The organism is Acidovorax sp. Root275, assembly GCF_001428965.1.
Lineage (GTDB): Bacteria > Pseudomonadota > Gammaproteobacteria > Burkholderiales > Burkholderiaceae_C > Acidovorax > Acidovorax radicis.
In genome coordinates this window covers 316,866-373,617 of the sequence record NZ_LMJH01000008.1, presented here as the reverse complement: position 1 = coordinate 373,617, position 56,752 = coordinate 316,866, and the positions used below count along the sequence as shown (strand labels likewise).

Here is a 56,752-nt window from a genome sequence, read left to right as displayed (position 1 = left end):
GCGCGCAGGTGCAGGCCCACCACGTCGTCCAGGTGCGCGGTGGTGGTGGTGTCGATGGTGCCGGGGCGTGTGGCGCCGGCGTTGTTCACCAGCGCCGTGACGTTGTGTTTGGCGGCAATCTCGGACGCGCGATCGCGGGTCGATGCCTCGTCGGTCAGGTCGCCCTGGTAGGACGTGAGCAGCGGGTGGCTCCAGCTGGGCAGCACGTAGTCCAGGTTGACCACGGCACGGCCCTGGGCCAGCACGGCCTCGGCGATGGCGCGGCCGATGCCGTTGCTGGCGCCGGTGACGACCGTGACGGGAGTGCTTTTATCAAATGCGGTCACACGCGCTCCAGGATGATGGCAATGCCCTGCCCCACGCCGATGCACATGGTGCACAGCGCGTACTGGCCGGCGTGCTCGTGCAGGCGGTTCACAGCCGTGGTGACCAGGCGTGCACCGCTGGCACCCAGCGGGTGGCCCAGCGCAATGGCGCCGCCCCAGGCGTTGACGCGGGCGTCATCGTCCTTGATGCCCAGCGCGCGCAGCACGGCCAGGCCTTGCGCGGCAAAGGCTTCGTTGAGCTCGATCACGTCCAGGTGGTCGATGGTCAGGCCCGTCTGCGCCAGCACCTTTTGCGTGGCAGGCGTGGGGCCGAAGCCCATGATGCGCGGTGCCACGCCGGCCACCGCCATGCCCACCACGCGGGCGCGGGGCTTGAGGCCGTATTTGGCGGCATTGGCTTCGTCGGCCAGCAGCAACGCGCAGGCGCCGTCGTTCACGCCGCTGGCGTTGCCCGCCGTCACCGTGCCATCGGGCCGCACCACGCCCTTGAGCTTGGCCAGCGCTTCGATGCTGGTCTCACGCGGGTGCTCGTCCTGGCTCACGATGATCGCGTCGCCCTTCTTTTGCGGGATGTGCACCGGCACGATCTCGCGCGCCAGATGGCCAGCCTTGATGGCGGCCACGGCGTTGAGCTGGCTGCGCAGGGCCATCTGGTCCTGGGCTTCGCGCTCGATCTTGAAGTCGGTGGCCACGTTCTCGGCGGTTTCGGGCATGGAGTCGACGCCGTACTTTTCCTTCATCAGCTTGTTGATGAAGCGCCAGCCGATGGTGGTGTCGTAGACGGCGTTGTTGCGGCTGAAGGCGCTTTCTGCCTTGGGCATGACGAAGGGCGCGCGGCTCATGCTCTCCACGCCGCCCGCGATCATCAGGCCCGCCTCGCCCGCCTTGATGGCGCGCGCGGCGGTGCCCACAGCATCGAGCCCCGAGCCGCACAGGCGGTTGATGGTGGCGCCGGGCACGTCGATGGGCAGGCCCGCCAGCAGGCTGCTCATGTGGGCCACGTTGCGGTTGTCTTCACCGGCCTGGTTGGCGCAGCCGTAGAGCACGTCGGTCACCGCGGCCCAGTCCACGCCGGGGTTGCGGTCCATCAGCGCCTTGATGGGGATGGCGCCCAGGTCGTCGGTGCGCACGCTGGAGAGCGCGCCGCCGTATCGTCCAAAGGGGGTGCGGATGGCGTCGCAGATGAAGGCTTGGCGTTGTGGGCTCATGGTGTTGTCTCCTCGTTTCTATGGACTCAGTGGAAAGGCCCCCAGACCGTTCGCCCGGAGCTTGTCGAAGGGTTGCGCTGACGGCGCCCTGGCTTCGACGGACTCAGCCCGAACGGGTGGGGTGTGGTGATGACGAAATGACGCATTCAAACGGCGGCTGCACGGATGGGCAGGCCCACCAGTTGTTCCAGCTCAGGCAACTGCAGGCCGGCCACGGTGTCGATGAGCTGCAGCCCCGTGGGCGTGCAGGCCAGTGTGCACAGATCGGTGTAGATGCGCTTCACGCAGGCGACACCGGTCAGCGGGTAGGTGCATTGCGTCACGATCTTGCTGGCGCCCTGCTTGGTCAGCAGGTCCATCATCACCCAGGTCTGCTTGGCGCCGATGGCCAGGTCCATGGCGCCTCCCACGGCCGGAATCGCACCGGGCTCGCCGGTGCTCCAGTTGGCCAGGTCGCCCGTGGCGCTGACCTGGAAGGCGCCCAGCACGCAGATGTCGAGGTGCCCGCCGCGCATCATCGCGAAGCTGTCAGCGTGGTGGAAATACGCGCCGCCGGGCAGCAGCGTCACCGGCTGCTTGCCTGCGTTGATGAGGTCGTAGTCTTCCAACCCCGCAGCCGGCGCCGGGCCCATGCCGAGGATGCCGTTCTCGCTTTGCAGGATGACCTCGCGGCCCGCGGGAATGTGGTTGGCCACCAGGGTGGGCTGGCCGATGCCCAGGTTGACGTAGGCGCCGTCGTGGATGTCTTGTGCCACGCGTTTCGCCAGTTCTTCCTTACTACGCTTTTGATAGCTGCTCACGCCTTTTCCTTGTGCGGTAGGGGCCGATTTCATGCCGATTTCTTGAACCCACCGGCCTGCGTGGCGGTGCGGTCGATCTTCACCACATGGGTCACGTAGATGCCGGGCGTGACGATGGCTTCCGGGTCCAGCGCGCCCAGTTCCACCACCTCGTGCACGGTGGCGATCGTGGTCTTGGCGGCGGTGGCCATCACGGGTCCGAAGTTGCGCGCCGACATGCGGTAGGTCAGGTTGCCCCAGCGGTCGCCCTTCTCGGCCTTGATCAGGGCCACATCGCCGTGGATGGGGTACTCCAGCACGTAGTGCTTGCCGTTGATCTCGCGCGTCTCCTTGCCGGCGGCCAGCTCGGTGCCGTGGGCCGTGGGGCAGAAGAAGGCGCCGATGCCCGCGCCCGCAGCGCGCAGGCGCTCGGCCAGATTGCCCTGGGGCACGAGTTCGAGTTCGAGCTTGCCGCTGCGGTACAGGTCGTCGAACACATAGCTGTCGACCTGGCGCGGAAAGCTGCAGATGATCTTGCGCACCTGGCCCGCCTTGAGCAGTGCGGCCAGACCCTGGTCGGCATTGCCGGCGTTGTTGTTGACCACCGTGAGGTCGCGCGCGCCCTGGGCGATCAGGCCGTCGATCAGCTCACCGGGAATGCCGGCCGTGCCGAAACCGCCTATCAACACCGTGGCACCATCCTTCACCCCCGAAAGGGCCTGGGCCACCGACTCCGCCAGCTTGTTGATCATCGAACCGCTTTCATGATGTGCTTGACTCCAGATAGAATTTGTTCGCTTATAGAACAAATGTTCGCATAAAGAATTATAGTTGGCATACGTATGAATTTCCAAACCCCTGAAGCCAAAGACCCCAAACCCAGCGACAGCTATGTGCAGTCGTTCGCGCGCGGGCTGGAGGTGATCCGATCGTTCAGCGCCGCCCGGCCGCAGCAGACATTGAGCGAAGTGGCCGCGCAGACCGGCCTGACCCGCGCGGGCGCGCGCCGCATCCTGCTCACGCTGCAGACGCTGGGTTACGTAGAGACGGACGGCAAGCTCTTTCGCCTGAGCCCGCGCATCCTGGACCTGGGCTTTGCCTACTTGTCGTCGCTGCCGATCTGGAACCTGGCCGAGCCGGTGATGGAAGACCTGGTGGAGGAGGTACGCGAGTCGTCATCGGCCGCCGTGCTCGACGGGTTGGACATCGTCTACGTGCTGCGCGTGCCTACGCACAAGATCATGCGCACCACGCTGGGCGTGGGCTCGCGCCTGCCCGCGTGCTGGACCTCGATGGGCCGCATGCTGCTGGCGGGCCTGCCGGATGACGAGTTGCAGGCCCGGCTGCAGGGCCACCCCATGGACCGTTTTACCGAGCACACCACCACGGATAGGGACACTCTGCTCGCCCACATCCGCCTGGCGCGGCAGCAGGGTTGGTGCCTGGTGAATCAGGAGCTGGAAGAGGGTTTGATATCGATTGCCGCGCCGCTGACCAACCGCACGGGGCAGACGGTGGCGGCGCTCAACATCAGCGGGCAGGCCAACCGCACGAGTGCGGCGGTGATGCAGGAGAGCTTGTTGCCTGCGCTGCTGCGCGCGGCCAAAACCATCTCACGGATGATGGGCGCGCCAAGAGGTTGAGTTGTGTGGGAAAGACCGCTACCGGCAGGAGCCAGTGGTCACCCACCGCCACGACCGGCCAGTGTTCACGCTCCGCCTCGCGTTTTGCGTGTTTGAGGGCCTGAGCGCCGACTTGAATAGAGCAAGAACCGGAGCGGCAACACCATCCACTTGCCACGATGGTTGCTCCAGATGGCGGACGAGGCGCCTGCCATCGGGCAGAAGGCAGGCGCGTTCCATCAATTTTTGCGAAACCCCAGCACCAGAACCACGCCGCCAAGCACCATGGCCCCCAGGCTCATCCACTGCGGGATGTTCACGGACTCTTTTTCCTTCACCGTCAGCTCCAACGGGCCCAGTTTGGCTTGGGTCGTGTCCTTGGTAAAACTGAAGCCACCGGTCAAAAACCCGGCCAAGCCCAGCACCAACAACAGCACACCCACGATTCGCATTGCATTCATGACAGTTCTCCCAAGGCCGGGTTTTGATGACTGTGGCAAAGCGGACCCGGCTCCATGTCTTTGCGCAAGGCCAATGTAGGGGCATCCGCATGGCGCCAACGTAGGACGCCGCCCCGGCCAGATGTAGCAAGCGGTCGCGATCCGCACCCCACCACCCTGTGCACTCTGGGCCCTTCACCCGCGTGCTACCCTCACGCCCCATGTTCAGCCCCTCCCAAGCCGACGTGCGCCGCTTTCTGTGCGGTGTGCATGCCAAAACCCAGAGCGGCGCCCCCATGGAAGCCATCGAAACGCTGGCCAGCCTGTGGATTGCCGAGCACCCCGAATACCACGCCGACCTGTCCGACGCCGACGCTGCCGTGGCCCGCAACTACGACGAGACGCCGGGCCAGACCAACCCGTTCCTGCACCTGTCCATGCACCTGTCGATCAGCGAACAGTGCAGCATTGACCAGCCCCGCGGCATCCGCCAGGCGGTGGAATTGCTGACGGCGCGGCTCGATTCGCTGCACGACGCCCACCATGCGGCCATGGACTGCCTGGGCGAAATGCTATGGGAGAGCCAGCGCGCAGGCCGCCCGCCCGATGGCGACGCCTACATCGCCTGCGTGCAGCGGCGCGCCACACGGGATTGATGCCGCCCCAACAGCTGGCGCGCACCCAAAGTAAAAAGCCCGCTTGCGCGGGCTTTTACTTGGAGTCCTTGCGGACTCTACAAAGATGAGCGATCAACGGAAGCGCGATTGCGGCACCACGTGCAGATCGCCGTCAAGGCCGCTGATGTAGCCCGACAGCGCTTTCAGCTCGGCATTGGTGAACTGCTTGGCCACGCCGCCCATGATGGCGTTGCCACGGCCCACGTTGGCGTTCTTCTCGACCTTGTAGGCCTTGAGGGCCACGAAGAGATAGTCGGCGTGCTGGCCGGCGATCTTGGGGTACGAAGGATCAATGGGCTTGGCAAAGTTGTCGCCGTGGCAAGACACGCAGGCGCCCTTCTTGAGCAGCTCTGCCACCTGCACACTGGGTTCACGCGATGGCTTGGCGGGCAGTTCGGCACCGGTCTTGCCATGCTGTTCGTAGTAGGCCGACACATCGGCGATGTCTTTTTCAGAAAGCGAGTCGGCGATGCCACGCATCGTGGGGTGCTTGCGCTCACCCTTCTGGTAGGCCACGAGCGCAGCGGAGATGTACTTGGCGCTCTGGCCCGAGATCATGGGCACCTTGTGGATCTCAGGAAAGCTGGCCTGGTAGCCAACAATGCCGTGGCAGCCAATGCACATGGCAATCTTTTGTTTGCCGGCTTCCACGTCGCCTTTGGCTTCCTGGGCATGGGACAAGGCGGTCACGGAAGCGACAGCCAGGGCAAATAGCGTGGTCAGCGTTTTGTTCATTTTGCGCGCACAATCTCGTGGAAGTTCAGCTCTGGGCTCTGATCAACCGCCGATTATAGCCAGCGCCTGTCAAGCCCCATTCATCAACGATCCGGTGATTTCCCTCATGAAATTCCAAGGTTCCCAGAACTACGTCGCCACCCAAGACCTGATGCTTGCCGTGAACGCGGCCATCACCCTGCAACGCCCGCTGCTCATCAAGGGAGAACCCGGCACCGGCAAGACCATGCTGGCCGAGGAAGTGGCGCAGGCGCTCGACATGCCACTGCTGCAGTGGCACATCAAGTCCACCACCAAGGCGCAGCAGGGCCTGTATGAATATGACGCCGTGAGTCGCTTGCGGGACAGCCAGCTCAATGACGGCGACAGCGCCGGGCGCGTGAAGGACATCCGCAACTACATCATCCAGGGTGTGTTGTGGCAGGCCTTCACGGCCGACCGCCCCGTCGCCCTGCTGATCGACGAGATCGACAAGGCCGACATCGAATTCCCGAACGACCTGCTGCGAGAAATCGACCGCATGGAGTTCTACTGCTACGAAACGCGCGAACTCATCAAGGCCAAGCACCGCCCGCTGGTGTTCATCACGTCGAACAACGAAAAAGAGCTGCCCGACGCGTTCCTGCGCCGCTGCTTCTTTCACTTCATCAAGTTCCCCGAAGCCGACACGATGCGCCAGATCGTCAACGTGCACTTCCCCACGCTCAAGAGTGAGTTGCTGGGCGTGGCGATGAAGACGTTTTATGACGTGCGCAACCTGCCCGGCCTGAAGAAGAAGCCATCGACCAGCGAGCTGCTCGACTGGCTCAAGCTGCTGGTGGCCGAGGACATTCCGCTGACCGCACTGCAAAGCGCCGACAACAAGGTGGCCGTGCCGCCGCTGGTGGGCGCACTGCTCAAGAACGAGCAAGACGTGAGCCTGTTTGAAAAACTGGTGTTCATGAACCAGAGGAACCGCTGAGTGAGCGACGGCAACAACGATACCCGCCAACTGCTGGTCAACGGCTTTGCGGATGCCGTGGGCTTTGTGGGTGGTGCGCTGCTGGGCTTCTGGCTGGGCACGTTGCTCGGGTTCGACGTCTTCGCGCCTGGCTACGGCACCGGCAGCCTGATCGGTATCGCCATGGTGGGCATCGGCGGTGGCCTGGGCCTGCACGCTGCGCGGCGCTGGCAGGCCAGTCGGCACAGCAAACCCTCCAAGGATTGACGAAGAGAAAAGACCCATGGCCTTTGTAGAACCAGTCACCCTGCGCGACCGGGGCATCCGCCTGGAGCCCCTGGCGCTGTCCCATGAACACGGCTTGGCGGCCGCTGCGGCCGACGGCGAACTGTGGAAACTGCGCATCACCTCGGTGCCCGAACCCCAGGACACCCGTGCGTACATCGAGACAGCCCTCAAGATGCGCGAAGACGGCAACCGCTTCGCCTTCGCCGTGGTCGAGGACGCCACTGGCAAGGTACTGGGCTCCACAAGCTACCACGACATTCTGCCCGCCGTGAAACGCGTGGAGATTGGCTACACCTGGTACTGCACAAGCGTGCAGCGCACCCATGTGAACACCACCTGCAAGCTGATGATGATGGGCCACGCCTTCGATACGCTGGGCTGCCACGTGGTGGGCTGGCGCACCGACAACTACAACTTTGCATCGCAGAAGGCCATTGAGCGCCTGGGCGCCCGGAAGGACGGAGTGATCCGCGGCCACGCGCTGCGCCGCGACGGCACCATCCGCGACACAGTGATGTACAGCATGCGCTCGGGCGAATGGCCGGAGGCCAAGGCACAACTGCTATATCTTTTAGAGCGTCACGCGCTTACTGAATAAGCGCTGGAGGCCAAAAACATGCTCATCGACTTCTTCTACACCCTGCGCACGGCCAAGTTGCCCGTGTCCGTGAAGGAATACCTCACCCTGCTCGAAGCCCTGCAGGCGGGTGTGGTAGGCCCCAAGTCGGATGACGCGTGGAGCCTGGACGACTTCTACAACCTCTCGCGCCTTACGCTGGTCAAGGACGAGAAGCACTACGACAAGTTCGACCGGGCCTTCGGCGCCTACTTCAAGGGCGTGGAAATGGTGGCCGACTTCACCAAGGAGATTCCCGCCGACTGGCTGCGCAAGATCCTGGAGAACGAGCTCACGCCCGAGCAGAAGGCCGCCATCGAGAAGATGGGCTGGGACGAACTGATGGAGACGCTCAAGAAGCGCCTCGAAGAACAAAAGGAACGCCACGAGGGCGGCAGCAAGTGGATCGGCACGGGCGGCACCAGCCCGTTCGGCCACGGTGGCTACAACCCGCAGGGTGTGCGCATCGGCGGCGCCGGCAAGAACAAGAGCGCCGTGAAGGTGTGGGAACAGCGCGCCTACAAGGACTACGACGACCAGCAGGAGCTGGGCACACGCAACATCAAGGTGGCGCTGCGCCGCCTGCGCAAGTTCGCACGCGAAGGGCACGAGCTGGAGCTGGACCTGCCCGACACCATCCGCAGCACGGCGGCCAACGCGGGCTACCTGGACATCAAGATGGTGCCCGAGCGGCACAACAACGTGAAGGTGCTGCTGCTGATGGACGTGGGCGGCACCATGGACGAACACATCCAGCGCGTGGAAGAACTGTTCAGCGCCGTGAAGACGGAGTTCAAGCACCTGGAGTTCTATTACTTCCACAACTGCGTGTACGACTTCATGTGGAAGAACAACCGCCGCCGCTTTGCCGAGAAGTTTCCGACCTGGGACATCATCCGCAAGTACAACAAGGACTACAAGCTGATCTTCGTGGGCGACGCGACCATGAGCCCGTATGAGATCCTGCAGCCCGGCGGCAGCGTGGAATACAACAACGAAGAGCCGGGCGCCGAGTGGATCCAGCGCCTCACGCATGCCTTCCCCAAGTTTGCGTGGATCAACCCCGAGCCCCAAGGCGTGTGGCAGTACCGCCAGAGCATCAGCATCATCCAGCAGCTGGTGGGCAACCGCATGTACCCGCTGTCGCTCAAGGGGCTGGAAGAAACCATGCGGCTGCTGTCGAAGTAGGCGGGATGGGGCACCAGCGCTTGGTAGCCCATCGCGCGGAACTGTCTGACACGGCGGGCCTGATTTTCGGTGCATAGTGGTGGTGGGCTGGTTTTGCAGCCCGCCCCCACTTTCTAAAACCACCGTTTTCCTGCCGTGCCTTTTCGCGTCCTGCGCTCTACATCCTCTTCCTCAACGCCGGCCCCATGGCCGGCGTTGCTGCTTTTCAGCGCGCTGTGCCTGCAGGGCTGCAGCTTGCTGCCGCGCGGGCAGGACGGAGATAGCGCCGCATCGGCCGCCGCCACCCCAGCCATTGCCGAATCCGGCACGCCCTCCTTCGCCGTGCAGGTGAATGCCCCCGCCAGCGTGCGCGAGACACTGGAGCGCCACCTGGAGCTGCAGCGCTTTCGCCACCTGCCCGACCTGCACGCCAACGAGCTGCAGCGCCTGCTGGGCGCGGCCGACGCCAATGCCCGCGAACTGCTGGGCACGATGGGCTACTTCGCGCCCACCATCACGGTGGAGCTGACCGAAACGCCCGACAGCAAGGCCGGCCCGCGCACAGTGGTGGTCACGGTGCAGCCCGGCCCGCAGACCCGCATTGCCAGCGCGGACGTCGACTTCACTGGCAACACGGGCGGTATCAACACGGCGCAATCGCCAGAAGAAACCGACTCCCAGAGCGCCAGCATCCGCCAGCAGCAACGTGTGCAGCGCAACTGGTCCTTGCAGCCGGGCCAGCCGTTCACCCAGTCCGCGTGGGACTCCGCCAAGAACGACGGCCTGCGCCAGCTGCAAGCGCGCCGCCACCCCACCGCCCGCATCGCTACCAGCCGGGCCGAGATCGACGCCGACAAGCACGAGGCCAAACTCAGCGTGACCTACGAGCCCGGCCCGCCCTATCGCTTCGGGCCACTCAGGGTGGAGGGCAGCGAGCGCTACGACCCCGACGGCGCCCGGCGCCTGGCGCGCCTGCCCACGGGCGCGGTCTACGACGAGGCCGAACTGCTCGACGCCCAACTGCGGCTGGCCAGCAGTGGCTACTACGACGCGGTGTTCCTCACGCTCGACACCGAGGGCACCGACCCGCAGACCGCGCCTGTGGTGGCCCAGGTGCGCGAGGCCAAGGTGCAAAAGCTGGTGTTCGGGCCAGGGTTCTCGACCGACAGCGGCGCGCGCCTGTCGCTGGAGCACATCCATAACCAGTTGCCCGTGATCGGCTGGCGCGCCGTGAGCAAGCTGTCGCTGGACCGCGAAACCAAACTGGCCAGCACCGAATGGACCGACCTGCCCGACAACCGGGGCTGGCGCTGGTTTGCAGGCGGGCAACTGCAGCGCGAATCCACGGGCGACTACGACGTCAACAGCGGCCGCCTGCGCGCAGGCCGCAGCAAAAGCACGAAGAACATCGATCGCAACTACTTCCTGCAGTACGACTACGCCAACAGCCAGGGCCTGGATGCCAACGTGCAGTCGCCCTCTGATACCAGCACAGCCCTCAGCGTGAACTACGGCTGGACAGGTCGCTACTTCAACAGCCCCACCGCCCCCACGCGCGGCCACGGCATCGCCGTGGAACTGGGGCTGGGCACCACGCTGCGGCCTGAGCGCGACCCGTTTGTTCGCACCCTGGTGCGCTGGCAGTCGTTCATCCCCGCAGGCCGTGTGCAGGACGCCGCCGGTGTGGGCCGCAGCGCCCGCGTGGCCTTGCGCGCAGAGGGCGGGGCCGTGCTGGCGCGCGATGGCGCGCAGATCCCGGTCACCCAGCTTTTCCTGACCGGGGGTGACACCACCGTGCGTGGCTACGGCTACCGCAGCATCGGCGCCCGCACCGACAAGGGCCAGCTCTACGGCGGCCGCTACCTGGCCGTGGGCAGCGTCGAATGGCAGCGCCCCATCGTCTACCAGGGCGCCATGACCGACTGGGAGAGCACGCTGTTCGTGGATGCTGGCGCCGTGGCCGACCGCCTGGGCGACATGGACCCGCGCGTTGGCGTGGGGGCTGGCGTGCGCTGGCGCAGCCCTGTGGGCCCCCTGCAGGCCGACCTGGCCTATGGCGTGAAAACCAAGGAGGTGCGGCTCCACCTGCGGCTCGGGTTCAGCTTCTGATGGACGGTCAACCCATGCCCCCCCACTCCCCGACACCCCGCGCCCGCTCCTCTGACTTCAGCGCAGGGGCGTCGCCCAGCCACCAGGGTGGCCCGGGCCCTTCGCCGCGCCGTGGCCGCCGTGTGCTGCGTGCACTGGGCTGGCTGTTGGTGGCAGTGATTGCGCTGCTGATTGCCGCAGCCGCTGCCGTGTGGTGGTGGGCTGGCAGCAACACATCGCTGGCCCTGGCGCTGGCGCGCGCGGCGCAGTACCTGCCCGCCAACCAGCAACTGGAGAGCCGCGAGGTCACTGGGTCGCTGCGCAGCGGCGGGCGCATTGGCTGGCTGCGCTGGCGCAGCCCCGGTCTGTCCGTCGAGGTGACCGACATCCGCCTGGGCTGGCAGCTGGCCCCCTTGCTGCAACGCCGCCTGGAGCTGGGCGAAGTGCATGCCGCGCGCGTGCAGATCACGCCGCTGGCCAGCCCGGCCGGCGCAGAACCGCCCACGCCCCTGACCCAGCTGGTGCTGCCCTTGCACATCGGTGTGCCGTTCCGCGTGGACCAGCTGCAATGGGCAGGCGCCCCGGCCGTGGAAGCCCGGGGCCTGGCCGGCGACTACCGCTTTGACGGGCAGGAGCACCGCCTGAACATCGGCAGCCTGGAGCTGGCCCAAGGCCAATACACCGCGCGGCTGACGCTGCAGGCCCAGGCCCCCATGGCGCTGAACGCCACCGTGGACGGCACGGTGCGCGCCGCCGTGCCCGGTGGCACCACCGCCATGCGGGTGGGCGCACACGCCACGCTGCAAGGCACGCTGGCCACCGCGGCGGCGCAACTGCAACTGCAGGCGCGCATCAGCCCCACCACGGCCCAGGCGGAGCCCCCGCCAACGCCCTCGCCCCCTGCCAAATCCCCCTCCACCAAATCTGCAGCACCACCACCGACGCCCCCCGCCGCAGAACCCATGCAGGCCGACGTGCAGGCCACGCTGGCCCCGTGGTCCGCGCAGCCCCTGCAGTCGGCCCAGGCCACGTTGCGTGCCGTCAACCTGGCGGCCCTGTGGCCCCAGGCCCCGGTCACCCGGCTGCATGGCACCGTGCACGCGGGGCCCACCGGGGGGGCCGCCCCAGCGGGCAACGGTTGGGCCCTGCAGGCACAGCTGCGCAACGAACTGGCAGGCCCCTGGGACCAGGCCCGCCTGCCCATCACCGCCCTGCAAGCCGACGCGAACTACGACGGCACACGCTGGGCGGTGCCCGGCGCGACTGTGAATGCAGGCACCGGCGCAGTCACCCTGCAAGGCAGCTACAACCCCGCCACCGGCGCGCTGGAGGGCCAGGCCGAACTGCGCAACCTGCGCCCAGACGCCCTGCACACCGCGTGGGCGGCCGCCCCGCTGGCGGGCCGCGTGGGTGCGCAGATGCAGGGCGATGTGGTGCGTTTTACAGCAGACATCCGGGCCACCGGCCCCGCCGCTTCTGCGCCTGTCAAAACCGCTCCCAACCGCCCCGTACTGCTGCGCATCAACATGCTCACCGCACAAGGCAGCTGGCAGCCTGCTTCGCCCACCCAGACCGGCGGCACCTTGCAGCTGGATCGTCTGCTGCTGGACGCTTTGCAAGCCCGCGTCGAAGCCATCCAGCTGCGCGTGGCACCCGGCGATTTGTCGGGCCAGGGCCAGATCACGCTGACCGCGCCTGGCGCCACAGCGCGCGCACAGGGCAGCATGGCACCCCAAGCGGGCGCAGGCGACCTGCAAGTGCAATGGACCGACGTGGACCAGACCCAGCGCTGGCTGGCAACCCTGCCGCTGGTGGGCACCCGCCTGCAAGAAGCCCTGCAGGGCGCCACCGCCAAGGGCGCAGCGCAGCTGACCGCCCGGTGGAAAGGTGGCTGGCAAACACTGGCCCGGCAACTGCAAGCCGCCACCGCTACAAACGCCCATGCCAACGCCAGCCGCGCGGGCGGCACACCGCCCTCGGACAAGGCCACCTTCGAGCTGCAAGCCGCCCTCTCCACCCCGCAACTGGACCTGTCACTGCCCCCCGGCAAAGGCGCAGGCGGCGGCGCCACCGCCGTGCAACTGCGCGCCGTGAAGACCGAACTCTCCGGCACCCTGGCGCAGGCCACGCTGGCACTGGACGGCGAAGCCCGCCTGAACGCCTCCCAGCCCCAGCAGATGCAGCGGCTGGCCCTGCAAACCCGCGCCACGGGCGGGCTGACCACATCCACGCAAGGGGCGCAGGTGCAGATCAGCGAACTGCGGCTGGTGGCGCAAGACGCTGCACGCCCCGGCCCCTGGACGCTGCAACTGGCCGATCCCTTGTCCCTCACCGCGCGCGCCGCCCCCGGCCCCGGCGCGTCGTCAGCAGCGGGCTACACCGTGCAGGCCTCGGCAGGCCAGGCCCGCCTGACCGGCCCCCTGCCCGGCACCGCAACGCTGCGGTGGCAACCCCTGCGCGTGGCCACTGGCGCGAACCCGGTGCAACTGCAAACCCAGGGCACCCTGCAGGGCCTGCCCATGGCCTGGGTCGATGCCCTGGGCCTGGGTAACACCCCGGCCGCCGCTGGCCGTCCTGCCCAGCCGCTGCTTGCCCGCATGGGGCTGGCCACCAGCATCGTGCTGGACGGGCAATGGAACGTGGACAACACCCAAGGCCCCCTGCGCGCCAGCGCCAGCCTGCGCCGGGCCAGTGGCGACCTGCGCATCCTGGCGGGCGACGCCACCGCCATCACCGCCGTGCAAAGCAGCGGCCAGGGCACGGGCGCGGGCGCCACGGCGGTGATCACCACCGAGGCCTCGGCCAACCCATCGGCCCTAGGTGCGGCATCAGGTGCTGCATCCGGTGCAGGGGCAGGCACCGCCGCCGGTGTGCGCCAGGCCGAAATCACCGTCGAGATCGAAGGCGAGGCCCTGCGCGCCCAACTGGCCTGGGCGAGCGACCGGGCCGGCGAGGTGCAGGCCAACGTCAGCACCCGCCTCACACCCGGAGCGCCCGGCGCCCCCGCCGCTGCGGGCGCCAGCCCCTCCTCGTCCGTCAATTCTTCGCCCGCCATGTCCTCACCCTTCACCTGGGCTCCGGATGCGCCACTGGCCGGCACCCTGCGCGCGCGCCTGCCCGACGTGGGCGTGTGGTCGGCCCTGGCCCCGCCCGGCTGGCGTGTGCGCGGTACGCTGGACGCCAGCGCCACGTTGTCAGGCACCCGCAATGCGCCACGCTGGGCCGGCACGCTGGGCGCCGACGACATGGCCGTGCGCTCCGTGGTCGATGGCGTGGACCTGCAGGGCGGCCGCCTGCGTGCCACGCTGCAAGGCAACCAGCTCAGCATCACCGAGTTCCGCCTGCAGGGCGGGCGCGGCAGCGGCGCGCGCATTGCAGGTTTCAGCGGCAACCGCACGGCCGCCCCGCAGGACGGCGGCACGCTCACCGCCACCGGCCGCGTGAACTGGGGCGACAGCGCTACAGCTACCAAGGGCCTGTCAGGCATCACCATGTCACTGCAGGCCGAGGCCAAGGCCCTGCAAGTGCTGGTGCGCGCCGACCGGCAGATCAGCGTGTCGGGCCAGCTGCAGGCGCAGCTTCAGCAAGGCCAGATCAGCCTGCGCGGCAAGCTCACCACCGACCGCGCCACCATCATCCTGCCCGACGAAACCGCGCCCAGCCTGGGCTCGGACGTGGTCGTGCGCTCTGCCGCCAAGGACCGCGAAGACCAGGCCAAGGCCCAGGCCGCCGCCAAGGCCAACCAGGTGGCAGCACAGGCCGAAACCGCCAAGCCGCCCGACATTGCCATCACCCTCAACCTGGGGCGCGACTTTGCGCTGCATGGCCACGGCATCACCACGCGGCTGACAGGCGAGGTGGACATCCGCAGCAGCGCCGTGCCCAGCGCCCCGCCCCGCGTGACCGGCGAGGTCCGCACCGACGAAGGCCGCTACCGCGCCTGGGGCCAGATGCTGGACGTGGAGACGGGCCTGATCCGCTTCAACGGCCCCTACAACAACCCCTCGCTCGACATCCTGGCCCTGCGCCCCAACATCAGCGTGCGCGCGGGCGTGCAGGTCACCGGCAGCGCCCAGGCGCCACGCGTCAAGCTCTATTCCGACCCCGAGCTGCCCGATGCCGAAAAGCTCTCGTGGGTGGTGCTGGGCCGCAACGCCTCCGTCGGCGGCGCCGAAGCCGCCGTGATGCAGCAAGCCGCCCTGGCCCTGCTGGGCCGCAAGGGCGGCGGCAACACCAGCGCCAACATCGCCAGCCGCATCGGCCTGGACGAGATCGGCTTTCGCAGCGCCACCGCGGGTGAAGACGCCAGCGCCGCCGCCCTCACCTTCGGCAAGCGACTGTCCAAGGATTTGTATGTGACCTACGAGCGCAGCCTATCGGGCACGCTGGGCACGCTGTACATCTTCTACGACCTCTCCCGCCGCCTCACGCTGCGCGGGCAGACCGGCGAGAAGAGTGCGGTGGACATCATTTACACCGTGAAGTACGACTGAGGCCCTGCCTCTGGGAAGGCCCCCGCACGCCACTACAATGCGCGGCTGTCTCGCCTCCTCGTAGTTCAATGGATAGAACGAGTGCCTCCTAAGCGCTAGATACAGGTTCGATTCCTGTCGAGGGGACCAAATTTATAGCCAAATGGCCCCTAGCGCTTAATGGATAAGCGCTAGCAGCTATCAAAAAAGAAGCAGTTCAGTGACCGGCATTTCCAGTGCGTGCGGTAGGGCCTGCAGCCACGCGAAAGCCCGCCGCCCCTCAGCTTCTTGAACCGTCTTTGCGCACGCCGCTGCCGGAAGTCGCCTTAGCTGCCTCTCCAGCATCTTCGGTCTTGACCGCCGTACCAGCAGCCGCGCCGCCCAGCGCCCCGGCAATACCGCCCAAGGTGCCCCCAACGACCACGCCCACCGGGCCGGCGACCGCAACGCCCACCGCCGCGCCAGCAGCCGCGCCCGCCATCATGCCGCCGCCCACCAGCACGGAATGGGCCTCGCGATCGGCCTCTTCAGGCTCCAGGGCGGTTTGTGCCCCTGGCCGCGGGTCTTGCGACGGAATGCCGTAGCCGGGGCGGGCTTGTTCGGCCAGGTCCTCATCAACAGGCAGGGAGCCCGGACTGGAAATAGTGGATGGATGCATGTGCGTCTCCTGAGAAGGTGGCCGACGAAACAAACAGGGTTTCATCTCCATCTCTTTTAGGGCCCGCTCCCCTCCTTGGACGCCAGCCTGCAGACCGTGAGGCTGTCGGACAATGCCCGGTGCCCACGCAGACGCAGACACACAGCTTCCCAAGTCAATACGCCACTTACCCGCCTAAGATCAAGCCTATGTCGGCATCCCCTTCCCCCTCCACCGTCCCTTTTGCCCCCCAGCCATCCGCCGGCGCACTGGCGCAGGCGCTGGGGCTGCCCGTCTTTGCCCCGCACTGGCACATGCCGCAGTACCCCGACGGGGCGGTGGGGCCGTGGCAGATGAAGCGCACCGGCGTGGGGCTGGACCGTGGGTACCACAGCGGCCCGTGTGTCACATCGGGATCGACGGTGCTGATGCGGCAAGGCGCTGCGGGCGGGTGGGAAACCTGGATGTCGCTGTCGCCGATGGAGATCGAAAGCCAGGAACTGGCCTGCCACCACGCGCGGGGCCACACGGTGGTGATGGGCCTGGGCATGGGCTGGGTCGCGGCGAACATGGCACTGCAGCCCTCGGTGGAGCGCGTGACCGTGGTGGAGCGGGATGGAGACGTGCTGGAGCTGTTTCGCCGTTGCCTCGTGCTGGAGGGGCTCCCGGAGTCCGCAGCGCGCAAGGTAGAGCTGGTGCAGGCCGACGCGCTGCAGTGGCAACCTCAAGGCGCGCCCGTGGATTTTTTGTATGCCGACATCTGGCTGAACCTGGCCGAGCCACAAACCCTGGCCGAGGTGCAGCGCATGCAGGCCAACGTGCTCGCCACGCAGGTGTACTTCTGGGGGCAGGAGCTGGTGCTGGGTGCCATGGCCTGCGCCCAGGCAGAGCCCAATACACCCGCCTGGGCCGGTGCTGTAGACCGCGCTGTGCGCGAGACGGGTTTGCCCCTGCTGGCGCAGGCTGAGGAAGGCTATGCCAACCTCATTGCACGGGTGTTGCAGTTGCGCCAAGGCCGCCAACCCAACGCTGGCTGACTGGCTGACAGCCCGGCCAGGGGCGCCGGGTTGCTTGCGCTATTTGGTGAGCCACTTGCGCTGTGCGCGCGGCTGTATGGTGATGTCCACGCTCTGGTGCACGGCAGGCTGGCCGCTGGCGGTGTCGGTTTCCACCACATCTTCCAGATCGATGTCCTTGACCTCTGAATGGGTCGCTTCTTCCAGGTCTGCCAGGATGGCGCTGACTTTGCGTTCAGCCTCATCGACCTCGGATTGTGGCAACGGCGAAATGCGCATCATGGGCGGCTCCTGTGAGATAGACCCATTCTGGCCGTGGAGCATGCGCTGCGCGTGTCATCCTTTGCCCACGCCGGGGTGTCAGCGCGAAGGCCATCCTTGGCGGGTCTTGATCTGCCCAGGCGGGCGCGATGGCACCGGGCGCCTTCAGGCTGGCTGCGGCGCCGCGCGGTCGGTGCCCTGGGGCCGGCCGGCGGTCATGGCACTGCCCATCGACGCCGCCACGATGCAGCCAATGGCCAGCCACTGGATGGCGCTCAGGTGCTCGCCCAGCAGCACCAGGGCCAGCACGGCGGCCACCGCAGGCTCCATGCTGATCATGATTCCGAAGGCCTCCTTGGGCAGGCGCTTCAAGGCCATCATTTCGAGCGAGATCGGGATCGCGCTGGAGACCGCCGCCACCGCCACGCCGATGAGCAGCACCGTGGGCGACAGCAGCGCAGCGCCCGCATGCGCCACACCCACCGGCACCACCACCAGCGCCGCCACCAGCAAGCCCAGCGACACCGAATGCCCCGCGTGCAGATGCCCAGCACGTTTGCCAAACACGATGTACAGCGCCCAGAACACCGCTGCGCCCAGCGCGTACAAAACCCCCACCGGGTCCAGCGTGCTGCCATTGAGCCCCAGCGGCAGCAGCATGCCCAACCCGGCCATGGCCAGGGCCACCCACACAAAATCCACGGCGCGCCGTGACGACCAGATGGCCACCGCCAGCGGCCCCGAGAACTCGATGGCCACCGCCAGGCCAAACGGCAGCGTGCGCAGCGACATGTAGAACATGAGGTTCATGGCGCCGAGGGCCGCGCCATACAGCACGACCGCGCGCGCATCGGCCCGCGACAAATGCCAGCGCCAGGGCCGCCACAGCAGCAGCACCAACAAGGCCGAAAAGCCGACCCGCACCGCGGTGGTGCCCTGCGCGCCCACCACGGGAAACAGCCAGTGCTTGGCCCAGGAAGTGCCAATGCCCAACGCGGTGACGGAGCCCAGGACGGCGAGGAAGGGGAAAAAACGTTGAAAGAGAGAAGCGCTCATGCGTAAAAATATAGTTCGACCTGTGCGTGTTTTTGGCTCTGTTTGAAGGCCTTCCACGCAACTTTCACTCGCCGCCGCCCGCACACCGGAGCCATGAATGACCGCCCCCGCCGCACTCGACCGCTTTGACCTCGCCATCCTCGACATCCTGCAGACCGACAACACCACGCCCCAGCGCGTAATTGCCCAGGCGGTCAACCTGTCGGCACCCGCTGTGCAGCGTCGCATCCAGCGGCTGAAGGACAGCGGCGTGATCCGCGCCAACGTCGCCGTGCTGGACCCGGTGAAGGTGGGCAAACCGCTGACCATCGTGCTGGAGGTGCACCTGGAAAACGAGCGCCCCGACCGCACCGCCCCGCTGCGCGCGCGCATTGCCGCCGAAGACGCTGTGCAGCAGTGCTACAGCGTGACGGGCGAGGCCGACTACCTGCTGGTGGTGACCGTGGCGTCGATGGAGGACTACGAAGCGCTGACGCGGCGCCTGTTCGAGGGGGATGACAACGTGCGGCGGTTCAGGACCTCGGTGGCGCTGGGCTGCCTCAAGGCCGGGCTGCATGTGCCGCTGGACCGCACATTGCCAGACGCATGATCGTCACAGCCCCAGCATCTTGCACATCTGCACGCCCGTGAGGCGCTGGCGCGGTCCGCCCAGCAGCTCGCACATGCGGGCGTTGAGCGGTGCCTGTGCCCCATGCTGCACCGCCAGCCGCACCACCGCGCCGCTGAGCGCATCGATCTCGGTCACGCGCCCGGCCTCCAGGTCGTCCCACATCGACGAGCGGGCCGTGGCGTCGATCTGCAGCATGCGTTTGGCCAGCCGCGTGAACAGCCAGTTGGGCAGCCGCAGCACATGGGGCAGCAGCGTGGGCGACACGGCGGCGACCTGGGCGGGTGTGATGCCCGCGCGGGCCATCACGCTCAGCGCCTCGGTCTGCAGGGCGGCGAAGACACGGCGGCAGTCGCGGTCGAGCAGCTCTTGCCGCAGGGGCAGATCAGACAGCGCATTGACCGGGTTGTTCAGGTTGAGCAGCAACTTGCCCCACTGCACCGCACGGATGTCGGCGGGCAGCAACGTGGCCAGGCCTGCGGCGTTGAAGACTGGCGCGATGCGTTCGGTGACGGCATCACGCTGCAGCTGCAAGTGGCCCGCGGTGGCGCGGTGCACCTGGGCGCCACGCAGCACCACGTTGTAGGGCACCATGCCGGCCAGCACGTTCAGGCCGGGCGCCAGCGCCGCGACGCGGGCCACGTTGTCCACGCCGTTCTGCAGCGAGATCACCGGGGTGCCGGGCGCACAAGCCGTAGCCAGCTCGCGTGCGGCGGATTCGGTGACGCCGCTTTTGACGCACAGCAGGATGATGCTGTCGGCACTGGGCGCGGCGTCTGCCAGTGTGTACGCCAGTTGCAGCGCGGACACGGGCACGGTGCGGTCAAAGCCGTCCAGGTCGGACACCTTCAGGCCCTGCTGCGCGATGGGCTCCAGCGCATGCGGGCGGCCCACCAGGCACACCGTCAGGCCGTGCGCTGCCAGGCGCCCACCCACATAACAACCAATGGCGCCTGCGCCGAGAACGATGAAGTGCATGCGGTGGTGTCCTTTGACAGCGGGAGATAGGGCCCCGCGATGGATGCGGCGCCTGCGCATTGTGCGGCGACGCGCTCACGGGGCCTGGCGCAGAGGCGACGGCGTCTGCAGGCATTTTCAGCTTCAACTTTTGAAGTTTTTTGACCTCCAGCGCTTGTCTATCAAGCGTCAATAGCTATTAAATTTGAAGCATTATCAACAGACAGAACCTGCATCCAAGGGGCTTTCCCGCCACCAAGCATCAGCCAAACCGCACGGTCACCAGCAGGCCCCCCAGGCGCGGCGAAGCGCCCAGTTGCACCGTGGCGCCATGGGCCTGTGCAATGGCCTGCACGATGGCCAGGCCCAGGCCGCTGCCGGGGGCGCCTTCCGAGGTTTCGCGCACAAAACGCAGCATCACGCGCTCGCGGTGCTCGGGGGCGATGCCGGGGCCGCTGTCTTCCACCGTGAGCACGGCGTGGTCGCCCTCCCTGCGCACCTGCAGGTCCACCTGGCCGCCGGGTGGGGTGTACTTGATCGCGTTGTCCAGCAGATTGCGCGCCAGCATGCGCAGGGCCTCGGCATTTCCGGGTACGGTGGCGGCGTCGGAGTCGAGCAGGCCCACGTCCATGCTGCGCACCTGCGCCGCGGGGGCCACGTCGGCCAGGGCCAGCTGGGCGGTGGCGCGCAGGTCCACGGGTTCGGCCGGTGTTGCGGCGGCCTCCTGCCGAGCCAGCGTCAGCAACTGTTCGACGAGGCGCGTGGCGCGGTCGATGCCGGCCGACAGGCGTTCGATGGCGGCAGCACGCGCGGCGTCGTCGCCCGCGCGCTGCAGACCCTGCAGCTGCAGGCGCAGCGCGGCCAGGGGCGAGCGAAGCTCGTGCGCGGCGTCGGCCACAAAGTGCTGCTGGGCATCGAACGCGCGCTGGACACGCTCGAACAGCAGGTTGAGTTCACTCACCAGCGGCTGCACTTCGTCGGGCAGCTGCGCATCACTCACGGGCGAGAGGTCGTCGGCCTGGCGCTGGGCCAGCTGGCGACGCACGCGTTCCACCGGGGCCAGCGACCGGCTCACGCCCCACCACACGGCCAGCACCAACAGCGGCGCCATGATGGCCAACGGCGCCAGCGTGCGCAGTGCCAGGGTGCGGGCCATGTCGCGCCGCGCGGCCATGTTCTGCGCCACCTGGATGACCTGCGAGCGCGTCTGCATCGAAAACACGCGATAGGTGCCGCCGCGCGCCTGCACATCGGTAAAGCCCAGCACGGCGATCTGCGGCAGCTCCGCGCCCACGGCGGATTCGAAAATGCGCAGGCCCTCGTTGGTCCACACCTGTACGACGAATTCGTGGTTCTCGTCCTCGGGGTCCAGCCCCGGGCCCAGGCCCTGCGCGTCCACCGGCAGGCCCGAGCGCAGCGCCAGCGCGGTCTGCTGCATGTGGTAGTCGAACAGCGTGTCGGCCTCGGCCAGTGCGCCCCGGTAGGCCAGCGCCCCCTGCACCGCACCGGCCAGCACGATGGCGGCGAGCAAAAACACCAGCAACCGCATGCGCAGTGATCGGGGAAGCAGCCCGTGGAGGGCCGGGGTGAGCTTGTAGGTCATACCTTGGGTACTAAATAGCCGACGCCGCGCACGTTGAGCAGCACCTCGGCCCCCAGCTTCTTGCGCAGGCCGTGGATGTAGACCTCCACCGCGTTGCTACTCACCTCGTCGCCCCAGCCGTAGAGCTTGTCTTCGAGCTGCTGGCGCGACAGCACCATGCCAGGCCGGGCGATGAGCGGCTCCAGCACCGCCCATTCGCGCGCCGACAGCACGACAGGAACACCCTGCACCGTGGCCTCGCGCGTGGCGGGGTTGATGCACACGCCCTTGTGTTCGTACACCGGCTCAGCCCGCCCCGCAGCGCGGCGCAGCAGGGCGCGGATGCGGGCGAGCAACTCGTCCAGGTCGTAGGGCTTGAGCACGTAGTCGTCGGCCCCGGCGTCGAGCCCCTCGATGCGATGTGCGACGGCATCGCGGGCGGTCGCCACCAGCACGGGGGTGCGGTTCTTGCGGGCACGCAGGTCGCGCAGCACGGCCAGGCCGTCGCGTTTGGGCAGGCCCAGGTCGAGCAGCACCAGGTCGTAGGGCTGGGTGCGCAGGGCGGTGTCGGCCGCATCGCCGTCACGCGCCCAGTCCACGGCGTAGTGCTCGGCACGCAGCAGGTCCAGCACGGCTTCGCCGATCATGGGGTCGTCTTCAACGAGCAGCAGGCGCATGGCAACGGGTCCAAAGGATCGGTGAAATGTAGTCCGCCAAGGATAGCGGCGGTGCCACGGCTTGCCGTGGACAGGGCCTCACGGGGGGCGCACCGTTTGTCATGTCACATCACTGCCACAATCAACGGGCGCTGGGCGAACAACCCGATCCCCGTGTCGGGCCACAAAAACAGAACGTAAGGAGCAAGAGCGATGGCATTCCACAAAATCCGGTTCATTGCTGCGGCGGCCGCGCTGGCGACCTTGTCGGCAGGCGCGCAGGCACAAGGCGTGGTCAATGCGCTGTGCAGCACCGACGCCCCTTGGTGCGAAGCCGCCGCCAAGGAGTTCACCAAAAAGACCGGCATCAAGGTCAACCAGGCGCACAAGGGTACGGGCGAAATCGCGGCGCAGCTGCGTGCCGAGGCCAACAACCCCAAGACCGACATCTGGTGGGGTGGCACGGGCGACCCGTTCCTTCAAGTGGCCGAGCAAGGTCTTCTGGCCGAATACCGCCCGGGCTATCTCCAGGATCTGCACGGCTGGAGCGTGCGCCAGTACGCGATGTCGGGGAACCAGGTGGGGGGCTTTTACAGTTCGGCCATCGGCTTTGGCTACAACACCGATACCCTCAAGAAGAAGAAACTGCCCGAGCCGCAATGCTGGGCCGATGTGATCAAGCCCGAGTACAAGGGCGAGGTGGAAATCTCGCACCCGGCCTCCAGCGGCACGGCCTACACCGTGATTGCAGGCCTGGTGCAGCTGATGGGCGAGGACAAGGCTTTCGATTACCTCAAGGCCTTGCACAAGAACACCACCACCTACACCCGCAGCGGCCAGGCGCAAGCGCCCAATGTGGCCAAGGGCGAAGTGGGGGTGGGCATCACCTTCATGTTCAACTTCGAGAAGTGGAAGGCCGACAAGTACCCGGTCAAGACCCAGGCCCCCTGCGAAGGCACCAGCTACGAGATCGGTGGCATTGCCCTGATCAAAGGTGCGCGCAACATGGAGAACGCCAAGAAGTATTACGACTGGCTGATGAGCGCCGAAGGCCAGGCCGTGGGCGCCCAGGTGGGCAGCTACCAGGTGCCGGCCAACAAGAGCTTCAAGATGGACCCGCGCATCCCGACGCTGGACAACGTCAGGCTCATCAAATACGACTTTGAAAAATACGGCAAGGCTGCCGAGCGCAGGCGCCTGATTGACCGCTGGACCAAGGAGGTGGAGGCGCTGCCGCGCTGACAGGAGCCGCCCGCCGCAAGGGCGTTGCCGACGGCAGACGCTCCTCACGGCTTACCCCAGGCGCACTGGTACAAAGATCTTGTTGCCATCGCGCTCTATCAGCAGCGCCACCGACTTGCCCGCCTTGGCCATGGCCGTGCGGACCTGGTCGATGTTCCTGGCGGGTGCGCCGTTGATGGCCAGCAGCACATCGCCCGGCTGCACACCGGCCGCCGCAGCGGGGCCACGCGCCTGTTCGATCACCAAGCCCTCGCTCACACCCACCTCGCGGCGCTCCTCGGGGTCCAGCGGGCGCAGCGACAGGCCCAGCTGGCCCTTGCCCACGGCATCGTCATTGCGCGCCTGCTTGCTGGCCTTGTCGCTGGAATCACCCAGCGTAGCGGTCAGCTCCAGCGGCTTGCCCTGGCGCCACACCGACAGCCTGGCCTGCTGCCCCGGCTGCGCCTGGCCCACCCAGGCGGGCAGGTCGCCCGAGGCCACGATGGGCTGGCCGTCCACCTGGCGGATCACGTCACCAGCCTGCAGGCCCGCCTTGTCGGCCGGGCTGCCCTTGCTGACGCTGGCGACCAGCGCACCCTCGGGTTTGTCGAGCGCGAACGATTCGGCAAACGCCTGGTTCACCTCCTGCACGGCCACGCCCAATTGCGCGTGGCGCACCTTGCCGGTGGCGACGATCTGGTCCTTGATCTTGGCGGCCAGCTCGATGGGGATGGAGAACGACACGCCCTGGTAGCCGCCCGAGCGGCTGTAGATCTGCGAGTTGATGCCCACCACCTCGCCGCGCGCATTGAACAGCGGCCCACCCGAGTTGCCGGGGTTCACGGCCACGTCGGTCTGGATGAAGGGCACCAGGCTGTCGTCGGGCAGCGAGCGGCCCTTGGCACTGACCACACCCGCCGTCACGCTGTTCTCGAAGCCAAAGGGCGAGCCGATGGCCAGCACCCATTCGCCCACCTGCAGGTCCCGCGTGCTGCCCAGGCGCACGGTGGGCAGATCCTTGGCGTCAATCTTGAGCACAGCCACGTCGGTCTTGGGGTCGGCGCCCAACACCTTCGCGCGGAATTCGCGCCGGTCGGTGAGCTTGACGGTGACATCGCTCGCACCCTTGACCACGTGGGCATTGGTCAGCACCAGGCCGTCGGGGCTGACGATAAAGCCAGAGCCCTGGCCATGCGTGGGCACGTTGGGCTGGCCCTGCGCGCCCGCGCCGGGAAAGCCGAACTGGCGGAAGAACTCGTAGAACGGATCGTTCGGATCGATCTGCGGGCCCCGGCGCTGGCGCGCGGCGGGTTGCCCTTCATCGTCGTCTTCGTCGCTGGCCATCGCCGTCTTGGTGCTGCCCGTGACACTGATGTTGACGACGGCCGGGCCGTTCTGCGCGGTGATCTGGGCAAAGCTGGGCAGCGCACCGCCGGGGGCGGCCGGGGTCTGCGCAACGATGGGCGCGGTGGGGGTCAAAGCGCGCGCCTGGTGCCCGGTGATGAGGCCCGCGCCCGTGGCGCCCACCGCCCCTGCGGCCACCAGGGCCAGGATGAGGTGGCGGGGGTTGGAGGTCAGCGTGGTCGTGTTCATGGTGTGGTGCCTTTCCAATCGGAGTTGCGATGGAGGGCAGTGTGGACACCAACACTTAGACGAAACTTAGAGGCACTCCGGGGCGCTCCGGTGGCACGGGGCGGACGCCGTGGACGGCGGGGCTCCCTGCAAAAAAAGCGCAGACTATGCGGCCCCGCGCCCCTTCTGGCTCTCGAAGTACACCACCTTGCGGGCGCGCATCACATCGCCCAGCGGGCGGTGCGCCGCCAGAGCCTGCCAGGGGTCGAACACGGCCGCCTCCACCTGCTCGGCCAGCGTGGGGTCGGCTGCAGGGTCTTGCCGGGGCAAGGTCAGCCGGGCCACGGTGGTGTAGGGCGTGGGCCAGTCCACGCTGGCGTCTTCGATGGGGGTGGTGGCCTCGTCCACAAAGGGCTGCAATTGCAAATCCCATTGCAGGTCCTGCTGGCGCAGACGGGCAGAAAACTCGGCGTTCCAATCGTCCTGCACCTGGGTGACCGGTGCGCCATTGGCGACATGGGGCACCAGCCGCACGCGCACCGCATAGGGCCCACACGCGATGGGCGCAGCACTGTGCACGGCATGCGCTGCAAAGCCGCCGAAGGGCCGGCCGAAAGTCTTGACCGTCTTGGCGATCTGCTTGGCGGCCCCCAGCAGCCCGTGGCGCTGCACCAGGAACTTGATCAACGCGCCGCCGCCATGCGAGGCCGCCACCACAAAGTCCACGAACTCGCCGCTTTGGGGAAAGGCGAACTTCTCCTGGTTGATGAGCGTGAAGTCCTGGCTTTTGGCGGGCCCATTGCCCAGGGCGGAATCGCCCTGCACGCCCAACACGCTGAACGAAAAGCCCCGGATGTCAGGCTTGCGGTCGGAGGTCTTGTCCATGCCGCCATTGCTCAGCCGCACCCGCACGTCGTACTGCCCGGGCTGGGCAAACAGCCCGTGGGACGCAAATGCAGGCAGATCGCCCAGCACCTGCAGCTGGCCCCGCGCAGCGGTGAGCTGCTTGCGGTGCAAGCCCCGGCCTGTGCCGTACTTGTGCGACTTGCGCGCCTGTAGTTCGGCAAACTGGCGCGCATATCCGGCAAAGCGCTGGGCCTCGTCGGGGGCCACCACTTCTTGCCAATCGGTACTGGGGGTGTAGCTTGTGTCCATGAACGACCTCGGTTGAAAGCCAGGGGGCATGGTAGCGCGGCATGCCGAAAAACGGGCACCTCGCTGACCACTGCGCTCAGAGGCTGCGAAACCGGTACACGATCGCCCCCCGCACCATCTCCCCGGGCGCCAACCAGCGCATGGGAAAGGCGGCGTGGTTGGGCGCATCAGGGTACTCCATGGGCTCCAGGCAGATGCCGTCGCCTGGCTGCCAGAGCCAGTCGCCCTGCCGCGCGCCACGGCCCAGGTCCCGCGCCGGGTCCGCCTTCAGGCCATGGCCCGCATAGACCTGCACACCGGGCGCTGTGCTCCAGACCTCCATCGCACGGCGGCTGCCGGGCTCGCTCAGCAGCGCGGCCAGCCGCAGGCCGGCTGGGGTGATGGATGACACGGGCGGCGCATGGGATGCATCCGCTTCGTCCAGCACCAGGTAGTGGTCCAGCCCACCGGCCAGGGCCAGTTGCTCGCTGGGCGCTGCCACTGCGTCGCCCACGCGGCGGGCCTCGCGGAAGTCGAATGGCGTGCCCAACACGCCAGCCAGCGCGCCCGTGGGGCACACGTCGGCTGCCAGCGGCACATAGCGGCTGGCGGGCACCTGCAAGGTGTGGCCGTGAGTGCTGCCACGGCCCGCCAGGTTGAAGAACGCATGCCCGGTGAGGTTCAGCATGGTGGAAGCGTGCAGCGCCTCCGCCGTCCAGGCCATGTGGAGTGCGTTGTCGGCCGTGACCTGCAGGTGAAGCTGCACGTGCACGTCACCGGGTACACCGTCGTCTTCGGTGCGAAAGGTGTGGCTCAGGGTGAGCGCATCGGCCTGCACGTCTTCGACCGCGAACACCTGAAAGCGGCTGCCCCGTGGCCCGCCATGGTGGTGGTGTGGGCCGCTGTTGGTGGGCAATTGCAGAAGCGAACCATCCGGCCGGGTGAGCTTGCCTGCGCGCAAACGCCCGGCCCAGCGCCCGATCAATGCGCCCATGGAGAGTTGCCCGTCCACGTAGCCCTGCAGGCTGTCGTAGCCCAGCGCCACATCGGCCAGGCCGCCCTGCCCGTCGGGCACCGCCACCTGCACCAGGCGGGCGCCGTAGTTGCTCACGGCCACCTGCAGGCCGCCTGCGCCGCGCAGGGTGAAAAGATCGGTGCGCTGCCCGTGCAGGTCGCGCTGAAACGCTTCGAGTGATAGGGAATAGGCCATGGCCGCAAGTCTATTTGGCAACAGGTGGCTCGGGCGTATCGCGCGTGACCAGCCAGATGCCCGCGCACACCAGCACCAGGGCCAGCAGATTCTTCCACTCCAGCAGCGCCTCGCCCAGGAACAGCGCCGACAGCGCCGCGCCGAAGATCGGCACTGTGAAGTTGAACACCGTGATCTGGCTCACGCGGTTGTGCTTGAGCAAGATGCTCCACAGCGAGAACGCGGCCGACGACAGCAGCGCCAGGTACACCAGGAGCGCGGTGGAGCCCCAGGTGAAGCCGGTGAGCGAGCCGCCCAACGCCCCGCCGATGGCCAGCAGCGCGGCGCCACCCAGCCCCAGCTGCCAGCCGGTCATGACCACCGAATCCATGCGCTGCGAGACCTGTTTGCCATAGATGCTGGCCGCAGCCAGCACCAACGCGGCGATCACCACAAAGCCCTCGCCCAGCAGCGTGAAATCCATGTCCAACGTGCCGCGCCCCAGGTTGACCACCATCACTCCGACAAAGCCCACCAGGCAGCCCCACAGCTTGGCGTGGCTCAGGCGGTCGTTGTGATAGACCCAGTGCGCCAGCAGCACGCTGAAGAAGGTGCCCGTGGCATTCATGATCGAACCCTTGACCCCTGTGGTGTACGCCAGCCCCACGTAGAAAAACACGTATTGCAGCGTGGTCTGCGCCAGCCCAAGCACTATCAGCTGCCGCCCTGCTGCAAAGCCCAGACCCCAGATGGCCTTGCGCGTGGCCACGGCCCAGGCCAGCAGGATCAGCCCCGCCCCCAGAAAGCGCCAGCCGGCGAATACCAGCTGCGAGGGAATGTCGCTCCTGGCAATGCCAAACCAGGCGTAGCCGGTCTTGATGGCAGGGTACGAGCTGCCCCACAGCAGGCAACACAGCAGCGCCAGCGCCACCACGACCTTGCGGTCGGAAAATCGGGTGTGACCCATGAGAAACGGTCTTTCAAGGACAACAGCCCTTGCAGGCAAGGGCTGTTGAAGAGGGAACACAAAGGGCCGGGGCCCGGCGGGGTTCAGGTGACGGGTGCGGGGTTGAACAGCACCAGCGCGTTGTGCAGCTTCCAGTGCTCGGCCCAGGTCTTCTTGCGGCCGCTGGCCACGTCGAGCAGCAGGCGGAACATCTCCCAGCCCAGGTCTTCGATGGTGGCTTCGCCGTCGGCGATCTTGCCGGCGTTGATGTCCATCAGGTCGTGCCAGCGGCGCGCCAGGTCACTGCGCGTGGCCACCTTGACCACGGGGCATTCGGCCAGGCCGTAGGGCGTGCCCCGGCCGGTGGTGAAGACGTGCAGGTTCATGCCGGCGGCCAGTTGCAGCGTGCCGCAGATGAAGTCGCTGGCGGGCGTGGCGGCATACACCAGGCCGCGCTGGTCGCGGCGCAGTTTTTCGCCCGGGGCCAGCACGTGCGAGATGGGCGCGGTGCCGCTCTTGATGATGGAGCCCATGGCCTTCTCGGCGATGTTGGACAAGCCACCCGCCTTGTTGCCCGGCGTGGTGTTGGCCGCGCGGTCCACGCGGCCGCGGTCCAGGTAGCGGTCGTACCAGCCCAGTTCGCGCACGATGGCTTCGGCCACCTCGGGCGTGGCTGCGCGGCTGGTGAGCTGCTCGACCGCGTCGCGCACCTCGGTGTTCTCGCTGAACATCACCGTGGCACCGGCACGCACCAGCAGGTCGGCGCAGAAACCCACGGCCGGGTTGGCGGTGACGCCCGAGAACGCATCGCTGCCGCCGCACTGCACGCCCAGCACCAGCTCGCTGGCGGGGATGGTCTCGCGGCGGCGGGCGTTCAGGCGCGTGAGGTGGGGCCTGGCGCTTTGCAGTATGTCATCCAGCATCGACATGAAGCCCACGTGGTGGTCGGCCTGCAGGCACACCGTCTCGGGGCCGAGTGCGGCGTCGCGCTCGTCGGTGATGGGGAAGCTGCCCGGGGGCAGCAGGCGGTCGGGCTGCAGCTTTTCGCAGCCCAGGCTCACCACCATGATCTCGCCGCCGAAGTTGGGGTTCAGGCTGATGTGCTTGAGCGTGCGGATGGGGATGACCGCGTCGGGCGCGTCGATGGCCACGCCGCAGCCGTAGGTGTGTTCCAGGCCGATCACGTCGTCGACGTTCGGAAACAACGGCAGCAGCTCGGTCTTGATGCGGTGCACGGCCTGCGCGACCACGCCGGCCACGCACTGCACCGTGGTGGTGATGGCCAGGATGTTGCGCGTGCCCACCGAGCCGTCCGCGTTGCGGTAGCCCTCGAAGGTGTAGCCGGTGAGGGGTTCGAGCACCGGGGGCTTCACCGTGGCCATGGGCAGGCCTTCCAGCGCGCGGGCTGCAGGCATTTGCAGTAGCCGCTCGTGCACCCAGCTGCCTGCGGGGATGTCCTTGAGCGCGTAGCCGATGGGCACGTTGTAGCGGCGCACCACGGCACCTTCAGGGATGTCTGCCAGCGCCACCTTGTGGCCCTGCGGCACCTTGTCGCGCAGCGCGATGCCTGCACCGGGCACGCCCGGCGGCAGCACGGTGCCCGCGGGCAGGCCACCGTCGTTGGCGACGATGGCGACGTTGTCTTCCGCATGCATGCGGATGGTGAGGGCTTCTCGCATCGGGTCTGTCACTTCTTTAACTTCTTGCTGGCGCTACACAGCTTGCACAAAAAATCGCGCCATGCCGCTGCCAGGGTCATCCCAGGCGCCGCGCACATGGCACTGCCTTCACATCGTCACACCCGGTGGACAAGCCAAGGCAGGGGGCCGGCTGGTTGCGGCCAGCCCCCCGCGCTTCACCCACCGCCCTTGAGCACGAGGTCCGGCAGCCACATCGAGAACTGCGGCACGTACGTCACCAGCATCAGCGCCACGATGAGCGCGCTGTAGAACGGCCAGATGGTTCTCATCACCTCGCCCACGGAGATGCCTCCGATGGTGCAGCCAATGAACTGCGTGGTCCCCACCGGCGGCGTGTTCAGCCCCAGCGCGCAGTTGATCAGGATCACGATGCCGAATTGCTCCGTGCTCATGCCGAACTGCTGGCAGATGGGCAGGAAGATCGGCGTGCAGATCAGGATGGTGGCCGCCATGTCCAGGAACGTGCCCAGGATGAACAGGATGATGTTCACGCACAGGAAGATGACCCACGGCGATGTGCTCATGGACTTGAGTGCCTCGCCGGTCAGCTCGGCCACGCCGTACAGGCCGATAAGGTAGCCGAACATCGACGAGATGCCGATCAGCAGCAGCACGGTGCCCGTGGTCTTGACGGCCTTGGAGGCGGCCTTGAGAAACTGCTCGCGGGTGAGTTTCTTGTAGACGAACACCGACAGCAGCAACGCCCAGATCACCGCCACCGAGGCGGACTCCGTCGCCGTGAACGCCCCCGACAAGATGCCCGCGATGATGATGACCACCACGGCCAGCCCGGGGACCGACGCCCGGAACGAGATCCACACGATCTCCCAGCCGGGGAACGTGCCCGATGGGTAACCGCGCTTGACGGCCACCAGGTAGGCGGCCAGCAGGTTGCACACGGTCAGCAGCAGCGCAGGCACGATGCCGGCCAGGATCAGCGCGGCAATGCTCACCTTGCCGCCGGCGGCCAGCGTGAAGATGATCAGGTTGTGCGACGTGGGCATGAGCGCGCCCACCAGCGAGGCGTGCGTGGTCACGTTGACCGCGTAGTCGGCGTGGTAGCCCTCTTTCTTCATCTGCGGGATGAGCACGGCGCCCATGGCGGACACGTCGGCCACGGGCGAGCCCGAGACGCCGCCGAACAGCGTGCAGGCCAGCACGTTGCTCATGCCCAGCCCGCCGCGCACATGGCCGGCCACGCTCTTGGCGAACACCACGATGCGGTCGGCAATGCCTCCGTACATCATGATCTCGCCCGCGAAGATGAAGAACGGAATCGCCAGGAACGAGAACGGGTTCATGCCCGAAATCATCTGCTGGAAGCCCACCGCCAGCGGCAGGCCTTCATACAGGATGGTCGCCAGTGACGACAAACCGATGGAAAAGGCCACGGGCACGCCCAGCAGCAGCAGGAGCGTGAAGGTCACGCACAGAATGGTCAACGCCATGATGGTGGAATCTTTACTGGAACATTAGGGTGCGGAGGGACGCATGCAGGGACCGCTTCGGTCATCTCGGCATGGCGCATGAAGCGGGCATGACCCCTGCCAGGGCAGCCGAGCAAGGGCCGCCCCGCAGCGAGGGCTGCGTCCCTCTGCCCGCATGGCGCAGCCATGCGAGAGCGGGGGGAAGCGCCGCAGGCGCTCAGGGGGGTGTCGTTCATCTCAATGCCAGGCGGGCTCGACCTCTGTGCCGCGGACCAGGGCGATGATGTGCTCCAGGGAGAACATCGCCACCAGCACGCCAGCGAGCGCGGGGGGAACGTACTTGAACGCTTCGGAGATGCCGAGCGTGGGAATCTTGTAGGGCGCCACGGACTCGGCCAGCACGCCGCAGTTCCAGGCCATGACCACGCCGAAGATCAGCACCAGCACGTGGATCACGATTTCCAGCTTGTGGCGCAGCCAGTCGGGCGCGAGCACCAGGAACGATTCGAGGCCGATGTGCCCGGCATCACGCACCCCCACGGCCATGCCCAGCATGGTCACGTACAGCACCAGCAGCACGGCGCTGCTCTCGGCCCAGGTGGGTGTGTTGTTGAAGATGTAGCGGCCGACGACCTGATAGAGCACGGCGCACACCAGCAGCACCAGCCCCCCGACACCCAGCTGAAGGCAGGTGCGCGCGATGAAAGCGCAGAGACGCGTATACATAAGAAACATTCAGAAGACAAAAATGGGATGGGCCCCAGCGCACCGCAGTGCGCTGGGGCTCGTGCAAATTACTGCACCGCGTCGATGCGCTTGACCATGTCCTGGAGCTTCTGGTCCTTCAGGAACTTGTCGTACACCGGCTTCATGGCGGTCTTGAACGCAGCCTTGTCGATCTCGACGATCTGCGCGCCGCCGGCCTTCACCGTGGCCAGGGACTTTTCTTCACGCTCGTCCCAGATCTTGCGCATGAAACCCACCGATTCCTTGGCTGCAGCGCGGATGGCCTTTTGCTCGTCAGCGCTCAGGGTGTCCCACACGCGCTTGCTGAACAACAGGATCTCCGGCGCCATCGAGTGCTCGGTCTTGTTGAAGTACTTGGCCACTTCGAAGTGGCGCGAGCTTTCGTAGCTGGGGTAGTTGTTCTCGGCAGCGTCCACCAGCCCGGTCTTGAGCGCGGTGTAGACCTCGCCGAACGGCATGGGGGTGGCGTTGGCGCCCATGGCTTCGAGCAGCGACACCCACAGATCGCTCTGCTGCACACGCACCTTCAGGCCCTTGACGTCGGCCAGGGTCTTGACCGGTTTCTTGACGGTGTAGATCGAGCGGGCGCCGGAGTCATAGAACGCGAGGCCGACGAAGCCTTGCGATTCGCAGTCCTTCAGGATCTCGTCGCCGATGGCTCCATCGAGCACCTTGCGCATGTGTTCCTTGTCGCGGAACAGGAAAGGCATGGTGGGCACCATGGTCGCAGGGCAGATGTTGTTCATCGGCGCGACGTTCACACGCGTCATGGCAATCGCACCCAGCTTGGTCTGCTCGATGGTGTCCTTCTCGATGCCCAGGGAGCCCTTGGCATACACCTTGATGCTGTGCTTGCCGCCCGTGGCCTTGGACAGCGTCTCGCCCATGTGGCGCACGGCCAGCACGGTGGGGTAGTCCTCTGGGTGGATGTCCGACGAGCGGAACTCCGTGGCCTGCGCAGCCAAGCCGCCGAACAGGACGCTGGCAGCCAATGCGACGCGGCCAAACAGATGGGGGATTTTCATGGTTGTCTCCTGGGTTGAAGTGTTGTGAATTGGGGAGAGTTCCGGGGCCTGTTGTCCTCAGGCGCTCCGATAGGGTGTTTCCGGCAACCCCGCCACACCGGGCCGGGTGGCAAAGAGGGCGCCGCCGAGCGCCACGTCGTCTCCCTGCGGCTGTCCAGGGCGGATGGAGGTGATGAGCAGCACATCCAGCCCCGGGCCGCCGAAGCTGCACATCGAGGGCTTGCTGGTAGGCACGGTGATGGAACGGTCCAGGCGGCCGTCGGGCGTGAAGCGGTGCACCACGCCTGCGTCGTTGCCGCAGATCCAGTAGCAGCCGTCGGCATCCACCGCGCCGCCGTCGGGCCGGCCGGGCAGATCGCGCATGTCGACGAACAGCGAGCGCTCACCCAGCGAGCCGTCGTCATGAAGCGGCAGCGTCCAGACCTGCTGCACGCTGGGGTGGCTGTCGCTCAGGTACATGGTTTTGCCATCGGGGCTGAAACCCAGGCCGTTTTGCGTGACCAGGCCCGACACCTGCGGCGCAGACAGCCCACGGGAATCCATGCGGTAAAGCCCGCCGGCGGGCTGCGCCAGCGACATGTCGCGCACCATCGTGCCCGCCCAGAAGCGGCCCTGGCGATCGCAGCGGCCGTCGTTGAAACGCATGCCGGACTGCGGGTGGTCCACACCCGCCAGCCGCGTGGCGGCCAGCGCGCCCGAGGCATCGGGCCGCAGGTGGAACACGCCCGTGTCCATGCCGGCGATCAAGCCGCCGGCCGAATGCAGCGCGATGCAGGCGGGCCGTTCGCTGGTCTCCCAGCTTTGCACTTGCTGGTCCGCGTAGGTCCAGCGGTGCAGCTTGCGGCCTTCGATGTCGACCCAATACAGTGCCTGCTCGGCAGGGCTCCATACGGGACTTTCGCCCACCTGGTCGCGGTGGTCGGGCAGCAGCAGGTCCACTTGTTGGGTCATCTGCGCGCTCATTCGAAAGGACCGGTGCGCACGAACGGGCCACCCTGGTAGATCACGGCGGGGTCGGTCAGGTCGGGGTGCGGGTCGGCGGCCTCGACCTTGGCGCGGAAGGGCTCTGAGCTGTCCTGCGGGCGGTAGCCAATGTGGCGCGCCAGGGTGTTGTCCCACCAGGTGGTGGTGTTGTCGCCCATGCCGTAGATGGTGCTGTGGCCCACCACCGGCGCGGTCAGGCTGGCGACCACCAGGCGCTCCAGGTCGTCGTAGCTCATCCAGGTGGCCAGCATGCGGCGGTTGCGCGGCTCGGGGAACGAGGAGCCGATGCGCAGGCACACGGTCTCGATGCCGTAGCGGTCGAAATAGAAACGCGAGAGGTCTTCGCCAAACGCCTTGGACAGGCCGTACAGGCCGTCGGGGCGGGCAGGGTCGTCCAGAGCAACCACTTCGTCCTGGCGATAGAAGCCGGTGACGTGGTTGGAGCTGGCGAACACCACGCGCTTGACGCCCTGCTTGCGGGCGGCCTCGTACAGGTTGTATGCGCCGACGATGTTGGCCTGCAGGATCAGGTCCCAGGGCTGTTCGGTGGACACGCCGCCCAGGTGGATGACGGCATCCACGCCGTCCAGCAGGCTGAGCACGGCGCCTGCATCTTCCAGCCGCGCGGGGCGCACCTCCTCGCCCTCCGCCTCAACACCCAGGTCTGCGATGTCCGACAGGCGCAGCGTGGTGCAGTAGGCCTTCAGGCGCGAGCGCAACTCCTGGCCCAACCCTCCGGCAGCCCCGGTCAATAGCAGGCGTTGGAAACGGATGGGCGTCGGATGGCAAGGCATGGCAGTTACAAAGGCTGAGGTTCTTGGTACAGTGGCGACAGATTCTGTTGAACGTCATCAGTTGTCGTACAACGAAGAGCAATGTACCGCTTCTGCCCCCGGCGCCCCATAGGGATAACACCAAGAAATGACCACCGATACCCTGCTTCGCCGCAAGCCCCGCACCCTGGCCCTGGAGCTTGTCGAATCCCTGGGAGACCGCATCCGCGACGGCCGCCTGGCACTGGGCGACAAGCTGCCCACCGAGGCGGCCATCATGGCCGAGTTCAGCGTGAGCCGCACCGTGGTGCGCGAGGCGATTTCCAAGCTGCAGGCCTCTGGCCTGGTGGAAACGCGCCACGGCATCGGCACCTTTGTCCTGGGGCTGGGCCAGGCGCCCGGCTTCAAGATCACCCCCGACCAGTTCAGCACACTGCGCGACGTGATTGCCGTGCTGGAGCTGCGCATCGGTGTGGAGACCGAGGCGGCGGCACTGGCCTCCCAGCGCCGTACCGAAGCCAACCTGAAAGCCATGCGCGAGGCGCTGGACGCCGTGGCTGCCGCCGTGGATGCGGGCCGCGACGCTGTGGCGGCGGACTTCCAGTTCCACCTGGAAATCGCACGCGCCACGCAGAACAGCCATTTCGCCGAACTGATGGGCACGCTGGGCAGCATGATCATTCCGCGCGCTCGCCTGGCCGCCATGGATTCGGTCAACGACGAGCGGCGCCAGTACCTGCGCCGGGTCAACGGCGAGCATGAAAGCATCTACGACGCCATCGTGGGCCAGGACCCCGACGGCGCCCGGGCCGCCATGCGCACACACCTGGCCAACAGCCGCGAACGCCGGCGGCGTGCGCAGGCCGAAGCGAGCTGAATCGCCCTACACGCTCGCCGCTCCTTGATGAACGGGGTGAATCCGAAGGAAGGCGAGGTGCCCGGTTGTTCCATCAGTAGTTACCCGAAATCCAAGGGATCTCCTTATGTTGTACGATGACATACAACGCAATTTGGCACGGTGCACTCACGCGCTCGCAGCGCTGCGGCACCTTACAAGGCACCAGGATGTGCCGGTAGCGAGGCATCGCAGCGCACATTGAAAGACTTTCTGGGTGCCAGAGCCTGCTTGCGCTGCGCAACATGCGCGCCCGGCATGCGACCGCCCTTTTTCTCAACCCCCTCCTCCTAACCACCACACCACCATGCATGCAAACCTGATTGGCGGCGCCTGGACCGACGGCGTCCGCACTTACCAAAACACCAACCCCTCCGACACGCGCGACGTGATCGGCGACTACGCCGTGGCCAGCCGCGAGCAAACCCTGGAAGCCGTGTCAGCGGCGCATGCGGCTTTCCCCGCGTGGAGCCTGTCCACGCCCCAGCAGCGTTTTGACATCCTGGATGCGGTGGGCAACGAGATCATTGCGCGCAAGGCCGAGCTGGGCGACCTGCTCGCCCGCGAAGAAGGCAAGACCCTGCCCGAGGCGATTGGCGAAGTGGGCCGCGCGGCCGCCATCTTCAAGTTCTTTGCGGGCGAGGCCCTGCGCCCCGGCGGCGAGCTGATCCCGTCGGTGCGCCCCGGCGTGGGCATCGAGATCACGCGCGAGCCACTGGGCGTGATCGGCATCATCACGCCGTGGAACTTCCCCATCGCCATCCCTGCGTGGAAGATCGCGCCCGCGCTTGCCTACGGCAACTGCGTGGTGTTCAAGCCCGCCGAAGTGGTGCCGGGCTCCGCCTGGGCGCTGGCCGACATCCTGCACCGCGCGGGCCTCCCAGCCGGCGTGTTCAACCTCGTGATGGGCCGCGGCGCTGAAGTGGGCCAGGTGCTGCTGGAAGACGAGCGCATCGCCGGCGTGAGCTTCACCGGATCGGTGGGCACGGGCCAGCGCGTCGCCGCCGCCTGCGTGCCACGCGGCGCCAAGGTGCAATTGGAGATGGGCGGCAAAAACCCCTTCGTGGTGCTCGATGACGCCGACCTGGCCGTGGCCGTGGGCGCTGCCGTCAACAGCGGCTTCTTCTCCACCGGCCAGCGCTGCACCGCCAGCAGCCGCGTGATCGTGACCGAAGGCATCCACGACCGCTTCGTGGCCGCCGTGATCGAGAAGATGAAAACCCTGAAGGTCGACGACGCCCGCAAGGCCGGCACCGACATCGGCCCCGTGGTGGACGACCGCCAGCTGGCGCAAGACCTGGAATACATCGGCATCGGCCAGCAAGAAGGCGCCAAGCTCGCCTTCGGCGGCGAAGCCCTGGAGAAGAACGCCGATGGCGCCCCCGGCTACTACATGCGCCCCGCCCTGTTCACCGAAACCACACCCGGCATGCGCATCAACCGCGAAGAAATCTTTGGCCCCGTGGTGAGCGTGCAGCGCGTGAAGAACTACGACGAAGCGCTGGCCCTGGCCAACGACACGCAGTTCGGCCTGGCCAGCGGCATCGCCACCACCAGCCTCAAGCACGCCACCCACTTCAAGCGCCACGCGCAAGCCGGCATGGTGATGGTGAACCTGCCCACGGCCGGCGTGGACTACCACGTGCCGTTTGGCGGCCGCAAGAGCAGCAGCTACGGCCCACGCGAGCAGGGACGTTACGCCGCCGAGTTCTACACGACGGTGAAGACGGCGTACACGCAGGCATAGACCTGCGGCGCGCTTGCGGGAGGCGCGGCACCAACCTCCCGCAATTGAAACAGAGTGCATCAACCCGCGCCCGCACCCCGTGCCCGACGCCTGCCCCCGCTTATGATCCCCCGCGCTTTGCCAAAGCGCATGACACGACAAAGGGGGGGATGGGTGGTGGTATGGCTCTGACACTGGAGGCGGTGGCCGCACTGGCGCCTGACGACGCCTCGGCCAAAGCGGCCAAAGGACTGACCTCGGCCGCCAAATGGCCCACCCTGGGCGCCAACGACCAGGCCGTCTGGGGCGAATGCCAGGGCAGCGGCTCCAAGCCCTACCAGACGCAGGTGGATCTGTCGGGGCCCGCGTTCAAATGCTCCTGCCCCAGCCGCAAGTTCCCCTGCAAACATGGCCTGGCACTGCTGATGCTGCAGGCCCAGAGCCCCACCCTGTTCACCACCACCGAAGCCCCAGCCTGGGTGGCCGAGTGGGTTGTGTCGCGCTCTGAAAAGGCCCAGAAAAAAGAAGAGCGCCAGGCAGAAAAAGCCGCCGCCCCCGTGGACGAACAGGCGCAAGCCCGCCGCGAAGCCCAGCGCTGGCAACGCATCGAAAACGCTGCAGAAGAACTGCAACGCTGGCTGGGCGACCAGATGCGCCAGGGCCTGGGCGCACTCACCAACGAGGTGCTGCAGACCTGGCACACCATGGCGGCACGCATGGTGGACGCCCAGGCCCCCGGCCTGGCCCAGCGTGTGCACGCAGCCGCACAGGGAGTGCGCCAGGGCGAGGACTGGCCGGAGCGCACCCTGCACCGCCTGGGCCTGCTGCAACTGGCCTGCGAGGCATTGCAACGCCGTAGCAGCCTCTCGCCAGAACTGCAGGCTGAGCTGCGGGTCGTGGCCGGCTGGCCGCTGGACAAGGCCGAGGTGCTCGCCAGCGGCGAACAGGTAGAAGATGCCTGGACCGTGCTCGGCTGCGCCCAGGAAGAGCGCGACGACAAACTCATCGAACGGCGCGTTTGGCTGCACGGCCACCGCAGCGGGCGCCGTGCCTGGCTGTGGGACCACGCCTTTGGCGGCAAAGGGTTTGAGCAGGCCTGGATACCCGGCACCTGTGTGAACGCCACACTGGCCTACTTCCCCGGCACCACCGGGCTGCGCGCGCAGCCCGTCAATGTGCACGGCGTCCCCACAGAGCCCCAGTGGCCCCAAAGCACCGCTGCGGACGAGTGGGGAGACATGGCACGCCGCACCGCCGCCAGCCCCTGGGTGGGCTGGCACCCACTGGTGCTGCCCGATGCCGTGTTTCAACCCCTGGGCACGCAGCCTGGCCTGCGCTGCGCAGACCGCTGGCTGCCGCTGCAGATGCCCGGCGACGACCTCTGGGTGCTGAATGCCGTGTCGGGCGGGAACCCGATCACGGTGGCAGGGGAATGGGATGGGCAGACCTTCGCCCCTCTCACTGCATGGCACACGCACATGCCCCAGCCATCCGCCTCCCCTGCGTGGCAAAGGAGCCAGGCATGAGCAACGCTGCCCACTGGGCTGTCCTGTTGCCCGCCGCCATGGTCGGCACCGACCGCCAGCCCCTGGCGGCCACATCCCCATTGCCTGGCACCGTGGGAGCGCTGCTGAACGACACGCTCGCCCAGACCCCGGACAGCGCCACAGCCCTGCTGCGCGCTGCGGGCATCGTGGCCACCTGCAGCCTGGCGGGAGGCCACGGGCTGCACACCGGCGATGCCCCCCCGGCCGCCGCCGCCCCGGACCAGCGCCCGCCGCTGCAGGCCGGGCCCCTGATGGCCCTGCTGCCTTGGGTCGTGGCAGAAGGTCCTCCTCGGCTGCACCAGGCCGTGTTCCAAGGCCTGGACCACGCTGGCCAGCAACTGCCGCCACGCTTTTTGCCAGCGGCTTTGGAGCTGGGCCGCCGCTCGGTCGCCCTGCGCCCCTGGCTGGCCTCCGTGCTGGGCGAGCGCGGACGCTGGCTCGCTGCGCAGCGTGACGAGTGGCGTTATGCCACCGGCGCCAGCGACACTGCGCCGCCAGAAACGCTATGGAGCGATGGCAACCTGGAGCAGCGCAAGTCCTTCTTACACACCGAGCGCACCCACAGCCCCGACGCTGCCCGCCAGCGCCTGAGCGACACCCTGGCCGACCTGCCCGCGCGCGAGCGGGCCGAGCTGACCGCCGTGCTGGCCCAAGGCCTGGGCCCGGCCGACGAACCCCTGCTGGACCGCCTGCGGCAAGACCGCAGCCGCGAGGTGCGCAGTGCCGCGCTGGCCCTGCTGCTGCGCCTGCCCGAAGCGGCATTCACCCAGCGCGCCTGCACCCGCATGGCGGCGCTGCTCAAACACGAACGCGCACTGTTGCGCAAGCGCTGGACCATCGACGCCCCCACCGCCCTGCCCGCCGATGCCAAGGCAGACCAGCTGGACACGCCCCGCCCCCAGCATGATGCGTTGGGCGAACGCGCTTGGTGGCTGTACCAGTGCGTGGGCCAGGTGCCGCTGGCCTGGTGGGAGCAGCAAATGGATTGCGGCCCCGCCGACCTGCTGGCCTGGGCCCAGACCACCGAATGGGCCAAGGCCCTGCTGCGCGGCTGGCGCGATGTGCTGCTCAGCACCGCCAACCCAGCGTGGTGCCATGCCTTTCTGCAGGCCCCCGCCGCCGCACGGCAGCTGAACGACACCGACACACTGGTGGCCCTGCTGCCCCGCGCCGACCGCGAAGCCTGGTGGCAGCAGCAGCTCCAGCGCGGCGCGGCCACGCACCTGGGCCACTTCGCATCGCAGATGCTCACCGGCTGCTCGGCGGGGGAGACCTTGTCGCAGCCGCTGTCCCTGGCGCTTGCCAGCCTGCTGCGCGAGCGCGCCCAGCACAACACGCTGGCCGACGACTATGGCCTGCGGAACCTGCTGGGCGAGCTGCTGTGCATCCTGCACCCCGACGCGCTGCACCTGCTGGACCCGTGGCCCCGCCACGCCGACGAAACCCCTTCATTTGCCGCCATCGCGCACGGGCTGACCCAGGTCATCGCCACGCAGCGCGCCCTGGTTCAACTTGCCACCCACTCTTCCTCCACTGCCACACCATGAGCCAATCCGCCACCTCCGTGATGCGCCAGCACGCCGAACAACAGTTCGCCGAAGAGCTGGCCGAGTTGAAAAAAGCCGACCAGCGCCAGCGGCCCGAGAACTGGGCCCTGTCGCCCTGGGCCGTGGTGCAGTACCTGATGGGGGCCACACTGGACAACGGCTTCCAGGTGAGCGCCAAGTACATCGGCAGCCCCCGCCTGATGGAAATCGCGGTGGCCACCCTGGCCACCGACCGGGGCCTGCTGCTGTACGGCGTGCCCGGCACCGCCAAGTCGTGGGTGTCCGAGCATTTGTCCGCTGCCATCAGCGGCGACTCCACCCTGGTGATCCAGGGCACCGCAGGCACCAGCGAAGAGCAGCTGCGCTACGGATGGAACTACGCACAGCTGCTGGCCAACGGTCCGTCGGAACAGGCCCTGGTGCCCAGCCCGCTGATGCAGGCCATGCGCGCAGGCAAGATCGCCCGGGTGGAGGAACTCACCCGCATCCCCGCCGATGTGCAGGACAGCCTGATCACCGTGCTGTCGGAAAAGACCCTGCCCATCCCCGAACTGGGCAGCGAGGTGCAGGCCGTGCGCGGCTTCAGCGTGATCGCCACGGCCAACAACCGCGACAAGGGTGTGAACGAGCTGTCGGCCGCGCTCAAGCGCCGCTTCAACACCGTGGTGCTGCCCGTGCCCGGCAATGAGGACGACGAGGTGGCCATCGTGGTCAAGCGCGTGTCCGAAATGGGACGTGCGCTGCAGCTGCCCGCCGAGCCTCCGGCGCTCAAGGAAGTGCGCCGCATCGTGCAGATCTTCCGCGAGCTGCGCAGCGGCAAGACCGAGGACGGCAAGACACAGATCAAGTCGCCCACGGCCACGCTGTCAACGGCCGAGGCCATCTCGGTCATCAACAACGGCATGGCGCTGGCCGGGCATTTTGGCGACGGCGTGCTGCGGCCGTTGGACATGGCCTCGGGCCTGATCGGCGCCGTGGTGAAGGACCCGGTGCAGGACCAGGTGGTGTGGAACGAATACCTGGAAACCGTGGTGAAGGAACGTGCCGAGTGGAAGGACCTGTACCGCGCCTTCCGCGAGCTGGCTTGAACGCATCGCTGCCCGCAAGCTGATGAGCGAACCCCACTACTTTGGCGTGCGCCACCACGGGCCCGGCTGCGCGCGCAGCTTGGTGCGCGCGTTCGAGGCGCTGCAGCCCGACTGCGTGCTGATCGAAGGCCCGCCCGAGGGCGACAGCCTGCTGCCGCTGGTCGTCCATGCCGGCATGCAACCGCCCGTGGCGCTGCTCAGCCACGCGCCCGACGACACCGGCCTGGCCGTATACCACCCGTTTGCCGTGTTCTCGCCCGAATGGCAGGCCGCGCAGTGGGCTGTGAACGCACAGGTGCCCGTGCGCTTCATCGACCTGCCCGTGGCCCACGGCCTGGCCCTGGAAAAAGCCCGGCGCGAAGCACTACAGGCAGGGGCTGGCGAAGCCGACGGTGTGGAAGAAGCGCCGGAAGCTGCGACGCCGCCCACCGCCACCGACGACACCAGCACAGACACCACCGAAGCCCCCCAAACCAGCCCCGACGGCGACCCGCTCACCTGGCTGGCCCAGGCCGCAGGCTATGCCGACGGCGAAGCCTGGTGGAACCACATGGTGGAAGAGCGCGGCGACGGCGAAGAACTGTTTGCCGCCATTGCCGAGGCCATGCTGGCGCTGCGCGCCGAATGGGGCGAGGAGCGCCACCGCAGCCCCGAGCACGCACGGCGCGAAGCCCTGCGCGAGGCGCACATGCGCCAGTGCATCCGGGCGGCGCAAAAGGAAGGCTTTGACCGCATCGCCGTGGTCTGCGGCGCCTGGCACCTGGGTGGCCTGCAGGGCAGCAAGACCACGGCCAAGGCCGACCAGGCGCTGCTCAAAGGGCTGCCTAAGCTCAAGGTGCAAAGCACCTGGGTGCCCTGGACCTACCGGCACCTGGCCAGCGCCAGCGGCTACGGCGCGGGCATCGACGCCCCCGGCTGGTACGAACACCTGTGGCTCAGCCACGAAAGCCGCCAACCCCGCGCCGTGGGCTGGCTGGCGCGTGTGGCGCGGCTGATGCGCGAGCGCGACCTGGACTGCTCCAGCGCCCACCTGATCGAAGCCACACGCCTGGCCGATGCACTGGCCGCACTGCGCCAGCGCCCCGCCCCGGGGCTGGAAGAACTGCACGAAGCCAGCCGCACGGTACTGACCATGGGCGACGAATCGGTGCTGCGCTTCATCGAGGACGCTCTGGTCATCGGCGACCGCTTGGGCGCCGTGCCACCCGATGTGCCCACCGTGCCCCTGCAGCGCGATGTGGAGCAGGCGCAGAAAAGCCTGCGCCTCAAGCCCGAGGCCACCCACAAGACGCTGGACCTGGACCTGCGCAGCGCCAACGACCTGGCCCGCAGCCACCTGCTGCACCGCCTGAACCTGCTGGACGTGCCCTGGGGCACGCTGGCCAAGGTGGGCCGCTCGTCGCGTGGCACCTTCCATGAGGTGTGGAACCTGCAGTGGCAGCCCGAGTTTGTGCTGCGCCTCATCGAAGCCAGCCAGTGGGGCCAGACGCTGGCCCAGGCTGCCACAGCGCGCGCCATTGACCACAGCCAGCGGGCGGACCACCTGGCCGAACTCTCCCAGCTGGTGGACCGCGTGCTGCTGGCCGACCTGGCGCCCGCCGTGGCCGCCGTCACGCACGCGCTGGAGGGCCGCGCCGCCCTCACCGGCGATGCACTGCAGCTGCTGGCCGCCCTGCCGCCACTGAGCAATGTGTTCCGTTACGGCAACGTGCGCCAGACCGATGCTTCCCAGGTGGGCCATGTGCTCGACAGCCTGATCGTGCGCGCCGCCATCAGCCTGCCGCTGGCCTGCAGCGCGCTGGACGACGACGCCGCCGAAGCCCTGCGCGAAAAGCTGCTCGCCGCCCACGCCGCCGTGGGCCTGCGCCAGGGTGCCGAGCAAACCGACGCCTGGCAGCGTGCCCTGGTGCAACTGGCGCGGCAGACCAGCGCGCACGAATTGTTGCAGGGCGTGGCCGTGCGCCTGCTGCTGGACGAAGGCGTCTGGTCGGCCGACGAGGTGGCCAGCGCCCTGTCACTGCACTTGTCGGCCGGCGCCGAGCCCGCCCGCGCCGCCGCCTGGCTGGATGGTTTTCTGAACCGCAACGCCGTGGTGCTGCTGCACGACGCCCAGGTGTGGCGCCTGGTGGACCAGTGGCTGGCCGGGCTGAACGAGGAGCACTTTGTGCGCGTGCTGCCCCTGGTGCGCCGCACCTTCAGCGCCTTCGGCCCCAGCGAGCGGCGCGACCTGGCACAGCGCGCCAGCCAGGGCGCCCGCGCCGCGCCCGCTGCCACCGCCCACCCCACGTGGGACGAGGCCCACGCGGCCCTGCCCATCCCGCTGCTGCGCGACATCCTGGGACTGACCGCATGACCTCCGATTCCATCAACGCTGACACCGACACCGGCACGGCCGCCGCGGCCGCACCGCTTTCGCAAGAAGACCGCCTGCGCCGCTGGCGTCTGGTGCTGGGCAGCGAGGCCGCCACCCACTGCGGCGCCCTCACCGGCCGCGCGGCCGAGCTGGACCAGGCCCTGGCGGCGCTGTACGAAGCCGATGGCCCCGGCGGCCTGCAAGCCCGCGCGCGGCGCGGAGGCCGGGGCGGCTCGTCGCCCAGCGTGGCGCGCTGGCTGGGTGACATCCGCAAGTACTTTCCCAGCTCGGTGGTGCAGGTGCTGCAGCGCGATGCCATGGAGCGCCTGAACCTGCGCGATATGCTGCTGCAGCCCGAAATGCTGGAGAGCGTGCAGCCCGACGTGCACCTGGTGGCCAACCTGATGGCGCTGTCGCACGTCATCCCCGCAGGCACCAAGGACACCGCCCGCATGGTGGTGCGCCGCGTGGTGGACGACCTGATGAAGCGGCTGGAAGACCCCATGCGCTCGGCCGTGAGCGGCGCGCTGGACCGCAGCCAGCGCAACCGCCGCCCGCGCCACGCCGAGATCGACTGGAACCGCACCATCCGCGCCAACCTGCGCCACTGGCAGCCCGACCTGCGCACCGTGGTGCCCGAAACCCTGGTCGGCTTTGGCCGCAAGGCGCGCCGCCCGCAGCGCGAGGTGGTGCTGTGCATCGACCAGAGCGGCTCCATGGCCAACTCGGTGGTCTATGCCAGCATCTTTGGCGCCGTGCTGGCCAGCCTGCCCGCCGTGGCAACCAAGCTGGTGGTGTTCGACACCGCCATCGTGGATCTGACGGAGCAGCTGGACGACCCGGTGGACGTGCTCTTTGGCGTGCAGCTGGGCGGCGGCACCGACATCAACGGCGCCGTGGGCTACTGCCAATCGCTCATCAAGGAGCCGCGCAACACCATCTTCGTGCTGATCTCCGACCTGTACGAAGGCGGCGTGGAAGCCAACCTGCTGCGCCGCGCGGCCGAGCTGGTGGACAGCGGCGTGCAGTTCATCACCCTGCTGGCCCTGAGCGACGAAGGCGCCCCCGCCTACGACCACGCCCTTGCCGCCAAGCTGGCCGCACTGGGCGTGCCCTCATTCGCCTGCACACCAGACGCTTTCCCCCAGCTCATGGCCGCCGCCATCCGCCGCGACGACATCAACGCCTGGGCGGCCACGCAGGGCCTGGTGACCAGCGCAAAAGCGCGGTGAAGAGCGTTGAAGCCTCGTAGCCTAGTAGCGCGCGCTGAGACGAAGTGGGGTAATGCGGGGCGATGCGCCTGTGCCTGCCGCAGCGCCTTCTCCTTGGGCTGTAAACAAGCTGCCACATGGCAGCTGTTTTCTACACTGGAGGACCATGCCCTTGAGCGGCGGGCGCGCCCACCCATTCAGTAACGCGAATCAGCCCCTCACCCTTTGCTGCGCAACGTGCGGCTGAGAAGAATCACCGGCACCAACCCCACGGCCACCAACGCCAGTGACGGCAGTGCGGCCTCACCCAACCGCTCGTCGCGCGCCAACTGGTAGGCCACCACAGCCAGCGTATCGCTATTGAAGGGGCGCAGCACCATGGTGGCGGGCAGTTCCTTCATCACATCCACAAACACCAGCAGCGCAGCGGCGGCCGTGGAGCGCTTGAGCAGAGGCCAGTGGACGCGCGCCAACAGGCCGGGGCTACCGATGCCCAGCATGCGGGCGGAGTCATCCAGGCTGAGCGGAATGCGCGCGTAGCCGCTCTGCAGGGACTGCAAGGCCACGGCACAAAACCGCACCAGATAGGCCCAAACGATGCCAAACGCCGTGGCGGTGACCAGCGCACCCACGCCCCACTGCGGCATGGCCGCCTGCAGCCAGCCCACGGGCAGCAGCAGGCCCACCACGATGACGGCACCCGGCACGGCATAGCCCACGCTGGCCAGCTGCACCACGCCGCGCGTCACGGCGTCGGGCTGGCGGCGCACCGCAAACGCCAGGGCCAGCGCTATCACCACCGCCAGCGCGGCGGTGATGCCCCCCAGGCGCACGCTGTGCCAGGCCCATTCCATGAAACGCTCCCAGGGCAGCACCGACCAGTCGGACGCCAGAGGGCGCAGCATGAAGGCCACGGGGGCCACAAAACCCATGACCACCGGCACGGTGCAGACCGCCCAGGCCGCCCAGCGGCGCGCGCCACGCAGCGCCAGCGGCTGCGCCTCGGCCGACCCTGCACGCCCGCCGCCCGTGGCAAAACGCATGCGTTTTTGCGCGCGGTGTTCCAGGTGCAGCAGCGCCATCACCACCACCAGCAGCATGGTGGCCAGCTGCGCGGCGGCCAGCCGGTTGTCCATGGACAGCCAGGCCTTGTAGATGCCCGTGGTGAAGGTCTGAATGCCGAAGTAGCTGGCCACGCCAAAGTCGGCCAGCGTTTCCATCAGCACCAAGGCCACGCCCGCCGCCACTGCCGGGCGGGCCAGGGGCAGGGCCACGGCGCGGATGCGGCGCGGCAGTGGTGCGCCCAGCAGGCGCGCGGCCTCCATGAGGTGTGCCGCGCGCTCACCCAGCGCCGTGCGCGCCAGCAGGTAGACATACGGGTAGAGCGAGAAGATGAACACCCACACCGCACCGCCCAGGCTGCGCACCTCGGGCAGCAGGCGGCCTTCCAGGCCGAAGGTGTTGCGCAGGCCCACCTGCAGCGGGCCGCTGAACTGCAAAAAGTCGGTGTATGCATACGCCGTGACATAGGCCGGCATGGCCAGCGGCAGCAGCAGCAGCCATTCAAAGGTGCGGCGGCCCGGAAAGTCGAACAGCGTGACGGCCGCTGCCGTGCCCGTGCCCACAATGGCCGCGCCCAGGGCCACCAGCACGCTCAGCCACAGCGTGGTCCACACATAACCGGGCAACACGGTGGCCGCCATCTCCCGCAGGATGGCGCCCGCCTGCGCATCGCCCTGCCCTGCGGGCGAAAACGGCAGCCACGACGCCAGCACCGCCAGCACGGGCAGCGCCAGAAAACCTGCGAACAGGATCAGGGGAACGGTGCGAAGGGCAAAAGAAGGCGTGCGGCGCAAGGCAAGGGCTCGGCAGAGGGAAGAAGCGCACACCCGTGGCCGGGCTCAGGCCGGGCGACGTTCTGGAATGCAAATGCGAATTTTAAGCATTCGCCCCTGCCCACCTAGAATCACGGCATGTTTCTAGAGGTCTCCCAACTCCAAGTGCACTACACAGGCCGCCCCCATGCAGCGGTAGAAGGTGTCACGCTGGGCCTGCACGCAGGCGATATCGGTGTACTGATTGGCCCCTCGGGCTGCGGCAAGACGACCTTGCTGCGCGCTGTGGCGGGGCTGGAGCCCGTGACGGGCGGCGAGATCCGCCTGACCAAAAGTGTGGTTAGCAGCGCCACGCTGAGCGTGCCACCCGAGCTGCGGCGCATTGGGATGGTGTTTCAGGACTACGCGCTGTTCCCGCACCTGTCCGTGGGCCGCAATGTGGCCTTTGGCATCCACCAGTTGCCCCGGGCCGAACAGGCCGCGCGCGTGACCGAAGTGCTGCAGCTGGTGGGGCTGGAAGGCAGCGAGAACCGCTTTCCCCACGAGCTTTCCGGCGGGCAGCAGCAGCGCGTGGCGCTGGCGCGGGCCCTGGCACCGCGCCCCCAGCTCATGCTTCTGGACGAGCCTTTCTCCAACCTGGATGTGGACCTGCGCGAGCGCCTCGCGCACGAGGTGCGCGGCATTCTGAAAGCGGCAGGTGCCACGGCCCTGTTTGTGACGCACGACCAGTTCGAGGCGTTTGCCATTGGTGACGTGATTGGTGTGATGAACGAAGGCCACCTGCACCAGTGGGACGACGCGTACACGCTGTACCACCGCCCCGCCACGCGGTTTGTGGCCGACTTCATCGGCCACGGCGTGTTCGCCCCGGCTACGCTGGTGCAGCGCGGCAACAACGTGGTGGCACAAACGCCGCTGGGCGAGCTGACCGACCTGGAAGAATGCCCCCTGCCCGGCAGCTACCCCGGTGGCGAATGTGATGTGCTGCTGCGCGCCGATGACATCGTGCACGACGACCATGCCCCCGTGCAGGCGCAGATCGTGCGCAAGTCGTTCCGGGGTTCGGAGTTTCTGTACACGCTGCGCCTGGCCAGTGGCCACACCGTGCTGGCCCACGTGCCCAGCCACCACGACCATGCCCTGGGCGAGTGGATCGGCATCCGCGCAGAGGTAGACCATGTGGTGACCTTCCCCCGGGGATGAGGGTTCGAGAATTCGAATAAAAATGGGCTCTAGCGTTTATCTACAAAGCGCAACAAGCTATCATTTTTGACAATCATCACCCCGTAGCCCATCGCAGCCACGCTGCCCTGGCACGCCATCAATCCAGGAAACGCGCCGCGGTCTCTGGCGACGGCACCATGCAGGTGTCTGACCGACCCCAGATCCGGTAGCGGTTGCGCGCCACCCAGCGGTACAGCGCGTCGCGCAGCGGTGCGGGCACCAGCCAGCCCACCCACGCAAGCCGCCAGGGCCAGCCCAGCGTGTGCAACACCCGCAGGATGGCGGCGGTGTGCTGCCAGCTGCGGTCGCCGTCAATGACCAGCAGGGTCTGCAAGCCATCCACCTTCAGCCCCGCCTGCGCCAGCAGTTGTTGCCCCACCGCGCTCTGGATGGATGCAAACCGGATGCGCTGCGCAGGGTCGTGCCGCAGCAGAAACTGCACCCAACCGTTGCAGAGCAGGCACTGCCCATCAAACACCACAATCATGCAGAAGCCCCCGCCGGTACAGCATCCGGTGGCACCATCAGGTGCCCCTGGTAGCGGACCACACGCCCCACCCCCGGCACGGTGGCCTGCACATGAAAGTGGAGCGCATCGCCCACCCCGGTCTCCTCCGCCACCAACTGGGGGCACAGCCACGCCGGGCAGGGTATGCCGCAAAAATGCAGCTGCTGCAGTTGCATCACCAGGCGCCCTTCGGTCTCGTGCAGCACAAACGTCAACCGCGCTGCCCCCAGATGCTCCACCACCCGGCCTGCCGCCCCGCGCAAGGTGGACTGCATGGTCTGCGCGGGAAAGTGGCGGGTCCACACCTCAGCATCCGGGCGCGCATCCAGCTCGAAGGAGATCGGCCCTTGCGCAGCACGCTGGGGCGCGCCCAGTGCGAGGGCCAGGACACGCGCCAGCCAGTTGGCGGGGGCATCCACCAGCACATGGCCCGACAAACGCTGTGGTCCCGACAACGCGTGAAACCGCGCCAATGCCGGCGCCAGACGCAGGTATGCGGGGCCCATGGCGCGCTGGTACAAGGACAAGGGGTGCTGCATGTGATGGGGGCTGGGGAAGATCGCCTCAATGCAGTCTATCGCCTGCCACGCCAGCCACCTGACCGCCTGCAAGAAAGCAAAAGGCCGACATCAGTCGGCCTGTCGGGTTGAACAGGGAGCCCCGCGCACTCAGAGGCTGAGAGTTTTTTTAGCCGAGCCCGAAAGGCGCGCCAAAACGCCTCGGATCTAGGCGCAAAGCACAGCCATAGCTCGGGCTATGGCGAGCATTTACAACGACGAGCCGGGGCTTTTTGGCGTGCAGGGCGGGCATGGATAAAAGGCTCTCAGCCTCTCAGGACTTGCCCTTGCGCTGCAAGCCTTCCAGGGCATTGAGGTCTACCTGCGACATGAAGCCCTGCAGCTCCTTGACGCCCATGTTGTCACCCTCGATGCTGACCACCAGGCCGTTCTTCAGGATGGTCTTGAACTCGGCATGGCTGCCATCCTTTTCGTAGCGCTGGTGCAGGGTGCGGCCGCCTTCCTGCCAGGTCTTCTCGGCGCTGGTCTTGTCTTCCTTTTCGCCCTGGGCCATGCCCATGGCCATCACCGCCACCTGCCCCAGGCCCCCGATGTCTACGATCTCCAGGCGCACCTGCCGGGTATCGTTGCCGTATTGCGCACTGGCCTGGCTGGTGGGCAGGCCCAGGGCCGCGCCGTCCTGCACATCAAAGCCCGTGCGCGGCAGGCCTGCCAGCTTTTCTGGCAGCGCCCCCTTGAGCGATTGCGCGGCAATGGCCTGGCCTCCACCGAACGCTCCTGCAGCCGCCTTGGCCGCATTGCCAGCGGCGGCGGCGATGGCGGTGGGGTCCTGGCTCTTTTGGGCTTCTTCCATCTTGCGGGCGGCCTCTTCCATCTTCTTGCCCGCGGCCTCCAGGCCGGCGGTGTCGATGGAGACCTTGCCACCCGGCGTGTTCATGGTGATGGAAGGTGCATCGGCACCGCCAAACATCGCGCCTCCACGGGGCAGGAAAAGCGCACTGACGGCACCGATGACCACCCCCATCACGATGGCCGCGATGATGACCACCACGGTGTAGACCACCGACTTCTCGGGGGTGTTCTTCATGAGCACCGGCAGGCCGGTGTAGAGCAGGTAGATGGAGTACAGCGCCGCCAGCAGGCCCAGCATGGCCAGCGCGGGCAGCAGGCTGAACACCCCACCCAGCATCGCGGCCGTGCTGGCGTACACCGCCACCTTCAGCGCCTGGATGGGACTCTTCTGGCCGCCAAACGTGGGGGCCAGCGCGTCGATGATGAGCCCGAGCACAAACACCCCCACCAGGCTCAGCACATACGACACCACCATGTTCACCAACCCTGCGACGAAGGGCGTGCGGATGGTGACGCCAAAGCCCCCAAAACCAATCAGCGACATGCCGATGAATCCACAGACCGCCGGAATGGCAGCTAGGACCATGGCGTAGCGGGTGAACAGGGTTGCGACATCGGTGCTTTCCGTGTCGATGGTGGCCCAGGTCTCCTTGGGTTGCAAAAGAATGCTCTTGGCGCGCTCAATCAGGTTCATGGTGCCCTCCCGGCAGTGTTGGCGGGCCTGCAAGCGCTTTTGCGTGCGCTTGCAGGCCGAAAGACGCGGACGATACGGGAAATTGCGTGGCATTGAGACCGGATGTGCAACCCACGCGGCTGCAAACGTGGAATATGCACGCTTTTGCCCACCAAGGCCACCTTGGCAGGCACCACCGGCCAACCCGGGATGCACCCAGCTGGCGACTCAGGCTTTCCGCAACCGATCGACGGTATCGTGCAGGTGCTGCGTCCAGGTGCGGCGGTCACGCTCGCCCGCGCGCTCGGGTGGGCCGTAGTGCACCACGGCCTCGATGGGGGGCGCGCACAGCGTGCGCCAGATCGAGCCCATCAGGGTTTCGTCGCCGATGTAGCTGGGCGCAAAACTGGTGGAGCCCGTCGCCTTGTCGGCAAAACGCAGGCCCACGGGCTGCACCGGCGCCTGTGCCACCACGGCGGCCTGCAGCAGGTTGGCATGGAAGGGCAGCATCTCGCGGCCGTCGCCCGTGGTGCCCTCGGGGAACACGGCCAGCACCTCGCCACGCTCCAGCGCCTCCTGCATGGACCGCACCATGCGCAGTGCGTCGCGGCGCGAGCTGCGCTCGATATAGAGCGTGCCCGCAGCCGTGGCCAGGGTGCCGATCAGCGGCCAGCCCTGCACGTCCGATTTGGACACAAAGCGGCAATGCCGCGCCGCGTGCATCACGGGGATGTCGAGCCACGAGATGTGGTTAGCCACCAGCATCACCGGCCCGGTGAGCGGCGGCTGGCCCTGAATGCGCAGGCTGATGCCGAGGTGCGCCAACAGCTGCAGCGACCACACCTGCACCCGGGCATGCTGCTGGTCCGGCGTGAGCGCCGGGAAACGCAGCGCCACGATGGCCAGACCCTTGGCAATGTGGCCCAGCAGGCGCAGCAGGCGCCAGCTGGCGCGCAAAGACTTCACCGCAGGGCCTCTTCGCGCCGCACGTGCTTAGGCGCGGTCAAAGGCCACTTGGCCGCCCACCAGCGTCATGCGCACGCGGCCGGGCAGTTCATAGCCTGAGAATGGCGTGTGTTTGCCCTGGCTGCACAGCGCGTCGTCCTGCACGGTCCAAGAGGCTTGTGGGTCGAGGATGCACAGGTCACCCACGCCGCCTTCCACGATCTGGCCCACGCTGGCCTGCAAGGTGCCCAGGGCATTGCCCAGCACGCGCGCAGGTTCGGACGTAACCGTGGCCAGCGCGCGCTGCAGCGGCACGCCGCTGTCCTGCGACCACTTGAGGGCCAGGCTCAGCAGCAGCTCCAGCCCCGTGGCACCGGGCTCGGCCTCGGCAAACGGCAGCGTCTTGGCGTCTTCATCAACAGGAGTGTGGTCGGACACCAGCGCATCGACGGTGCCATCCAGCAGCGCCGCGCTCAGGGCATCGCGGTCGCGCTGCTGGCGCAGTGGGGGCGTCAGGCGCGCGCGGCTGTCGAAGAAGCCAATGTCGTTTTCGGTCAGGTGCAGCGTGTTGATGCTGATGTCGCAGGTCACCTGGAGGCCCTCGGCCTTGGCCCGGCGCACCAGCTCGACACCGGCCGCGCTGCTGAGGCGGCACAGGTGCACACGCGCACCGGTGGTCTTGAGCAGCTCGAAGATGGTGTGCAGCGCAATGGTCTCGGCTGCCACGGGCACGCCCGACAGGCCCAGGCGCGTGGCCAGCGCACCGCTGGCCGCCACGCCTTTGCCCAGGTGCATCTCCTGCGGGCGCAGCCACACGGTGTAGCCAAAGGTGGCGGCGTACTGAAGCGCGCGCTGCAGCACCTGGGTGCTGGCCAGGGGCACCTCGGCCTGGCCGAAGCCCACACAGCCCGATTCGGTCAACTCGGCCATCTCGGTCAGCACCTCGCCGGCGAGGCCACGCGTGAGCGCACCCAGCGGGAACAGGCGCGACTGGTGCAGCTTCTCGGCACGGAACTTGAGCATCTCCACCAAGCCCGGCTCGTCGAGCACGGGGTCGGTGTCGGGCGGGCACACCAGGCTGGTCACGCCCCCGGCCACTGCGGCGGCCATCTCGGATTCGAGCATGCCTTCGTGCTCATGGCCGGGTTCACGCAGGCGCGCGGCCAGGTCCACCAGGCCGGGCAGCACGATGCAGCCCGTGGCGTCTACCACGCGCTTGGGCGCAAAGTCGGGCGGCACGCGGTTGACGCCGACGATGCGGCCCGCCGCGATGGCGATGTCGCAGGTCTGGTCGAGGCCCGAAGCGGGGTCGATCACACGGCCGTTCTGGATCAGTATCTTCATGATTTCAAGCCAAATTGGCTGTTAGCGCTTATTGAATAAGCGCTAACAGCTATTAAAACAGGAGTATTTATTCCGGGCTTCATGCCTCATTGCCGGCAACGATGGACATGACGGCCATGCGCACGGCAATGCCAAATGTGACCTGCGGCAAGATCACGCTCTGCTTGCCATCGACCACAGCGGAGTCAATCTCGACCCCCCGGTTGATGGGGCCGGGGTGCATGACGATGGCGTCGGGTTTGGCCAGCTGCAGCTTTTCCTGCGTGAGGCCGAAGCTCTTGAAATACTCCTGGCTCGACGGCAGCAGCGCGCCGCTCATGCGCTCGTTCTGCAGGCGCAGCGTGATGATCACGTCCGCGTCCTTGATGCCCTCTTCGAGCGTGTGGCACACGCGCACGCCCATCTGCGCCATGTCGGACGGCACCAGCGTGCGCGGGCCCACCACGCGCACTTCGGCGCAGCCCAGCGTGGTCAGGCCATGGATGTCGGAGCGCGCCACGCGCGAGTGCAGCACGTCGCCCACGATGGCCACCGTGAGGTTGCTGAAGTCCTTCTTGTAGTGGCGGATGGTGTACATGTCCAGCAGCCCCTGCGTGGGGTGGGCATGGCGGCCATCGCCCGCGTTGATCACGTGCACATGGGGCGCAACATGCTGGGCGATGAGGTAGGGCGCGCCCGATTCGCTGTGCCGCACCACGAAGATGTCAGCCGCCATCGCGCTGAGGTTAGCGATGGTGTCGAGCAGGGATTCGCCCTTGCTGGCCGAGCTGCGCGCGATGTCGAGGTTGATCACGTCGGCCGACAGGCGCTTGGCGGCGATCTCGAACGTGGTGCGCGTGCGCGTGCTGTTCTCGAAGAACAGGTTGAACACGCTCTTGCCGCGCAGGAGCGGCACCTTCTTGACCTCGCGGTCGTTGACGCTGACGAAGTTTGCAGCCGTGTCGAGGATGTGCGTGACGATGTCGCGCGGCAGGCCCTCGATGGACAGCAGATGGATGAGTTCGCCGTTGCCGTTGAGTTGGGGGTTGCGCTTCTTCAGCACGGTCAGGCCTCTTTGACTTGGAAGTGGAAGGTACCGCTGTCGTCGCGCGCCAGCGCCAGCGACTGGGCGGCAGGCAAGGCCACACGTGCAGCCGCAAAGTCGGCCTGCACGGGCAGCTCGCGCCCGCCCCGGTCCACCAGCACGGCCAGGCGCACGCTGGCGGGGCGGCCATAGTCGAACAGCTCGTTGAGCACGGCGCGGATGGTGCGGCCGGTGTAGAGCACGTCGTCAAGCACCAGCACATCGGCACCGTTCACGTCGAACGGTAGCGCGGTCTGCGCGCTGGCCGACAGGCCACGCTGGGCAAAGTCGTCACGGTGCATCACTGACGACAGCACGCCAGCGGGCCCTTCCAGGCCCAGGTCCTTTTGCAAGCGCTCCGCCAGCCAGGCGCCGCCGGAGGCAATGCCTGCCAGGCGCGTGGTGGGGGTCAGCATGCTGCGCACGCCGCGCAGCAGTTCGCGATACAGCGCTTCGGCATCGAGCACGAGGCTGCCAGAAGCTGCAGGAGAGGGGTTGCTCATGGAAGATTCCTCAAAAACTGTTCCAGGATGATGCAGGCCGACGCAGCGTCGGCATCCTTGGCACCACCCGCGATGGCCTCGGTGGTGCTATAGCGCTCGTCCACCTCGAACACCTGCAAACCAAACCGCCCACGCAACTGGCGGCCGAACTTGAGCGCGCGCTCGGTGTTCTCGTGGCTCGCGCCGTCCGGGTGGTAGGGCACGCCGATCACCAGTGCATCGGGTTGCCATTCCTTGATGCGCTGCGCCACCTGCACAAAACGGGCATCGCCCTCAGCCTTGATGGTGGCCTGCGGCGTGGCGCTGCGCAGCATGCGGTTTCCCGAAGCTACGCCTGTGCGCTTGAGGCCAAAATCGAAAGCAAGAAAGGTCTGGAAATGCGCAGGAACGGCTGGCTGAGCGGGCAAGCCGGTCATGCGTGCCCCGCCTCGGGCGACAGCATCCAGGCCTTGAGGCCCAGCAGCGCCAGGGCGCGGTCGTAGCGCTCGGGCACAGGGGTGTCGAAGATCACCGAGAGGTCGGCCGCCACGGTCAGCCAGGCGTTTTCGGCCAGTTCGGATTCGAGCTGCCCCTCGCCCCACGACGAATAGCCCAGCGTGATGAGCACGCGGCGGGGGCCTGCGCCCGTGGACAGCGCTTCGAGTACGTCCTTGGAAGTGGTCATCTCCAGCCCGCCGGGGATGGTCATGGTGGAGGCATAGACCGACTCATCGGTTTCGGCCCTGTCCATGAGCATGGGCTCGTGCAGCACAAAGCCGCGCTCGGTCTGCACCGGGCCACCTTGGAACACGGGCTCCTTGGTGAGGTCTTCACGCCGCAAGGACAGGTCCACCTTGTCAAAAAGGCCTTTGAGGGTGATGTCCGAAGGCTTGTTGATGATGAGGCCGAGTGCACCGCGTTCGCTGTGCTCGCACAGGTAAACGACGCTGCGCGAGAAAGACTCATCTTCCAGACCGGGCATCGCGATCAGGAAGTGATGCGTCAGGTTGATGGGCGCAGAATCGAAAGACATCCGGCAATTTTAACGGTGAACATGGCCCCCTCCTCCGAGCCCTCTTACCCCAGCGGTCTTGTCTGGTTCCGCCGCGACCTGCGCGCGAACGATCAGGCCGCCCTGTACCGCGCACTCACGCAGTGCCAGCAGGTGCATTGCGCCTTTGTTTTTGACCGCGAGATCCTGAATGCCCTGCCCCGGACTGACCGGCGGGTGGAGTTCATCCGCGAGTCGCTGGTGGAACTGGATGAAACGCTGCGCATGCTTTCTGGGCATGCACAGGGTGGCCTTATCGTGCTGCACGCGGTGGCCAGCGATGCGATTCCGGCACTGGCCAACGCGCTGGGCGTGCAAGCTGTATTTGCCAACCACGATGACGAGCCCCAAGCCCTGGAACGCGACAGCCAGGTGCGCACACAGCTGGCCACTGCCGGAAGGGCCTTTCACACCTTCAAGGACCACACCATTCTGGAACGCAGCGAGGTGCTCACGCAAACCGGCAACCCGTACAGCGTGTTCACCCCTTACAAGAACGCCTGGCTCAAGAAGGTGGATGCCTTTCAGCTCACAAGCTACCCTGTGGAACGCCATGCACACCGCCTGGCCCCCCGCCCGCAGGAGCTCTGCCAAGCGGTGCCGACCCTGGCGTCGCTGGGTTTCGAGGCCACGGCCCTGTCGCAGCTCAAGCTGCCGACCGGTGCCAGCGGCGCACAGCAGTTGTTCGATGATTTTCTCGGCCGCATTGAGCGGTACGAGGACACGCGCAACTTTCCGGCGGTCAAAGGGCCGAGCTACCTCAGCGTGCACCTGCGTTTTGGCACCATCTCGCCGCGCCTGCTCGCGCGCACCGCGCACGGGCTGATGCTGCAAGGCAACCCGGGCGCTACGACCTGGCTCAGCGAACTGATCTGGCGGGACTTCTACTTTCAGATCCTGCACCACCACCCCCATGTGGTGGGCCACAGTTTCAAGCCCGCATATGATGCGATCCAGTGGGAGTCCGGCCCCGAGGCCGACGCCCTGTTTGCCGCCTGGTGCGAGGGGCGCACGGGTTATCCGCTGGTAGATGCCGCCATGG

51 protein-coding genes, 1 tRNA gene and 1 pseudogene (2 of these 53 only partly in view) are annotated in these 56,752 nt (G+C 67.3%); 21 read left to right on the top strand and 32 right to left on the bottom strand.

Features of this window, described 5'->3' with window-relative positions; all coding sequences use genetic code 11:
• The 4 genes from ASE52_RS11815 to ASE52_RS11800 form a co-directional block, all read right to left on the bottom strand.
• Positions 1–326 carry the start of an SDR family oxidoreductase gene (locus ASE52_RS11815; RefSeq protein ID WP_057226304.1) on the bottom strand. It extends 415 nt beyond the left edge of the window, so 326 of the gene's 741 nt are visible here — the first part of the coding sequence; it begins with the start codon at positions 324–326; the stop codon falls past the left edge of the window.
• Positions 323–1,534 (bottom strand): 3-oxoadipyl-CoA thiolase, encoded by a 1,212-nt coding sequence (pcaF, locus tag ASE52_RS11810; RefSeq protein ID WP_057226302.1) that lies wholly within the window; start codon positions 1,532–1,534, stop codon positions 323–325. Before pcaF ends, ASE52_RS11815 begins: the two co-directional genes overlap by 4 nt.
• Before the next feature lie 146 nt (positions 1,535–1,680).
• Entirely contained in the window at positions 1,681–2,367 is a 687-nt protein-coding gene (locus ASE52_RS11805) for a 3-oxoacid CoA-transferase subunit B (RefSeq protein WP_057226300.1), read from the bottom strand.
• On the bottom strand, positions 2,364–3,065 hold the full coding sequence (locus tag ASE52_RS11800) for a 3-oxoacid CoA-transferase subunit A (RefSeq protein ID WP_057226298.1): 702 nt from the start codon (positions 3,063–3,065) through the stop codon (positions 2,364–2,366). The genes ASE52_RS11805 and ASE52_RS11800 overlap by 4 nt, the downstream gene beginning before the upstream one ends.
• Before the next feature lie 90 nt (positions 3,066–3,155).
• Here ASE52_RS11800 and ASE52_RS11795 point away from each other — a divergent pair, with 90 nt between their 5' ends.
• Positions 3,156–3,956, top strand: a complete 801-nt coding sequence (locus ASE52_RS11795) for an IclR family transcriptional regulator C-terminal domain-containing protein (protein WP_057226296.1) — start codon at positions 3,156–3,158, stop codon at positions 3,954–3,956.
• A 218-nt stretch (positions 3,957–4,174) separates the two neighbouring features.
• Here the strand turns inward: ASE52_RS11795 and ASE52_RS11790 are convergent, their stop codons facing one another.
• Positions 4,175–4,396 carry a hypothetical protein gene (locus ASE52_RS11790; RefSeq protein ID WP_029413244.1) on the bottom strand — a complete coding sequence of 74 codons (222 nt, stop codon included), beginning with the start codon at positions 4,394–4,396 and terminating at the stop codon, positions 4,175–4,177.
• A gap of 200 nt (positions 4,397–4,596) precedes the next feature.
• Between ASE52_RS11790 and ASE52_RS11785 the strand changes: the two genes are divergently transcribed.
• Positions 4,597–5,031, top strand: coding sequence for a DUF1841 family protein (locus ASE52_RS11785; protein ID WP_010459392.1), 435 nt, complete (start codon positions 4,597–4,599; stop codon positions 5,029–5,031).
• Positions 5,032–5,124: 93 nt separating this feature from the next.
• Here ASE52_RS11785 and ASE52_RS11780 read toward each other — a convergent pair whose 3' ends face one another.
• Positions 5,125–5,787: a c-type cytochrome gene (locus ASE52_RS11780; protein WP_010459393.1), complete on the bottom strand. Its 663-nt coding sequence runs from the start codon at positions 5,785–5,787 to the stop codon at positions 5,125–5,127.
• Between the two features lie 106 nt (positions 5,788–5,893).
• On the opposite strand from ASE52_RS11780, the gene ASE52_RS11775 reads away from it, so the two are divergent.
• From ASE52_RS11775 to ASE52_RS11745, 7 genes are all read left to right on the top strand, one after another.
• On the top strand, positions 5,894–6,748 hold the full coding sequence (locus ASE52_RS11775; protein WP_010459395.1) for a MoxR family ATPase: 855 nt from the start codon (positions 5,894–5,896) through the stop codon (positions 6,746–6,748).
• Positions 6,749–6,994, top strand: a complete 246-nt coding sequence (locus tag ASE52_RS11770) for a hypothetical protein (protein WP_057226294.1) — start codon at positions 6,749–6,751, stop codon at positions 6,992–6,994. It abuts the gene before it with no gap.
• A gap of 16 nt (positions 6,995–7,010) precedes the next feature.
• Positions 7,011–7,613: a GNAT family protein gene (locus tag ASE52_RS11765; RefSeq protein WP_057226292.1), complete on the top strand. Its 603-nt coding sequence runs from the start codon at positions 7,011–7,013 to the stop codon at positions 7,611–7,613.
• A gap of 18 nt (positions 7,614–7,631) precedes the next feature.
• A complete protein-coding gene (locus tag ASE52_RS11760) occupies positions 7,632–8,819 on the top strand; it encodes a VWA domain-containing protein (protein WP_010459402.1) in 1,188 nt (395 codons plus the stop codon).
• 135 nt (positions 8,820–8,954) lie between these two features.
• Positions 8,955–10,907, top strand: a complete 1,953-nt coding sequence (locus ASE52_RS11755) for a BamA/TamA family outer membrane protein (protein ID WP_198928101.1) — start codon at positions 8,955–8,957, stop codon at positions 10,905–10,907.
• 14 nt (positions 10,908–10,921) lie between these two features.
• Positions 10,922–15,379, top strand: a complete 4,458-nt coding sequence (locus ASE52_RS11750; RefSeq protein WP_057227188.1) for a translocation/assembly module TamB domain-containing protein — start codon at positions 10,922–10,924, stop codon at positions 15,377–15,379.
• Between the two features lie 54 nt (positions 15,380–15,433).
• Positions 15,434–15,508, top strand: a tRNA-Arg gene (locus ASE52_RS11745).
• A gap of 130 nt (positions 15,509–15,638) precedes the next feature.
• Here the strand turns inward: ASE52_RS11745 and ASE52_RS11740 are convergent.
• Complete coding sequence (locus ASE52_RS11740) at positions 15,639–16,016, bottom strand: hypothetical protein (protein ID WP_057226290.1); 378 nt, start codon at positions 16,014–16,016, stop codon at positions 15,639–15,641.
• A gap of 188 nt (positions 16,017–16,204) precedes the next feature.
• On the opposite strand from ASE52_RS11740, the gene ASE52_RS11735 reads away from it, so the two are divergent.
• Positions 16,205–17,032, top strand: coding sequence for a hypothetical protein (locus ASE52_RS11735; RefSeq protein WP_057226288.1), 828 nt, complete (start codon positions 16,205–16,207; stop codon positions 17,030–17,032).
• Positions 17,033–17,071: 39 nt separating this feature from the next.
• On the opposite strand, the gene ASE52_RS11730 is transcribed toward ASE52_RS11735, so the two are convergent.
• Complete coding sequence (locus ASE52_RS11730) at positions 17,072–17,293, bottom strand: hypothetical protein (protein ID WP_010459420.1); 222 nt, start codon at positions 17,291–17,293, stop codon at positions 17,072–17,074.
• Positions 17,294–17,437: 144 nt separating this feature from the next.
• Entirely contained in the window at positions 17,438–18,328 is an 891-nt protein-coding gene (locus ASE52_RS11725) for a DMT family transporter (protein WP_057226286.1), read from the bottom strand.
• A 97-nt stretch (positions 18,329–18,425) separates the two neighbouring features.
• Here ASE52_RS11725 and ASE52_RS11720 point away from each other — a divergent pair, with 97 nt between their 5' ends.
• Positions 18,426–18,917, top strand: a complete 492-nt coding sequence (locus ASE52_RS11720; RefSeq protein WP_057226284.1) for an Lrp/AsnC family transcriptional regulator — start codon at positions 18,426–18,428, stop codon at positions 18,915–18,917.
• Between the two features lie 3 nt (positions 18,918–18,920).
• On the opposite strand, the gene ASE52_RS11715 is transcribed toward ASE52_RS11720, so the two are convergent.
• From ASE52_RS11715 to ASE52_RS11705, 3 genes are all read right to left on the bottom strand, one after another.
• Positions 18,921–19,913, bottom strand: a complete 993-nt coding sequence (locus ASE52_RS11715) for a 2-dehydropantoate 2-reductase (protein ID WP_057226282.1) — start codon at positions 19,911–19,913, stop codon at positions 18,921–18,923.
• A 241-nt stretch (positions 19,914–20,154) separates the two neighbouring features.
• Complete coding sequence (locus tag ASE52_RS11710) at positions 20,155–21,495, bottom strand: ATP-binding protein (protein ID WP_057226280.1); 1,341 nt, start codon at positions 21,493–21,495, stop codon at positions 20,155–20,157.
• Entirely contained in the window at positions 21,492–22,151 is a 660-nt protein-coding gene (locus tag ASE52_RS11705) for a response regulator transcription factor (RefSeq protein ID WP_057226278.1), read from the bottom strand. Before ASE52_RS11705 ends, ASE52_RS11710 begins: the two co-directional genes overlap by 4 nt.
• 192 nt (positions 22,152–22,343) lie before the next feature.
• Here ASE52_RS11705 and ASE52_RS11700 point away from each other — a divergent pair, with 192 nt between their 5' ends.
• Positions 22,344–23,372 (top strand): ABC transporter substrate-binding protein, encoded by a 1,029-nt coding sequence (locus ASE52_RS11700; protein WP_057226277.1) that lies wholly within the window; start codon positions 22,344–22,346, stop codon positions 23,370–23,372.
• Positions 23,373–23,423: 51 nt separating this feature from the next.
• Here ASE52_RS11700 and ASE52_RS11695 read toward each other — a convergent pair whose 3' ends face one another.
• From ASE52_RS11695 to ASE52_RS11650, 10 genes are all read right to left on the bottom strand, one after another.
• Positions 23,424–24,944 carry a DegQ family serine endoprotease gene (locus ASE52_RS11695; RefSeq protein WP_010459432.1) on the bottom strand — a complete coding sequence of 507 codons (1,521 nt, stop codon included), beginning with the start codon at positions 24,942–24,944 and terminating at the stop codon, positions 23,424–23,426.
• Positions 24,945–25,088: 144 nt separating this feature from the next.
• A complete protein-coding gene (locus ASE52_RS11690; RefSeq protein WP_057226275.1) occupies positions 25,089–26,078 on the bottom strand; it encodes a hypothetical protein in 990 nt (329 codons plus the stop codon).
• A 76-nt stretch (positions 26,079–26,154) separates the two neighbouring features.
• Complete coding sequence (locus ASE52_RS11685) at positions 26,155–27,267, bottom strand: aldose epimerase family protein (RefSeq protein WP_057226273.1); 1,113 nt, start codon at positions 27,265–27,267, stop codon at positions 26,155–26,157.
• Between the two features lie 10 nt (positions 27,268–27,277).
• Entirely contained in the window at positions 27,278–28,213 is a 936-nt protein-coding gene (locus ASE52_RS11680) for a DMT family transporter (protein ID WP_057226271.1), read from the bottom strand.
• Positions 28,214–28,296: 83 nt separating this feature from the next.
• Complete coding sequence (gene garD, locus ASE52_RS11675) at positions 28,297–29,871, bottom strand: galactarate dehydratase (protein WP_241776983.1); 1,575 nt, start codon at positions 29,869–29,871, stop codon at positions 28,297–28,299.
• Positions 29,872–30,047: 176 nt separating this feature from the next.
• Positions 30,048–31,340, bottom strand: coding sequence for a TRAP transporter large permease (locus ASE52_RS11670; RefSeq protein ID WP_010459442.1), 1,293 nt, complete (start codon positions 31,338–31,340; stop codon positions 30,048–30,050).
• A 216-nt stretch (positions 31,341–31,556) separates the two neighbouring features.
• The gene (locus ASE52_RS11665) at positions 31,557–32,045 is read right to left on the bottom strand and encodes a TRAP transporter small permease (protein ID WP_010459444.1); all 489 of its coding nucleotides are present in this window, start codon (positions 32,043–32,045) and stop codon (positions 31,557–31,559) included.
• 68 nt (positions 32,046–32,113) lie between these two features.
• Positions 32,114–33,091, bottom strand: coding sequence for a TRAP transporter substrate-binding protein (locus ASE52_RS11660; protein ID WP_057226267.1), 978 nt, complete (start codon positions 33,089–33,091; stop codon positions 32,114–32,116).
• A 57-nt stretch (positions 33,092–33,148) separates the two neighbouring features.
• Complete coding sequence (locus ASE52_RS11655; RefSeq protein ID WP_057227186.1) at positions 33,149–34,042, bottom strand: SMP-30/gluconolactonase/LRE family protein; 894 nt, start codon at positions 34,040–34,042, stop codon at positions 33,149–33,151.
• Positions 34,043–34,050: 8 nt separating this feature from the next.
• Positions 34,051–34,869, bottom strand: coding sequence for an NAD(P)-dependent oxidoreductase (locus tag ASE52_RS11650; protein ID WP_029413265.1), 819 nt, complete (start codon positions 34,867–34,869; stop codon positions 34,051–34,053).
• 127 nt (positions 34,870–34,996) lie between these two features.
• On the opposite strand from ASE52_RS11650, the gene ASE52_RS11645 reads away from it, so the two are divergent.
• From ASE52_RS11645 to ASE52_RS11615, 7 genes are all read left to right on the top strand, one after another.
• Positions 34,997–35,725 carry a FadR/GntR family transcriptional regulator gene (locus tag ASE52_RS11645; RefSeq protein WP_010459451.1) on the top strand — a complete coding sequence of 243 codons (729 nt, stop codon included), beginning with the start codon at positions 34,997–34,999 and terminating at the stop codon, positions 35,723–35,725.
• A 325-nt stretch (positions 35,726–36,050) separates the two neighbouring features.
• On the top strand, positions 36,051–37,490 hold the full coding sequence (locus ASE52_RS11640; protein WP_010459453.1) for an aldehyde dehydrogenase family protein: 1,440 nt from the start codon (positions 36,051–36,053) through the stop codon (positions 37,488–37,490).
• 161 nt (positions 37,491–37,651) lie between these two features.
• Positions 37,652–38,995 (top strand): SWIM zinc finger family protein, encoded by a 1,344-nt coding sequence (locus ASE52_RS11635; protein ID WP_057227184.1) that lies wholly within the window; start codon positions 37,652–37,654, stop codon positions 38,993–38,995.
• The gene (locus tag ASE52_RS11630; protein WP_057226264.1) at positions 38,992–40,563 is read left to right on the top strand and encodes a DUF5691 domain-containing protein; all 1,572 of its coding nucleotides are present in this window, start codon (positions 38,992–38,994) and stop codon (positions 40,561–40,563) included. Before ASE52_RS11635 ends, ASE52_RS11630 begins: the two co-directional genes overlap by 4 nt.
• Positions 40,560–41,651, top strand: coding sequence for an AAA family ATPase (locus ASE52_RS11625; protein WP_057226262.1), 1,092 nt, complete (start codon positions 40,560–40,562; stop codon positions 41,649–41,651). The genes ASE52_RS11630 and ASE52_RS11625 overlap by 4 nt, the downstream gene beginning before the upstream one ends.
• Before the next feature lie 22 nt (positions 41,652–41,673).
• The gene (locus ASE52_RS11620) at positions 41,674–44,004 is read left to right on the top strand and encodes a DUF5682 family protein (protein ID WP_057226260.1); all 2,331 of its coding nucleotides are present in this window, start codon (positions 41,674–41,676) and stop codon (positions 44,002–44,004) included.
• Positions 44,001–45,236, top strand: coding sequence for a VWA domain-containing protein (locus ASE52_RS11615; protein WP_082606846.1), 1,236 nt, complete (start codon positions 44,001–44,003; stop codon positions 45,234–45,236). Before ASE52_RS11620 ends, ASE52_RS11615 begins: the two co-directional genes overlap by 4 nt.
• A gap of 197 nt (positions 45,237–45,433) precedes the next feature.
• On the opposite strand, the gene ASE52_RS11610 is transcribed toward ASE52_RS11615, so the two are convergent.
• Positions 45,434–47,071, bottom strand: coding sequence for an iron ABC transporter permease (locus tag ASE52_RS11610; RefSeq protein WP_057226258.1), 1,638 nt, complete (start codon positions 47,069–47,071; stop codon positions 45,434–45,436).
• A 117-nt stretch (positions 47,072–47,188) separates the two neighbouring features.
• Between ASE52_RS11610 and ASE52_RS11605 the strand changes: the two genes are divergently transcribed.
• Positions 47,189–48,253 (top strand): ABC transporter ATP-binding protein, encoded by a 1,065-nt coding sequence (locus ASE52_RS11605; protein ID WP_010459491.1) that lies wholly within the window; start codon positions 47,189–47,191, stop codon positions 48,251–48,253.
• 118 nt (positions 48,254–48,371) lie between these two features.
• Here the strand turns inward: ASE52_RS11605 and ASE52_RS11600 are convergent, their stop codons facing one another.
• From ASE52_RS11600 to ASE52_RS11560, 9 genes and pseudogenes are all read right to left on the bottom strand, one after another.
• Positions 48,372–48,761 carry a thiol-disulfide oxidoreductase DCC family protein gene (locus ASE52_RS11600; RefSeq protein WP_057226255.1) on the bottom strand — a complete coding sequence of 130 codons (390 nt, stop codon included), beginning with the start codon at positions 48,759–48,761 and terminating at the stop codon, positions 48,372–48,374.
• Entirely contained in the window at positions 48,758–49,321 is a 564-nt protein-coding gene (locus ASE52_RS11595) for a DUF4166 domain-containing protein (RefSeq protein ID WP_057226254.1), read from the bottom strand. The genes ASE52_RS11600 and ASE52_RS11595 overlap by 4 nt, the downstream gene beginning before the upstream one ends.
• 292 nt (positions 49,322–49,613) lie before the next feature.
• Complete coding sequence (locus tag ASE52_RS11590; RefSeq protein WP_057226253.1) at positions 49,614–50,846, bottom strand: Yip1 family protein; 1,233 nt, start codon at positions 50,844–50,846, stop codon at positions 49,614–49,616.
• 207 nt (positions 50,847–51,053) lie between these two features.
• Complete coding sequence (locus ASE52_RS11585; protein WP_057226251.1) at positions 51,054–51,791, bottom strand: lysophospholipid acyltransferase family protein; 738 nt, start codon at positions 51,789–51,791, stop codon at positions 51,054–51,056.
• 27 nt (positions 51,792–51,818) lie between these two features.
• The gene (locus ASE52_RS11580) at positions 51,819–53,114 is read right to left on the bottom strand and encodes a dihydroorotase (RefSeq protein ID WP_057226249.1); all 1,296 of its coding nucleotides are present in this window, start codon (positions 53,112–53,114) and stop codon (positions 51,819–51,821) included.
• Positions 53,115–53,193: 79 nt separating this feature from the next.
• Positions 53,194–54,147 (bottom strand): annotated as a pseudogene (locus ASE52_RS11575) (aspartate carbamoyltransferase catalytic subunit); the annotation flags it as partial.
• 11 nt (positions 54,148–54,158) lie between these two features.
• A complete protein-coding gene (gene pyrR, locus ASE52_RS11570; RefSeq protein WP_057226247.1) occupies positions 54,159–54,680 on the bottom strand; it encodes a bifunctional pyr operon transcriptional regulator/uracil phosphoribosyltransferase PyrR in 522 nt (173 codons plus the stop codon).
• Positions 54,677–55,096, bottom strand: coding sequence for a Holliday junction resolvase RuvX (gene ruvX / locus ASE52_RS11565; RefSeq protein WP_057226245.1), 420 nt, complete (start codon positions 55,094–55,096; stop codon positions 54,677–54,679). Before ruvX ends, pyrR begins: the two co-directional genes overlap by 4 nt.
• Positions 55,093–55,692, bottom strand: a complete 600-nt coding sequence (locus ASE52_RS11560) for a YqgE/AlgH family protein (protein WP_057226243.1) — start codon at positions 55,690–55,692, stop codon at positions 55,093–55,095. Before ASE52_RS11560 ends, ruvX begins: the two co-directional genes overlap by 4 nt.
• A gap of 21 nt (positions 55,693–55,713) precedes the next feature.
• Between ASE52_RS11560 and ASE52_RS11555 the strand changes: the two genes are divergently transcribed.
• Positions 55,714–56,752 carry the 5' portion of a deoxyribodipyrimidine photo-lyase gene (locus ASE52_RS11555; protein ID WP_057226241.1) on the top strand. It continues 446 nt past the right edge of the window, so 1,039 of the gene's 1,485 nt are visible here — the first part of the coding sequence; it begins with the start codon at positions 55,714–55,716; its stop codon lies off the right edge, out of view.

Coding starts and splice junctions, on each gene's coding strand:
- ASE52_RS11795 (WP_057226296.1), top strand. CDS start 3,156: ATGAATTTCCAAACCCCTGAAGCCAAAGACCCCAAACCCAGCGACAGC.
- ASE52_RS11765 (WP_057226292.1), top strand. CDS start 7,011: ATGGCCTTTGTAGAACCAGTCACCCTGCGCGACCGGGGCATCCGCCTG.
- ASE52_RS11715 (WP_057226282.1), bottom strand. CDS start 19,913: ATGCACTTCATCGTTCTCGGCGCAGGCGCCATTGGTTGTTATGTGGGT.
- ASE52_RS11700 (WP_057226277.1), top strand. CDS start 22,344: ATGGCATTCCACAAAATCCGGTTCATTGCTGCGGCGGCCGCGCTGGCG.
- ASE52_RS11580 (WP_057226249.1), bottom strand. CDS start 53,114: ATGAAGATACTGATCCAGAACGGCCGTGTGATCGACCCCGCTTCGGGC.
- ASE52_RS11650 (WP_029413265.1), bottom strand. CDS start 34,869: ATGCCTTGCCATCCGACGCCCATCCGTTTCCAACGCCTGCTATTGACC.
- pcaF (WP_057226302.1), bottom strand. CDS start 1,534: ATGAGCCCACAACGCCAAGCCTTCATCTGCGACGCCATCCGCACCCCC.
- garD (WP_241776983.1), bottom strand. CDS start 29,871: ATGCGAGAAGCCCTCACCATCCGCATGCATGCGGAAGACAACGTCGCC.
- ASE52_RS11805 (WP_057226300.1), bottom strand. CDS start 2,367: ATGAAATCGGCCCCTACCGCACAAGGAAAAGGCGTGAGCAGCTATCAA.
- ASE52_RS11695 (WP_010459432.1), bottom strand. CDS start 24,944: ATGAACACGACCACGCTGACCTCCAACCCCCGCCACCTCATCCTGGCC.
- ASE52_RS11640 (WP_010459453.1), top strand. CDS start 36,051: ATGCATGCAAACCTGATTGGCGGCGCCTGGACCGACGGCGTCCGCACT.
- ruvX (WP_057226245.1), bottom strand. CDS start 55,096: ATGACCGGCTTGCCCGCTCAGCCAGCCGTTCCTGCGCATTTCCAGACC.
- ASE52_RS11725 (WP_057226286.1), bottom strand. CDS start 18,328: ATGAGCGCTTCTCTCTTTCAACGTTTTTTCCCCTTCCTCGCCGTCCTG.
- ASE52_RS11595 (WP_057226254.1), bottom strand. CDS start 49,321: ATGCAGCACCCCTTGTCCTTGTACCAGCGCGCCATGGGCCCCGCATAC.
- ASE52_RS11790 (WP_029413244.1), bottom strand. CDS start 4,396: ATGAATGCAATGCGAATCGTGGGTGTGCTGTTGTTGGTGCTGGGCTTG.
- ASE52_RS11620 (WP_057226260.1), top strand. CDS start 41,674: ATGAGCGAACCCCACTACTTTGGCGTGCGCCACCACGGGCCCGGCTGC.
- ASE52_RS11775 (WP_010459395.1), top strand. CDS start 5,894: ATGAAATTCCAAGGTTCCCAGAACTACGTCGCCACCCAAGACCTGATG.
- ASE52_RS11720 (WP_057226284.1), top strand. CDS start 18,426: ATGACCGCCCCCGCCGCACTCGACCGCTTTGACCTCGCCATCCTCGAC.
- ASE52_RS11705 (WP_057226278.1), bottom strand. CDS start 22,151: ATGCGCCTGCTGCTCGTTGAAGACGACCCCATGATCGGCGAAGCCGTG.
- ASE52_RS11685 (WP_057226273.1), bottom strand. CDS start 27,267: ATGGCCTATTCCCTATCACTCGAAGCGTTTCAGCGCGACCTGCACGGG.
- ASE52_RS11750 (WP_057227188.1), top strand. CDS start 10,922: ATGCCCCCCCACTCCCCGACACCCCGCGCCCGCTCCTCTGACTTCAGC.
- ASE52_RS11645 (WP_010459451.1), top strand. CDS start 34,997: ATGACCACCGATACCCTGCTTCGCCGCAAGCCCCGCACCCTGGCCCTG.
- ASE52_RS11600 (WP_057226255.1), bottom strand. CDS start 48,761: ATGATTGTGGTGTTTGATGGGCAGTGCCTGCTCTGCAACGGTTGGGTG.
- ASE52_RS11560 (WP_057226243.1), bottom strand. CDS start 55,692: ATGTCTTTCGATTCTGCGCCCATCAACCTGACGCATCACTTCCTGATC.
- ASE52_RS11665 (WP_010459444.1), bottom strand. CDS start 32,045: ATGTATACGCGTCTCTGCGCTTTCATCGCGCGCACCTGCCTTCAGCTG.
- ASE52_RS11615 (WP_082606846.1), top strand. CDS start 44,001: ATGACCTCCGATTCCATCAACGCTGACACCGACACCGGCACGGCCGCC.
- ASE52_RS11605 (WP_010459491.1), top strand. CDS start 47,189: ATGTTTCTAGAGGTCTCCCAACTCCAAGTGCACTACACAGGCCGCCCC.
- ASE52_RS11625 (WP_057226262.1), top strand. CDS start 40,560: ATGAGCCAATCCGCCACCTCCGTGATGCGCCAGCACGCCGAACAACAG.
- ASE52_RS11590 (WP_057226253.1), bottom strand. CDS start 50,846: ATGAACCTGATTGAGCGCGCCAAGAGCATTCTTTTGCAACCCAAGGAG.
- ASE52_RS11780 (WP_010459393.1), bottom strand. CDS start 5,787: ATGAACAAAACGCTGACCACGCTATTTGCCCTGGCTGTCGCTTCCGTG.
- ASE52_RS11760 (WP_010459402.1), top strand. CDS start 7,632: ATGCTCATCGACTTCTTCTACACCCTGCGCACGGCCAAGTTGCCCGTG.
- ASE52_RS11630 (WP_057226264.1), top strand. CDS start 38,992: ATGAGCAACGCTGCCCACTGGGCTGTCCTGTTGCCCGCCGCCATGGTC.
- ASE52_RS11735 (WP_057226288.1), top strand. CDS start 16,205: ATGTCGGCATCCCCTTCCCCCTCCACCGTCCCTTTTGCCCCCCAGCCA.
- ASE52_RS11800 (WP_057226298.1), bottom strand. CDS start 3,065: ATGATCAACAAGCTGGCGGAGTCGGTGGCCCAGGCCCTTTCGGGGGTG.
- ASE52_RS11690 (WP_057226275.1), bottom strand. CDS start 26,078: ATGGACACAAGCTACACCCCCAGTACCGATTGGCAAGAAGTGGTGGCC.
- ASE52_RS11660 (WP_057226267.1), bottom strand. CDS start 33,091: ATGAAAATCCCCCATCTGTTTGGCCGCGTCGCATTGGCTGCCAGCGTC.
- pyrR (WP_057226247.1), bottom strand. CDS start 54,680: ATGAGCAACCCCTCTCCTGCAGCTTCTGGCAGCCTCGTGCTCGATGCC.
- ASE52_RS11710 (WP_057226280.1), bottom strand. CDS start 21,495: ATGACCTACAAGCTCACCCCGGCCCTCCACGGGCTGCTTCCCCGATCA.
- ASE52_RS11655 (WP_057227186.1), bottom strand. CDS start 34,042: ATGACCCAACAAGTGGACCTGCTGCTGCCCGACCACCGCGACCAGGTG.
- ASE52_RS11670 (WP_010459442.1), bottom strand. CDS start 31,340: ATGGCGTTGACCATTCTGTGCGTGACCTTCACGCTCCTGCTGCTGCTG.
- ASE52_RS11680 (WP_057226271.1), bottom strand. CDS start 28,213: ATGGGTCACACCCGATTTTCCGACCGCAAGGTCGTGGTGGCGCTGGCG.
- ASE52_RS11740 (WP_057226290.1), bottom strand. CDS start 16,016: ATGCATCCATCCACTATTTCCAGTCCGGGCTCCCTGCCTGTTGATGAG.
- ASE52_RS11730 (WP_010459420.1), bottom strand. CDS start 17,293: ATGATGCGCATTTCGCCGTTGCCACAATCCGAGGTCGATGAGGCTGAA.
- ASE52_RS11785 (WP_010459392.1), top strand. CDS start 4,597: ATGTTCAGCCCCTCCCAAGCCGACGTGCGCCGCTTTCTGTGCGGTGTG.
- ASE52_RS11635 (WP_057227184.1), top strand. CDS start 37,652: ATGGCTCTGACACTGGAGGCGGTGGCCGCACTGGCGCCTGACGACGCC.